Origin of the sequence: Aminobacter aminovorans (assembly GCF_900445235.1) — a bacterium.
GTDB classification, from domain to species: Bacteria; Pseudomonadota; Alphaproteobacteria; order Rhizobiales; family Rhizobiaceae; genus Aminobacter; species Aminobacter aminovorans.
The window spans coordinates 1627501-1685171 of record NZ_UFSM01000001.1 but is presented as its reverse complement, the minus strand read 5'-3'; the positions used below and the strand labels follow the sequence as shown (position 1 = coordinate 1685171).

The window sequence follows — 57671 nt, the reverse complement described above, 5'->3', positions numbered from 1 at the left end:
GGCGTGCCGCGACGTCGAGCCAGGACGTGCCGGCCGAGTCGGACATTTCGGAGATGTATTCGCCCGTCAGCCAGAGCCTGAGGTAATCCTTGGGCAGCAGGACCTTCGCCACCTTGGCGAAGATTTCGGGCTCGTTAGTCTTCACCCAGGCGAGTTTGGGGGCGGTGAAGCCGGGAAAGACGATGTTACCGGTGATTTTGCGGGAGCGCGGATCGGCGTCGAGCACCGCTGCCTCGGCAAAGCTGCGCGTGTCGTTCCAGAGGATGCAAGGGCGCAGCACCCGTCCCGAGGCATCGAGCAGCGTCGCGCCATGCATCTGGCCGGACAGGCCGATGCCGCGCACGGCGGCGACTTCCCTGGAATGCACAGCCTTGAGCTCGCTGATTGCCTCCTCGGCGGCGCGAATCCAGTCGGCGGGATCCTGTTCGGACCAGCCATGATGCGGCCTGGAAACGTCGAGCGAACCATGGCCGGAGCCGATGATCTTCTGGTTGGCGTCCATCAACAGCGCCTTGACGCCTGACGTGCCGAGATCGAGCCCGAGATACATGCCATTCCTCCCGAATGAGCGGCGCGGACGCAATCGTCCATCATCTCACGTCATTGGCCGGCCTTCATCGCCAACTGGCAGAAACGGCCATGCCATCGGCCCGTTCCTCCGACGGACGCTGCTTATTAGCAAACATTCCGGGGTTGGGTCGACATTTATTTCGGAACTCGCAAAAAATAAATCGAACGCCTTGAAACAACCGGGCCAACCGGCTCAGCCATGCGCCAGAAGCGCCGCTCGCTGCACGAACAGGCCCGATAGCGGGCTAGCCGGTCGCGCATGGTTGCGCGCGGAGGCGAGCTTGACGGCAAGCGCATCGTTGCCGTCGCGCAGAGCCGCCTCGATCAGCGTCAGTTCGATCACGTCGCGCTGGGCATGGCTGCCGCCGAAGCGATGGGCGATGGCCCTGACAGGTTCGAGCAGCCGCACCGTCTCGTAATAGCGCCCTTCCCCGAAAGCCTTGATCGCCAACGTGACGGGGTGGCCGACGTCGCGGGTGAAGGTGGCGTTGTCGTCGTCGCCGGCGATCGCCTCGCGCTGGGCATCGAGCATCGCTTTGGCAGGCGCTTCGAGACCTGCACCGACGAAGGCCATCATCGCATGCGCATCGTTGAAGGCGTAGTTCCCGGCGACAGCCTTGGGCGCCCAGTTCGCCGCAAGGCTGACCCAGCGCCGGCCGACATCGATGCCGCCGAGATGCAGCCGCCAAAGGATCGCCGAGGCGTCGACCATGTTGAGCGCCAGCTTCGACTGCGCGCCGTAGATCGGCTCGTCATAAAGCGCGAGCACCTCATCGGTCTCGCCGAGATCGTAATAGAACAGTGCAAGGTGCCACCAGTTATGGACCTGGAGAAAACTCTCCTTCGTCCAGGCATCGCTGTTGCCGCGCATCCAGGCAATGCCGCCGCGCTGGCGGCTCTGCATCTCCATCACATGCGCCACCGCATGCTGAGCCCATCCGTCGCGCGGCTCGAGCGCCACCGCCTCGCGGCCGAGCGCCTCGGCCGCGGCGTAGTCGCCCATCTCCTCGAAGCCGAAGGCTTGCATGCCCAAAATGGCGTGGTAGCCGGGCATGCCCTTGCTCCACGCCGGCAACGCCCGGCCGATGCGGTCGCGCAGCTTCGGTGCGTTGCCGGTGAAGAAGTCGATCTGGTGCCCGGCCTGCAGCGCCAGCGCATCGGTCGGATGCTCTGAGGTCAGCTCCTCGAGGATACGTCCGGCCTCGTGCCAGTGCCCGGTGGCGAGACGGCCAAGCGCTGCGACATGCGCCTTCTCGCGGGCGGTAGCGGCAAGCCCGAGGGCAGCGGCGTGGCAATCGCGTGCCACGGCCATCGCCTCGCGCTCGGTCGACAGGCCGTAGAGCCAGCCCTTCAGCACATGCGCCATGACGAAATCGGGCGCTGCTGCAATCGCCTTGTCGGCGGAACCGACCGGATCGCCGACGAAGCGCTGCAGTTCGCTCACCCCGCGCTGGTAATGGTCGGCCGCCGCCTCGTCGGCGCCGCTCAGCGCAAGCACGAGCGCATCCTTCACCATGACAGGTCCTCAGCTGCCCGAGCGCACTGCCACGGCAACGCCAGCGCCGACCAGCAGCGTGCCGCCGGCGCGGTTGAAGACGCGGATGGCGCGCGGATTGGAAACCACGCTGCGGGCGCGCGACGCCACCAGCGCGTAGCCAAAGGCATTGGCGAAGGCGAGCGTCAGGAAGGTCAGTTCGAAGATCAGCATCTGCGTCCAGAAATCGCCGCTGCGGTCGAGGAACTGCGGCAGAAAGGCGACGAAGAAGGTGATGCTCTTCGGATTCAGCGCGGTCACGATCCAGGCATGCGCCATCATCTTGACGGCTGATGCGGCATCGGTGCGCGGCTTGGCGTCCAGCGACCCACCGGCGCGGAACAGCTTGATGCCGAGATAGACCAGATAGGCCGCACCGATCCACTTCACGATGGTGAAGACGGTGGCGGACGCAGCAAGCAGCGCGCCGATGCCCAGCATCGACAGCGTCATCGCGGTGAAATCGCCCAGCGCCACGCCGACGGCCATCGGCAATGCCGTGCGCCAGCCCTGGCCGAGCGCGTAGGAGACGACGAGCAGGATCGTGGGCCCCGGAATGACGAGAAGCACCGCGGACGCCGCCGCAAAGGCGGCCCAGCTTTCAAACGACATGGCAATTCTCCCTCTTTGGAAGCGGGATCAAGCTCCGGCTCTGCGCCGATGTAAAGCCCTTAACGCGCGCCACGTGGCGTTCATGCTTTTTCAACCATGAATGGTGAAAATACACGCGATCCACAGCCGGGGTTCGCTCCGGTGCCTGGCCGCCCCGCGTAAAGAGTGGAATTGTGCCGTGTCAAAATCGCCTGCCCCGACCGACCTTTCGAAACTTGCATCGCGCCGCAACGTGCTGTTCGGCCTAGGTGCCGCCGGCCTTGTCGCCGGCTGCAGCCGCGCCATGGACTTCGAAATGCCGGCGATGGGTCTCGACAACATGGCCACCGGCTCGGTCCGCCCGCAGATCAGCGTCGACAAGCAGGTCACCAGCCCCAATCTGATGTACGCATCCTTCACCGACGAAGGCTATCAGCTACCGGAAATCCCATTCGCCAAGGTCGATCCGAAATTCCGCCGCCAGATCGTCGTCGATCCGACCGGCGAAGCGCCCGGCACCATCGTCGTCAGGCTGCAGGAGCGCTTCCTCTATTTCGTCCAGCCGGGCGGCGACGCCATCCGCTACGGCGTCGGTATAGGCCGCGACGGCTTCCTGTGGAATGGCCGTGCCAACATCCAGTATGGCAAGAAATGGCCGACCTGGACGCCGCCGCGCGAGATGATCGCGCGCAAGCCGGAGCTCGTGAAATGGGCAGGCGGCCAGCCAGGCGGCCTCGACAATCCGCTCGGCGCGCGTGCGCTCTACATCTTCAAGGACGGTAAGGACACCGGCTACCGTGTCCATGGCTCGCCCGAATGGTGGACCATCGGCCAGGCAATGTCGTCGGGCTGCGTCCGCATGATCAACCAGGACGTCATCGACTTGTACAGCCGCGTCAACGGCAAGACACCCATCGTCGTCGGCTGACCGGCCAACGGCCGGGGCCGAAGCTCAGGCCATGCCATTCCCGAAACCTTGCGAACCGGTTGAATCGCCATTGCGTCGCTTCGCCAGAAGGGCGAATGTGCCGGAAAACAGCGCCTTGTTGGCGGCCGTTTTCGGCACCCCTGAGGAGGACGACCATGCCCTCGACATTCGTGATTGCGCAAGGCGGCGGACCGACCGCCGTGATAAACCAGACGATGGCGGGCGCCGTGCTCGAAATTCGCCGTCGCCATCCCAAGGCGCGGGTCTTGGGCTCCCGGCACGGGGTGCGCGGCATCCGCGACGGCGACTATGTCGACCTGACCGATATTGCCGAAGAGCAACTGCTGCGCATTGCAGCGACCCCGGGCGCAGCGCTTGGCAGCACGCGTGACAAGCCCGATGCCGCCTATTGCGATCTGGTGCTCGAAGGCCTGAAGAAGGCGGACGCGCGCGCCTTCATCTATATCGGCGGCAACGACACCGCCGGCACCCAGCAGATCCTGACCGACGCGGCCCAGGGCAGCATCGCTTTCGTGCATGCCCCCAAGACCATCGACAACGACCTCGAAGAAAACGACCACACGCCGGGCTTCATCTCGGCGGCGGAGTTCGTCGCTGGCGCTTTCCTCAGTGTCGATCTCGACTTCCGCGCTTTGCCCGGCATCTATGTCGGCATCGTCATGGGCCGCCACGCCGGCTTCCTGACCGCCGCAGCCGCGGCATGGCGTGACGAAGACACCGATGGGCCGCACCTGATCTACGTCCCGGAGCGCGCCTTTTCGGTGCCGCGCTTCATCGACGAGGTGAAGGAGACGCTTGCCCGCCATCGTCGTTGCGTCGTTGCGGTTTCCGAAGGCGTCAGCACCGCCGACGGCAAGGCGCTGGTCGAGAGCATCGTGCCCGCCGACAAGCTGGAGCGCGACGCGCATGGCAACATCAAGCTTTCGGGCAGCGATCTGAGCCGCGCCTTCGAGAACGCGCTCGCCGAAGGCCTGCCGGGCAAGCGTGCCCGTGTTGATGCCCTCGGCTACATGCCGCGCGGCTATATCGGCGCGGTCAATGCCGTCGACGCGCAGGAGGCCTTCGACGCCGGCGTCTTCGCCATCGACGCGGCCGACAAGGGCGGCGGCTCGGTGGCGCTGAAATATGAAGGCGGCAAGACCGTGTTGAAGCTGGTGCCGCTGGCCAACGTCGCCGGCAAGACCCGGCACATGCCCGACGACTATATGTTACCAGACGTCAATCACCTGTCCGAAAAGGGCATGGACTATCTCAGGCGCTTGGTACCCGGCCGCTTCAAGATCGGCAGGCCGTTCGTGTGAAGCCCCGTCCCGGCTGGTTTTCGAAAAGCATCGTCGACAAGACGACGACGATGCTGACAGAGCCATTCGTCACTGACTATTGTCGCGCCAATATGTGGCTGGTGCGAGGCAGCGAGTGCGACATGCTGGTCGATACCGGCATGGGCATCTGTGCGCTCGAGCCCGAAATCGAGATCACGCAGGGCAAGCCGCTGCTCGCCGTCGCAACCCACGTGCATCTCGACCATGTCGGTTCGCTGCACGAATTTGCCTGGCGCGCCGGCCCGCGCCTCGAAGCAGAATTCTTCGAGACGATGCCAGACGAGGCCACCTACGCCAATATGTTCCGCAATTTTCCTGGCGCGGTGTCTGAACTGCCCTGGCCCGGTTGGAACTCCGCCGACTATGCCATCAAGCCTGCGCCACTGCACCGCCTGCTCGACGAAGGCGACGTGATCGAGCTTGGCGACAGGCGCTTCCGTGTCCTGCACCTGCCCGGCCATTCTCCGGGATCGATCGGCCTGTTCGACGAGTTGGACGGCAAGCTGTTTTCGGGTGACGCCATCCATGGCGGACTGCTTGTCGACGACATGCCGGATTCGGATCGCGCCGCCTATTGCGCCACCATGCGGCGCCTCATCGCCCTGCCGGTCCGCGTCGCCCATGGCGGCCACACCGACAGCATCGACGGGGCCAGGATGCGCGAGATTGCCGAGGACTATCTCAGAAAGAACGAAGGGTAGGCCGCGAGCCGCGCGCTGCGCGCGCTCCGTCTCGGGCTTCGCCCTCTCCCCACGGGGCGAGGAAACGCCAATCGCATCGGCCTCAGCCGAGCTTGATGGTTCAGATTGATGGAGTGCGCCCCCGAAGAACTTGGGTTCCTCTCCCCAGCAGAGCGGGGGAGAGGTGGCTCCGGCGAAGCCGTGACGGAGAGGGGGATCTGCTGGGCAGCAGAGATCGACGAAACGCCGATGCTCAGCCCAGCCCTTCCTCGAAGCCGCTGATCGCCTTTACCTCGAGAAAATCCTCGAGACCCCATTTGCCGCCCTCGCGGCCGAGGCCCGACTGCTTGTAGCCGCCGAAGGGGCTGCCATAGGGACGGTCGGTGCCGTTGATCTGCACCATGCCGGCGCGGAGCTTGCGCGCCACGCGCTGGGCGCGGGCCTTGTCGCCTGATTGCACATAGGCCGACAGGCCGTAGGGCGTGTCGTTGGCAATGGCGATCGCTTCTTCTTCCGTTTCGAACGGGATCATCGCCACCACCGGCCCGAAGATCTCCTCGCGGGCGATGCGCATGTCGTTATTGGCGTCGGCGAAAACCGTCGGACGCACATAGTAGCCGCGGTTGAAGCCCTCGGGTCGGCCGAGCCCGCCGGCAACCACACGCGCGCCTTCCTTGATGCCGGCGTCGATCATGGCTTGCACCTTGTCGAACTGCACGTCCGACGACAACGGGCCGATATGGTCGCCATCCTCGGCCGGGTTGCCGACTTTGACGGTGGCGGCATACTTCGCCGCGATGTCGACCGCCTTGTCGTAGACCGGGCGCTGCACCAGCATGCGCGTCGGCGCGTTGCAGGACTGGCCGGTGTTCTCAAAGCAATGCGCCAGCCCGCGCGTAACCGCGTCGGTCAGGTCGGCGTCGTCGAAGACGATGTTGGGCGACTTGCCACCCAGCTCCAGCGCCACGCGCTTGACCGTCTCGGCTGCGGCCTTGGTGACCGCCACCCCAGCCCGCGTCGAGCCGGTGAACGACATCATGTCGATGCCGGGGTGACGCGACATCGCCTCGCCGACGGTCGGCCCGTCACCATTGACCATGTTGAACACCCCGGCCGGGAAGCCTGCTTCCTCCATCATCTCGGCAAACACGATCGACGACATCGGCGCGATTTCCGACGGCTTCAGCACCACCGTGCAGCCGGCTGCCAGCGCCGGCACGACCTTAAGCGCCACTTGGTTCATCGGCCAGTTCCAGGGCGTGATCAGCCCGCACACGCCGATCGGCTCGCGCACGATGCGCTCCTGCGGGTTCTTCGCATTGAGCGGTTCCTCGAACTCGAAGCTTTTCAGCACTTCGATGAAGCTCTCGATGTGGCCCGAGCCGCTGGCAGCCTGCGATTCCAACGCCAGCTTGATCGGCGCGCCCATCTCCCAGGAAATCGCCTGGGCCATGTCACGTACCCGCCTCTTATAGGCGTCGAGCAACTTTTCGAGCAGCACCAGACGCTGTTCGCGGCTGGTCGCACTCCACGCCGGAAATGCGCGCTGCGCCGCCGCCACCGCCTTGTCGACATCGGCAGCGGAACCCAGCGAGATCACCGCGAAGGGCTGCTCATCAGCCGGGTTGATGACTTCGAGTTCTTTCGCGACCGTTGGCGCGACCCATTTTCCATCGATGAAGAAATCCGTCTTGCGCAGCATGGCAGGCTCCCTGGGTGCATGGCCCCGAAAATCGGATATGCACAGTTTGAAAATGCTACAGCGTCCACTGCTCATCCAACAGGACGCACGGCGCTGTGGTGTTGGCAGTCTTTTAGAACGGCGCGCTGCGCGTCCGTGTCTCGAATCCGACGGTATTTGTAGGCCGGCAGTCCCGGCGCGGGAAGACTTGGTTCAGCGCTTCACGTGTTCTTGCCCCAATGTCAGTAGGTTTGGGTAATATTGCCTGCAACGGCTGGATAGCGCGCCAGCTTGTTTTTATAAGGCTCGTCCATCGAGGCCACCATCATGTCCATAACAGGTTCGCGGCGCCAGGCGGCAATCGCCTTCATCTTCGTCACCGCCGTTCTCGACATCGTCGCCATGGGCATCATCATTCCGGTGCTGCCTTCGCTGATCGAGGAGTTCGCCGGTTCCAACGCCGATGCCGGCTGGATCAACGGCGTCTTCATCGCGCTGTGGGCCTTCATGCAGTTCGTCTGCTCGCCGATCATCGGTTCGCTGTCGGACCGTTATGGGCGCCGTCCCGTTATCTTGTTGTCGACGGCGGGCCTTGCCGCCGACTACGTGCTGATGGCGCTGGCGCCGAACCTGTGGTGGCTGGCGCTCGGCCGCATCGTCGCCGGTATCACCTCGTCGAGCTTCACCACCGTCTTCGCCTACATGGCCGACATCACCCCGCCCGAAGGCCGCGCCCGTGCCTACGGCCTGATCGGCGCTGCCTTCAGCGCCGGTTTCGTCGCCGGTCCGCTGATGGGCGGCTTCCTCGGCGAGATTTCGCCACGCGCCCCCTTCTGGGTGGCGGCGGCAATGAGCGGCCTCGCCTTCCTCTATGGCGCCTTCGTCCTGCCGGAATCGCTGCCGCGGGAAAAGCGCATGTCGTTTTCCTGGCGCCGCGCCAATCCGTTCGGCGCCATGATGCTGCTGCGTTCGCATCCTGAGCTGACAGGGCTCGCCGCGGTGACCTTCGTGCTGCATTTCGCCCATCATGTCTTTTCGGCGGTGTTCGTGCTCTATGCCGCCTACCGCTACAATTGGCATGCCTGGGAGGTCGGCACGCTGCTGGCGATGGTCGGCGTGCTCGACATGATCGTCCAGGGTCTGATCGTTGGCCCTGCCGTCAAGCGCTTCGGCGACCGCACAACCATGGTGTTCGGCCTGTTTGCCGGTGCCTTCGGCATCGCCTGCATGGGCCTCGCGCCCTCGGGCTTCTGGTTTTCGCTGGCGATCATCCCGAACGCGCTCTGGGGTCTCGCCATGCCGACGACGCAGTCGTTGATGACCCAGCGCGTTTCGGAATTTGAGCAAGGCCAGCTGCAGGGTGCCAACATGAGCGTGGCGAGCATCGCCGGCGTCGCTTCGCCGCTGTTCTTCGGTGCGGTCTATGCCTGGACGGTGCGCGACGGCACGCTGATGCCTTACCCCGGCCTCGCCTTCTATCTCGCGGCCGTCGTCCTGTTCGGCGCGGCTCTGCTGGGCTGGGTGGTGGCGCGCAAGGCAGACCGAGCCGACGCCGCCGAGAAGGTCGCCTGAGACGCCTTCGGAGGTTCAGCGAGCCGGCGAAACGGTCACCGAAACGATCTGGAACGGCACCGCGCCATAGGTGGCGACCGTCTGTTCATGCTCCCATTTTCGGAATTGCCGTGACGGCCGTGCCGAAAGCACCAGCGCACCGTCTGCCTGGTCCGGCCGGATGGTGCCTCGAAACCGCAAGGTCAGCCGGCCGCCTGACTTGCCGAGCTTGCGATAGCGCAGCCGAGCGAAATGGCATTCGCCACCATTTAGCTCCATCTCGATGCGGCGGCGCACCGGCGGCACGTCCAGCCTGACGACGATGTCGATCTCGGCCGGCACACCGCCGGTCACAGCCGGCGGCAACGGCAACTGTTGCGACAAAGCCGGGGTTGCTGATCCCGTGCCGCCGACCGTTTGGGTGCGACGGCCATGCCAGACGATGCCAGGCAATTCGCGCTCGCGGCCAGCGCGCTTCTTGCGCATGCGCAATTGCTTGGCGACGCCGCGCGACAGCCAGGTCAGGCCCCTGAAATCGGTCCGCGGCTTGGCCTGCAGTAGCGAGGCGATGCGCGAAGCCCCAGCGCGGTCGGCCATGCCGATCACTTGCTCCAGCACCTCTGATGGAATCGGCACCGACATCTCGGCCTCAAGATAGCTCAGCGCCACCGCGGTCGGCACGGCAATGTGCCGGCGGGCGACGACGTCGCCAAGCACGGCCCAGTCGACGCCGCCGGCACGGATCGCCGAGGCGGTGTCGACCAGCCAGTCGCTGTGGGTATGGGCGTCGAGACCACCATGGCCGATCGCCAGCGTCACCCGGTCGGCCGCTGAGGGCACGAGCACGTCGATACCGGTGAAGGTGGCTGGCGACGCCCGCTCCCACACCGCCACGTCGTCCGCCTCATCGGCCTGCGACCAGTCATAGGCGACCTGGTGCAGGTCGATGTCGCCATAGCTGCCCTTGAAGAAATTCATCGACCGGACCGCCGTGAGCCGAGGCTTGAGATATTGTGGACTAACCCCAGTCGACACCTGCCAGTCGCCCTGGCGCAGCACATCGAAGGCGTCAGCCATGTGCTCGGGACGCACCAATATGTCGATGTCATGCGCCACCCGGCCGCGCTGTGCTGCAGGCTCCACCGCGATGCGGCTGGCCCCCTTGAGCAGCATGATCGGTACGCCGGCATCGACGATCGCCTTCAAGGCCGGCTCGGCCTCGCGCATTGCAAGCCGCGACTTGGTCCACAGCATCTTCTGCAGGCCGGCAAGACGCGGATAGGCGGCATGCGCTGCCAGCGCCTTGCCGAACCGGTCCGCGATTGCGGCAAGCAGCCGGTGCTCGCGAAACTCGACGGCATCGATGTCGTTGGCGTCGAGCCATAGCAGTGCCTGTGCCTGCGCAGCGTGATGGTCGGGCAGCAGCACCGCCTTGAGCAACTGGTCGAGACCGTTCGTCGGCCAGGCCCAGCCATAGTCGGGGAAGCGCCTGCCGATGCGGCGTGACATGGATGCCATCAGCCCTGTCCGGTGTTCTTGAGCTTACGCCGCAGCATGGCCATCCTTGCAACCTCGAGATAGCCGCGGTCGCGCGCGGGATCGCGGCCGTAGGACATGCTGCCCGGCAGGATCCGCCGCAGCGCCAGCACTTCGTCGATCATGCCCAGTTGGTGGCCATTCTCGCGGGCGCGGCCGAGCCAGTCGACCATCTCGCCGCGGTTACCGGGCGGATCGATCACCGGCCCGACCGCCAGCGCCACCTCGCGGCGCACCAGCATCGTCGTGCGGGACCAGCCGGGCCCGGCAGTTCCGGTGCCATCATCGGGTTGGCCATGCCTGAACGTTCGCCACAGCGTGAACACGGCTGTCAGCTGCGGCGCCTCGTCCAGCCTGCGCAACTGCCGCTCGACCTTTTGGCGCAGCCACAGATCATCGGCGTCGACGGTCGCGATGAAGGGTGCCGTCGCCAAAGCGAAGCCGCGTGTCGTAGCACTTCCCGGTCCGGCATTGTTCTGCCTGACATATCTGACCGCGACGCCCGACTGCAGCACTGCTGCCTCGGTTTCGTCGCTCGAGCCATCGTCGACGACGATGATCTCGGCAGGTGGCACGCTCTGCGCGGCAACCGAGCGCAGTGTCTCGGCAATCGTGCGGGCCGCGTTCCATGCCGGTATGACGACGCTGTAACTCATGGGCGCAGCGGCGCCCCATCGCCCGAAGGATGCGCCACCTGGATGAAGCCGCGGAGATCACCAAGCGTCGGATCGGCCTTGCGGCGGCGCATCGATTTCTGCATCGCCTTGAGGAACTCCCGGCGCGACTCCACGACATTGCGGGTCATGTTGTCCGCGTGACGGCGGTAGTAGAGCGCGATGGTGTCGGGAAAGACGAACCGGGCGCGCTGCTCGAAGATACGAAACAGGAAGTCGGTGTCTTCGGCCTGCGCCAGCTCCTCGTCGAAATCGCCGATCCGCGCGATCAGGCCGCGCCGGTAGATGCCGGCCGACAGATGCACGCCGCGAAAGATGCGGTCGTCGCATCCGGCGACGGGCTCAAGCGTATCGTCGTCGATCTGATCGACCATCCGCATGTATGAATAGGTCAGCTCGAGCGCAGGATCCGTCTTGAAGTAGGCAAGGTCGGCGGCAAAGCGCCCGGCAGGGGAGATATCGTCGGAATCGATGAAGGAGACGAATTCAGTGTCGTCGGAAAGCCGGCGCAGTCCGGCGTTGCGCGCCCTGGTCACGCCTGTATTGGCCTGCGAAAACAGTCGGATCGGCGCACCATCGGTAATGAATGACCGCACGACTTCGGCAGTGCCGTCGACCGAGCCGTCATCGATGACGATGATGTCGAGCTCGGCTGCCTCGCGCTGGCGCAACACCGAGCGCAACGCCGAGCCAACATAGGTCTCGCGATTGTAGACGGGCAGCACGATGCCCAGCTTCATAGTCTGCCCCTGTCCAGAAACGCAGCGATCGTCTCCGCGATCTCTTCGCCGCGCGTGCCCAATACCAGATTGTAGCACGGCAAACGACGCGTCAGCTCGCCAAAGAAACGAAATCCGCTTTCGCGTTCGCCCGGCATTTGCGCAATGCCGGACGGTGCCAGCGCCATCAGCGCATCCTTGCGCGCAAGCGGCGTGATCGCGCTTTGCGCCGCGCCCGATATCTGCGGCACCAGCAGCGCCACGATGTCGAGTTGCCTGGCCACGCCGCGCGGGCAAAGATCCTGGACCCTGAACTGGTACTTGCCCTGCCAGTTGAGTATGCCCGGATCAGGCAGCAACCGGGCAAGCCCGAGCCGATCGAAACCCGACTGATCCTGCTTCAATGTCGTGAACAGAGGCCGCGCTACCAAACGGCCGCCGTCAAACTCGACAAGCACATAGTCGTCGCCGACGCTGTCGAGCCCGGCAAGCAGGCCCGAGGCAACGGTGCCCGACTTGCCGGCGCCGCCCGCCCCGGCCAACAGCACGCCCCTGCCACCGGCGCCGAGTGTACCGGCGTGCGTCAGGCGCATGCCGCGCGCCGCATATTCCCAATGCAGGAAGCAGCGCAGCGGGGCACCGAACTCCCATGGCGGACAGCCGTCGGCGGACAGCATGAGTTGCACGCCCAGCCGCTTTTCGACATCGTAGAACTGCCAATAGCTGAGGTCGTGGAAGTAATTGCCGCGCAGGCCACGGGCCTCGAGACGCTCAGCAAACATGTTCGGATGAAACAGCGCCTCGCCCCACTGCGCCGGCCGCGGGATCGAGCCGATGCCGGGATGGGCGAGGAAAATCCGGGCCGCAACGGCCGGTTCCGCGGCGGTCGAAGACGCCATGCCGTGGGCAAGCGCCGTCGCCAGTTCGCCGTGATCGGAAAACACGTCGATCGCAAGGCCGGGCAGCTCGACCCGGCTTTTCCCGGGAAAGGCGCCGGCATTTGCCTCGCAGGCAGCGAGAAGCTCGCGCGCATAGTCGGCAAGACTGTCAAGTGTTACACGTCGCATCGGCACCTGAAGACAGCAAGTGGCATAGAGACGCGCCGGAAACCGGCGCTACTGCTTCGCTGCCGGCCAGCCGGCAGGCTCGTCGACATCGTGGATCGGATCGACCATGACAAGATCGGCAAGCTCGTCATGCATGTCGATCTTGAGCGCTTCGCGAGCAGCCGCCAGACGCTGCGCCAGCTCCGGAGACAATGCAGTGGATATGGCATCCGTCGCCGGCAAGAGCAGCCCGTATTCGGTCAGCCTGGCTATGAAGGCGTCAAGGTCGGCTGCAGAAAGCAGCCCATCGCCGCAGGGCCGACCGACAAGGCTTGCCGGCGGAACCTGCGCGATCAGCGCTTCCCACACACAGCTGCCGCTGTCGGAGAACCCGAAATACCTGCCGCTGGCGAGGTCGAGCACGACCGCGTCGCCATCGAAAGTCTCATAGACGATGTCACTGTTTGCAACAGCGTAAATTGTTGAATACCCCACGCCTACCCTACCCCTAGGTTACTTCGGAGACGAACTGCTTATCAAGCACACACTGATGTAGCCAATAACCGCCTCGCGTGGCGCTGTCCATATGGTTGTAATTCAAAACGCAACACTCGCGCCCAGATTGTTCTTGGTGGTAATTCGCTGCCGCATCCCACGCCCTTCACCCTGCGATAGGTCCATGTCATAGGTGACCAGTGGATGGGCACGGCTTGCGGGCGACATGCGACTGAAGAACAGATTGAGGCTGGTTTATCGGACCCATGTCCGCGCCGGGCGGGACTTTGCGCCTGACGCAGCCCTAAGGGCTGGCGCCGAGCTGCGGATGGCAGCGGGCCGGCTGGATGATGGCTCGTGCCCGGTATTCTCCTCCTCGATGCTCAATCACGCGCCACTGGGCGTTGCGAACTATCTTGGCTCGCGCCTGGCAGGGCGCCCTGCCCTGTTTCTGGTCTGGTTCACCTGGGCGATGCGCAAGGAGCGGCAGGTCGTGCGGACGCTTACCGCTGAGCGCATCTATCGCCGCCGCCATCCCGAACATCGCTTCGTCTTCATGTGCAATGAGCTCGAGGAAGTCGCGCTGTTTCGCGAGAGCGGACTGAACGCGCTGTTCTGCAGCCACAACGCGCTGGCCGACGAGGAGACATTCAAGCCGCAGCCGGACGTTGAGCGGATCTACGACACGTTCTACAACGCCATGATCAGCCCCTGGAAACGTCGGCATCTGGCACGGCTGGTGCCCCGCGCCGCCCATGTCTTCTACGAATCGCGCCTCACCGGACGACAGAAGACCGCCGCGTTGCTCGACGAACTCAAACGCATGATGCCGGCGCATGACTTTCTCAATCCGCACGATGCCCACCGTATCGAGAAGCTCGACTGGCAGGCGATCAATGCCATCATGGCGGCGAGCGCCACCGGCCTGTGCCTGTCAGCGGAGGAAGGCGCGATGTATGCCAGCATCGAATACCTGCTTGCCGGCCTGCCCATCGTCTCGACGCCCTCGATCGGTGGCCGCCATATCTTCGGCGACCCCGAGACATGGCTGACGGTGGAACCCACTGCTGAAGCGGTTCGCGACGGCGTCGCCGAAATGAAGGCGCGGAATGTGCAGCGCGAGCGCATCCGCGCCATTACGCTTGCCAAAGTCCACGAACATCGCAAGCGGCTGCGCGCCTGCGTGCTGGTGGAGACGGACGGCCAGGTCGACCTGCCTGACGATTATGGCCACGCCGTCTATCGCCGCCTTAACAACTGGCAGCGCGGGCTCGATTTCGAGCGCATGCTCATCGACGACTACCGCAACGAGTGACGCCGATGCCGCGCTTCCGGCCATCCGTTCAGGACTCTTGCAGCAACCAACCCGCCGGGCCTTCCAGCTCAGTTGCCAAAGCCACGCCGCAGCAGATCGCCCAACGTCAGCTGGTGGTCGAAGCGTCCGTCACGCAGGAAGTTGATCGTCTGGGCGATGACCAGCGGATTGTTCATCATGAAGGTGTGGGTGGTCGGCAGCACGATGTGGTCGGCCATGCCGGCGAGCCTGGTGCTTTCCACCGACACCTTGCCGTCATTGGGCCCGTCGAACATTGTTGACAGGATCGGGTTCACGCTGCGGTCGCCGGCGATGATGCCGACCTCGAAATCGGCGGCACCCAGCTGGTTCGGAACGCTGTCCGGCCCCGTGCCGAGCTGCATGCCGGCGGGGCCGTTGAGTATCTCGAACAGCTTGAGGTCGCCGAGCGTGTCGACCACTTCCGAGCCGTGATTGGGCGGCGCCAGCATCACCACCCGGCCAAGATTTGACGGCCGGCTGTCCTTCAGCCAGGCCCTGAGCAGGATACCGCCCATCGAATGGGTGACGAAGTTGATCCTGGCCGCCGTGCCACACTTGGCCGCCGACGCACCGACACGGGCGATCAGCTTTTCGATCGGTGCATCCACCGAAGGATAGCTATCGTTGACGACGACATAGTCGGCCTTGGCGAGTGTCTCCTCCATCAGAAGGAACGACATGTCGGAACGCGCGAGCCCATGCAGCAGCACGACGCAGTCCTGCGCCAGCGCAGTCGACGAAATCAGTGAAAGCAACAGGGCGGGCAAAAGTCGCATGAGCCAACGTAATCTGGATTGCCAGGCAGCCTCAAGGACGACGTCGTACGCCGGCTAGCCCCCTCAGGGCACGTCGTCGCTGGCCGCGGGTCCGCCCTCTCCCTCCAGAATCGACAGCCTCTTGGTTACGGAACGGCTGAACTTGAGGCGCACGCCAGCGCCATTGCCGCCGTCTTCAGGGACCAAGACGGCGCCGAAATGTTCCAGGGCAGCCTGAAGCGCGCCAATAGCCGCCTCGTCGGGAATGCTGATCTTGCGTTCGAACGCCTCGATATCAGCCTCATCGACGCTCGAGGCTACGGCAAGCCGTTGCCGGCTGATCTCCACAAGCGCTCGCGCCGCCCTGCACATCGCTCCCGTCATCATCGCTTGCGCCTCCATGCCGAAGCCCAGTGATTGCAAATGGCGGGGTGCCTGTCACCCCGCCACGTCGGAATCGCGCGCCGTAGCGATAACGTCAGGCGGCGTTTGTGCCGGCTTGATAGGTCATTGTCCTGACCACGTCCCGCGCGGGACGCTTTTCGCCGGCGAGCACTTCGAAATCGAGCTGGTTCTCGCGCGGGACAAGCGGGCAGGTGACGAAGTTGGTGAAGGCGCATGGCAGCGCGACCGCATAGTTGAAATCGATCCAGTCGATGCGGCTGTTGGTGCCGTCGGTAAACTGCAGTTCGATGACACGGCCGGCTCCATAGGTGACGGGGCCACTGGTCTTGTCGCGGACGTGGGCCACCGGCTGCACGCCTGTTGCCGTGTCCTTGCCGATCAGCTCGATGGTATAGCTCTTGCCTTTGTGCTCGAAGGTGAAGGTTCCGATGCGCGGCGTCGATTCGCGCACGCCGGCTTCCACGGTCTCGGCCTCGTATTCGGTATGCGCGGTCGGCGTGTAGACGCCTGCAATACGCCATGCGGGATCGTAGTCGAACGCGCTGACGCCTGCTTCTTCCACTGTCGTCGCCACCCTGGGGTCGCGCACGCGCACGCCGTAGAGGGACTGGCCATTGTTCTTGCTGCGCAGGATCGCTTCGACCTCGTTGACGCCGAAATAGACCGGCTCACTCTTGCCATGGCCATAAGTCTGGTTACGTCCCGGGATGATTTCCACCGGCTCGGTTGGGTAATTACCGTTGACCGAAAGGTTCGGCCCCGACGCCGGCGGGGTGAACATGACCTTGCCGCCCTCGACCGACCAGGTGCCGGGCAGCAGGTCGAAGCTGACGTGCTTGTCACCTGCTTCCAGCCAGTACTGGGCCACCAGCGAGGTCCAGCCATAGGGGCGGAACATCTTGGCGACATGGGCGTGGCGCCATTCGCGCCACTGGCCTTCCAAATGTTCTTTTGTGGGCATATTCGTCTCCCTTTCGAAGAATTCAGCTGTCTGCTTGCGCATGCGGGTTCAGATGGCGGAGCCGGTGACTTCGCCGAGAAAGGCGAGCATGCCGTGCCAGGAACCGCCGTCGGCCCTGGCGTTGCCGGAAGGTGTACCGCCATTGGTGTAGGGGACCTTCGAGACCGGATGCAGGCGGCTCAGCTGCGTCGACGGCACGATCGGCAGGTTGATGGCGTGGCCGGCATCGTCGAAATCGAGATGGCGGACGAGGTGCGGATGGTCATGCTTTTGCAGGGTCGAGACGATCATGCGGGAATAAAGGCTGGACGGCCAGGCGCGGTCGTCGCGACCTGAGATCAGCAGCACCGGGCCTGCAATGTTCTCGACCGCGATGCGCGCGCGCGCTGCAAGCGCGGTATCCTTCAGTCCCTCGAAGAACACCGAGTGGTGCCGGCTGGGCGGAGCCTCGCCGGCCCATGGATGCCAGTGCACCGCGGCGTTGTCCTGCCACAGATGCGGAAGCGGAACGCCGTCTCTTGTCCAGGTGGTGCCTTGCCAGCCGCCACGCGCCGGATCGCCGGCGCCCTGGGCGCCGTGGACCACAGCGCCGGGCACGAATGCGATCACGGCAGAGACCAGCTCCGGAAAGGTAGCGCCGAGCAGCAGCGCGAGCTCGCCGCCACGCGACTGGCCGCTGACCGCAACAAAGCCATCCTTCGGCTGCAAATCCCGCCGCGCCCAGCGCAAGCCGGTCTCGAGATATTCGAGCGGCGTTTCCGTGATGTAAGGCGACAGCCCCGGCGCCTTGAAATAGCCGAGCGCAAAGGCCTGGTAGCCGCGGGAGGCGAGCAGGGCAGCGCGCGGTTCGTTGATGCCGCCACCGGAGCCATTGAGCACCATGACGAGCGGATGAGGGCCTGGAGCGGCCGGCGTGAAGAGCGTGCCCACCAGCCCTTGCTCACGGATTTCTCGACGCCCCACCCCGGCTGCGGCGAACCCTTGAGAGAGGCTGGCCTCTGCTCGCACGCCAGCGGCGGTTTCGGCCGTCAGCGTCGTCCGGAGGGGCTGCATGACGTCGTCGGCAAACAGCTCGGCGCTTGCGCTGTCGACCGGCTGCTGGCTCCAGATCAGCCCCATTGCCGAGATTTCCGCATAGTCGCCGCCGACAGGTGCGTCACGGGTCAGGTCGACTACGCCCTGAGCGTCAGCCATGAAGGTAGCCTGGCTCATCCAGGTCACGCTTCGTGCCCGTTCGGTGCGGGCAGAGATGGCGACAATTTCGTCCGGAGCGAAGCCGGAGACGACGATCCGGCGCGGCTCGTCGATCAAGCCGTCTACGGCATCGATGGAAAAGACGGGTGCGGAAAAGGGCTTTGTCATCATTTTTCAATCTCTGCAGGGTGGCCGGCGCGATCATCAGCCTGCCTGGCCGGTCATGCGGGTCAGATAAACATCGAGACGCTGGGCGAAATCGTCGTCCAGTTCGGCTTCGGGTGACAGGCTACCGCCGCGCGGCCAGTGGCCGCCGCCATCGGTCCAGTCGCTGTTCAATCCGGCGAGCCTGGCTTGCCAGTCTATGCCCTCCCCGGCTCGCGCCGGGTCGAAGGCGAGAATGAACACGCCCCGGCCTTTCGGATCTCCCCTGCCCCCGCCGGCGACGCCGGCCATGAGCTCGACGACGAGCCCCAGCAGTGAGCCGATCTGGCCGCCGCGCGGCAGCAACGCCGCAACCTCTGCGGCGATGCTGGTCTGTCGCCCTGCGCCATCGAGAGCGATCCCGTCAGACAACGGCGCGCCGGAAACACGGGCATTGCGGATATCGGCCATGGTCGCCGTGCTGGTGGCGACGTCGATGACGACGCGGTTCGAACCCTGCCCCATGGCAAGCGCCAGCGGGTTGGTGCCGATCACGGGACGGGTGCCGCCATGTGGCGCGACGAAAGCAGGGCCCTCGGCGCCGGCGATGCCGATGAGGCCATTATCTGCGAGATGGCGAACGAAGGGGGCAAGCCTGCCAAACCCCCTGATGCCGCGCAGGAAGACGGCGGCGACGCCGAACTGCCTAGCAGCCTCGGCCAAATCGATTGTGGCGCTGGCAACCGCCAGCGGCGCGAAGCAGGAGGTGCAGTCGAGCCAGTCAATGGCCTGCACGCCCTCGCGTGCCGGCATCGGGGCAGCATCGGCTGTCCATTCGTCGAGCATGGCAATGCCGAAGCGCGGCAAGCCCAGCGCATCGGCCTCGACCAAGGCTGAAGCCGCTAGCTTCGCTGCAGGGCCGCCGCACAGCGCCGCAGACAGCCGCCCGGCGGCATCAGGGATCGCGATCATTCCGCCGGGCTCCGTATTGTACCGCCAAGCTGGATCTCGCTTGCCGAGAGATAGCCTAGCGTCATCAGGCGCTCGATCAGGAACTCCCGGGAGTGCTTGATATGGGCGAATTCGATCGCCGCAGCGCGCTCGCCGTCACCGGCTGCGATTGCATCGACGAGTGCCGTGTGCTCGTCGGAATGCTCGCCCGCCTTGACCGTGAAATCTATGGCGAAGCGGAGCAGGCGCTCAAGCTCGTCGAACAGCGTCTCCGAGAGCGCGACGACGCGCTTGTTGCGGCTGCAGCGGGCAATAGTGAGGTGAAAGCGCCGCGCCACCTGCTGCATGGTGCCGATATCCATCGGTTCGGCATATTCCCTGACAATCTGGCGCAGCAGCGCGATTTCTGCCGGTGTGGCATAGCGCGCCGCCTGCCTTGCCGCATGCGGCCCGATCGCGGCGCGCATGTCGAGGATATCGTGCACGGCCTGAAAGGTGATTGGGGCGACACGATAGCCGCTGCGCGGAAGGATCGTCACCAGTCCATCGGCGGCGAGCTTCTGCATGGCGTCGCGCACCGGCGTCTTGGACACCTCGTACTTACTGGCGATCGAGGCCGCGTCGAGTGTCGTCCCCGGCACGATCTCGCAGCGCATGATCTCCTGGCGGAGCGCCAGGTATATGCGCTCCGAAACCGGTGCGTGGGTAGTGGGGCCGGCTTCGACAATCATGAGCTTGTGCTCCTCAGCCCCTCAATGTTTTGCCCAAGGCACGAAACGCCGCTCGAGCGCTTCAAGTGCGAGGATGGTGAGATAACCCAAGGCCGAAATCACCACGATGCCGACGAACATGCGTGACACCGCAAAGGTCTGCCACGATGCCCAGATGAAGAAGCCGACGCCGCTGCGCGCACCGAGGAACTCGGCCGCTGCGATGATGATGTAGGACGACCCCGCTGCCAGCCTGAGTCCGGTGAAGATGTTGGGCAGAGCCGACGGTAGCGCGATGCGGAAAAACGTCTGAAAGCGCGTCGCGCCGGCGTTCTTGGCAACGTCGAGATAGATCTGTGGCGTCTGCATCACCCCGCCCATGGTGTTGTAGAGCAAGAGGAAGAACACACCGATGGCAATGACGACGAACTTCGAGGCGTCTCCGACGCCGAAGATCAACAGGATCAGCGGCAGAATGGCGATCTTCGGCACCGGATAGAGTGCGGCGAAGATCGGGCCGAGCACGCGCCGCGCCGGCTGCGACAGGCCAAGCACCAGCCCAAGCAGGATGCCCGGAATAGCGCCCATGACATAACCAACCGAGACGCGGCGCAGCGTGGCACCGATATGGTCGAAGATTTCCAGGCTGACGACCATCTGCCAGGCGGTGCCGGCAATAGCACTCGGCGGCGGAAAGAAGCGCCGGTCGATGACGTTGAGCTGCGAGGCGACCTCCCACAGCAGCAAAAGCAGGATCGGGCTGAAATAGGAAATGGTGCGGAACAGCCGCTCGCGCTGGGCCGGTATCTTGAGCTCGCGGATCTGCTCTTCAGTCAGTCTTGCGGTGACGAGGCTCATGCGTGGCTCTCCGGCGAGGTTGAGGCCAACAGGCGCCAGACCTCATAGGTGAGATCCCAGAAACGCTTGTCGCGACGCATCTCGACGACGTCGCGCGGCCGATCGAAGGGGACAGTGAGATCGGCGATGATGGTGCCGGGCCGTGGCGACATCACCAGCACCCGGTCGGCCAGCGTCAGCGCCTCGTCGACGCTGTGGGTGATGAACACGACGGTCTTGCCCGTCGTCTCCCAGATGCGCAGCAGTTCCTGCTGCAGCACCAGCCGCGTCTGCTCGTCGAGCGCACCGAAGGGCTCGTCCATCAGCAGGATCTCGCGGTCGTCGACAAGCGCGCGCGCCACGGAGACGCGCTGCTTCATGCCGCCGGACAGCCGATGCGGCAGCGCATCGGCAAAGTCGGCAAGCCCGGTCAGCTTGAGCAGTTCATCGACACGCTCCCGCCGCTTTTCGGCAGAAACGCCCCTCAGGCTGAGCGGAAAGCCGACATTCTCGCGCACGGTGAGCCAGGGCAGCACCGAGGCTTCCTGGAACACCATCGCAGGAGGGTTTTCGCTCCTCATGTCGATGCTGCCGCCGAGCTTGCTTTCAAGCCCGGCAAGGATGCGCAGCACCGTCGTCTTGCCGCAGCCGCTGGGGCCGACGATGCAGACGAATTCGCCGCGCTTGACCTCGAACTCGACCTCGTAGGCGGCGATTGTGGTGCGGTCGCTGTCGGCGTCGTAGAAGGCCTTGGTGAGGTTGCGAACCTCGATCGCCGTCTCGCTCATCGTACCTCCCCCCAGCGGCAATGCGACCTGCGTCACTTCTTGGCCACCAGTTCGTTTGCGCGCTTCAAAAGGTCGCTGCGATAGACCGAGTTGATGTCGACATCGCCCTTGTATTCAAGGTCACCGCGCTTGCGGAAGAACGCCTCCTGCTCGCGCACGGAGTTCAGGTCGATCGACCCGTCCTCGGAGCGGATGGTGTAGGTTATGCCCTGCAGCAGCGACTTTTCGGTGCCGGTGTAGCGGGCGACGATGTCGAGCACCTTTTCGTCCTTCCAGCCGCCATTGTCGAGCTGGCGCGCTGCCTTGAGATAGGCGGCGAGGAAGTTGACGACGGCATCCTCGTGGCTCTCCACGAACTCCTTGTTGAAGGCGATGAAGCCAAGTTCGGTGCCGAACGTATGGTCCTCTACCAGCCGCCGGCCGAGGCCCTCGCGCTCGAGCTGCAGGGCGAAGGGCTCGATGCTCCAGCCAGCCTCCAGGCCGCCATTGGCGAAGGCGGCGGCGGTCGCGGGCGGCGGCAAGTAGATCGCCTCGACGTCCTCGACGGTCAGCCCGCCCTTCTCAAGCGCCTTGGCAACCGAATACATGCCAAAGCCGCCAGGTCCCGGAATGCCCACGCGTTTGCCCTTGAGGTCGGCGACGGTCTTGACGCCTTCATCCCAGGCCTTCTGCGAGACCATGAAGGGCGACGGCGACGGCACCGTGGCGGGCATCTTGGCCGAGGTCGCGACGATGGCAACGGTAGCACCCGCATTGATCGAGTTGAACAGCCCGGCCCCCCAGGTCGCAGCGCCCGCCTGGACATTGCCGGAGGCCAGCATCTGGATCGTCTCGGCGGTCCCGCTTTTCGGCGACAAGGTCACGTCAACGCCGAATTCGTCGAAATAGCCGAGATCCTCGGCAAGGAAGAACGGCGCGTAGTCGGCGTAGGGCGAATAGAGGAATTCGATCTTCGGCCTGTCCTGGGCCAGCACGCCACCGGCGGCTCCAGCAAGAAGGCCAGCCGCAAGGGCTGCGACAACAAATCCGCGACGATTGACGGCAAACATAAGAACCCTCTCCATTGAGCGATCAGCCAGACTTTGATGTCCTGGATTTTGCAACTGATGCATCACATGCTGAAGGTGATATTTTCTAATTGGATTGGCAAGTGGAAAAATCTCGTCCGCCAACGTTGGCCATGGCAGCATGCCGTCACAAAGGTCTAGCTTCGAACGGCCGGGAGCGCTCCGCCGGCCCGACGCAAATTCAGAATCGCCGGACTTGATCTGAAATATATTTCAGTATATGAATTTTATTGACATATACTGGGTGAGCTGTAATCTCCAGACCGTCGGCTTTCGGGAGGAAGTCCGGCGGCAATCAATCCACATAGCGGCGCCTCGGGCGGCCGCGACGGTCATTGAGGATGGCTTCGGCCAAGGGAGGAAACTTGCGCAAATTTTTGAGCACGCTCGCAATCGCGGCGGCTGCGTCGGCCTGTTTGGCTTCGACCCAGGCGCTTGCCGAAACCGCCAACCCGTTCAAGTGCGAGCCGGGTGAGAAATACGTCATGAACGTCATGGTCTCGGGCGTCGAATACTGGTTCCCGGTCTATGAGATGTTCAAGCAGGCCGGCCAGCAGTTCGGCTGCGAGACCGAATATACCGGCACGCCCGAATACGACGTCAACAAGCAGATCGCGACCTTCGATCAGGCCCTCGCCCAGAAGCCGGCCGGCATCCTTGTCCATCCGATGAACTCCGATCCGTTCATCGAGCCGATCAACCGCGCCATCGAGCAGGGCACGGCGGTCGTCACCTTCGCCGCCGACTCGCCCAACTCCAAGCGCGTCTCTTTCATCACCTCGGACAATCTGGCTGAAGGCACCTATGCCGCCGACGCCGTAGCCAAGGCGATGGATGGCAAGGGCGAGTACGCCGTGCTGGAAAATCCGGGCCAGGACAACCACGACAAGCGTGTCTCGGCCTTCATCGCCCGCATGGAAGCTAAGTGGCCAGACATGAAGCTGGTCGGCCGTGCCGCCTCGAACCAGGATCCGACCAAGGCCTATCAGGCCGTGCTCTCCCTGGCGCAGGCGCATCCGGACCTCGGCGCAGTGTTCATGCCGGAAGCCAACTCGGCCATCGGTGCGGCCCAGGCGGCCAAGGAAGGCGGCGGCAAGATCAAGGTCATGCTCGCCGACGTCAACGCCAAGATCCTCGACATGATCAAGGCCGGCGAGATCTACGGCTCGGTCAACCCCAACCAGGGCATGCAGGGCTATATGGGCTTCATGCTGTTGTGGCTGGCCAAGCACCCCGACCTGATCGACCCGATGAACGACACCAAGCGTTCGGGTGCCAACGGCATGAGCGTGCCCTTCGTCGACAACGGCTTCTCCATCGTCACAGCCGAAAACGCCGACGACTTCTATTGGGACAAGTATCTCAAGCGCCGCGGCACCAAGGGCATCGAGGAATAAGCTCGCGCCTCGCCTTCACGGCAGAAAACCCGGAAGGGGGCCCTGGTCCCCTTCCCCCTTTGCAGCGCCCATCGCAGGAGCATGGCGTGACCGAGACGCCCATTCTTGAAATACGCGGCCTGTCCAAGGCATTCGGGCCCGTCAAGGCGCTCAGCGAGGTGCAGTTCGAGCTCAAGCGCGGCGAAATCCACGCGCTGTGCGGCGAAAACGGTGCCGGCAAGTCGACGCTGATGAACATGATCGCCGGCGTGCTGCAGCCCGACCGCGGCGAGATCCTGATCGACGGTACGGCTGTTTCGATCCCTTCGCCGGCGGCAGCCCAGCGCCTCGGCATAGCACTTGTCCACCAGGAGATCGCGCTCTGCCAGGACGCAACGGTCGCCGAAAACATCTACATGGCCGCGATCAACGGACGCCGCGCGCCGCTGATGAATTTCCAGAGGCTTTATGCCGACGCGCAGAAGGTGATGGACCTGCTTGCGCCCATTCCGGTACGCACCAGGGTCGCCGACCTTTCCATTTCCAACCAGCAGCTCGTCGAGATCGCCAAGGCGCTGACGCTCGACTGCAAGGTGCTGATGCTCGACGAACCAACCGCGGCACTCACCGAAAGCGAAGCGCAAAGGCTGTTTGCCATCGTCCGCGGCCTCAGGGATCGCGGCATTTCGGTGGTCTATATCAGCCATCGCATGGCCGAGATTTTCTCGCTCTGCGACCGCGTCACCGTTTTCCGCGACGGCCACTATGTCGCCACCGATCCCATTGCCCAAAGCTCGCCCGACGACGTCGTGCGCAAGATGGTCGGTCGCGAGATCACCCAACTCTATCCCGACAAGCTGGCGCCGAAGGAACCCGGCCGCAGGCTTCTCTCGGTCGAAGACCTGGCCGACGGCGACCGCTTCAGCGGCGTCAATCTCGAGCTCCGCGCCGGCGAGATCCTCGGTATCGGTGGCCTGATCGGCGCCGGCCGCAGTGAAATTGCCCAAAGCATCTGCGGCCTCAGGCCGGTGATGTCGGGCACTGTCGCGCTTGACGGCCAGCGCCTGCGCATCTCGAACTACAGTGACGCCGTCAAGGCGGGCCTCGTCTACCTCTCCGAAGACCGCAAGGGCTCCGGCGTGTTCCTGGACATGCCGATCGCAGCCAACGTCTCTGCGCTCGACCTTGGCAAGCTGACCGGTTCGCTCGGCCTGCTCGACCGCAAGGCCGAAGACCGCCAGGCCACCGACCTGACCAAGCGCCTCGGCGTGCGCATGGCCGGCATCGATGCCAGAGTGTCGACGCTGAGCGGCGGCAACCAGCAGAAGGTCGCCATCGCCAAGCAACTGTCGATCGACCCTAAGGTCATCATCATGGACGAGCCGACGCGCGGCATCGATGTCGGCGCCAAGGTCGAGATCCACCGCCTGTTGCGCCAGCTTGCCGGCAAGGGCGTCGGCATCGTCGTCATTTCCTCGGAACTGCCGGAGCTGATAGGCCTGTGCGACCGCGTCATGGTCGTGCGCGAAGGCCGCATCGCCGGCGAACTCGGCGCCGACGAACTCGGCGAAGAAGCCATCATCATGCTCGCCTCGGGCGTCCAGAATTCGTCAAATCAAGAAAAGCAGGCTCAAAATGTCGCCTAGGGAAACGGGAGAAACCCTGATGCAGGCCGAGATCAAGGCACGCGAGACGACCATCGAGAAACACACCGGGCGCATCAACTTCGCCCGCCTCGCCTCGATGCGCGAAGCCGGCCTGATCGTCATCATCCTGGCGCTGTGCATCGCCATGAGCTTCGCTTCGCCGCACTTCCTGACATGGGGCAATTTCCGCGCCATGCTGATGAGCTTCTCGATCGAGGGTATCGTCGTCGTCGGCATGACCATCCTGCTGATCGTCGGCGGCATCGACCTATCGGTCGGCTCGGTGGTGTGTTTCTCGATGGTCGTTTCGGGCGCCTTGTTCCTCGCCGGCCTCGACCCGTGGACCGCGAGCCTGATCGGCATCGGCGTCAGCGCCCTGATCGGTGCCGCCATGGGCTTCTTCGTCACCGTCGTCGGCTTAAACCACTTCATCACCTCGCTTGCGGCGATGGTCATCGTGCGCGGCCTGTGCCTGGTCATCACCAAGGGCACGCCGCTGTCGCTGTTCACCTTGCCGCCCGCCTTCAAGGCCATCGGTCAGGGCAGCTTCCACGGCCTGCCCTATGTCATCATCATCTTTGTCGTCGTCGTTGCGATCTTCGACTTCCTGCTGCGTCGCGCCACCGCCTTCCGCAAGGTCTTCTACACCGGTTCCAACGAGAAGGCGGCGCAGTTCTCCGGCATCAAGACCAAGCAGGTGAAGTTCTGGGTGACGGTGCTGTGCTCGACCCTCGCGGGCCTTGCCGGCGTCATCTACATGGCCCGCTTTGGTGCCGCGACACCGACCTTCGGCGCCGGCATGGAGCTCAACATCATCGCCGCGGCGGTCATCGGCGGCGCCTCGCTCAATGGCGGCTCGGGCACCATCTTCGGAGCCATACTGGGCATGGCGCTGCTTTCGGTGGTCACCAGCTCGCTGATCCTGCTCGACGTCTCGGTCTACTGGCAGGACATGATCAAGGGCTGCATCCTGCTTGCCGCCGTCTCCATCGACCACTTCCTGCACCGCAAGAAGTCCTGAGCATCCGGACGAGACAGATCATGGCCCCCCCAAACACCCGCGACGACATATCGACCGTCCGCCAGATGCACCAGGCACTCGTGCTGCATTATGTCGAAGGCAAGACCCAGGCCGACATTGCCAGGGAACTCGGCATCTCGCACGCCACCGTCAACCGGCTGATCAAGCGTGGCCACCAGCTCGGCCTTGTCGAGATCAAGATCAAGTCGCCGATCGACCACCTCGTCGACATCGAGACGCAGCTGGTCGCACTCGGCGGCATCGAACGCGCCGTCGTCGTGCCATCGGTATCGGACAATCCGCAGACTGCTTTGCAGCGTGTCGGCGAAGCGGCGGCGAGCCTGCTGCTCGACACAATCAAGGACGGCGACACCATCTCGATCACCGGCGGCAAGGGTGTCAGCGCCCTCGTTGCCGGATTGAAGCCCGGCCGCCGCTACGATGTCGAGGTCATCCCGGCCACCGGTCTCGTCCAGGGCAAGCACTACACCGACGTCAATCACGTCGCCTCGCTGATGGCCGACAAGCTCGGCGGCCGCGCCTACCAGGTCCATGCGCCGCTGTTTGCCGACACGCCGGAGCAGCGCGAGATGCTGATGGGCGTACGCTCCGTCGCCGACGTCTTCCGCAAGGCACGCGAAGCCGACGTCGCGGTTGTCGGCATCGGCTCGATCCTGACCGACGATTCCAGCTATTACGACCTGCATCCATCCTCGATCGCCGACCGCCGCGCCATCGAGCAGTCGGGCGCATCGGGCGAATTGCTCGCCCACCTCATCGACCACAACGGCAAGCTGTGCAGCTACGCGCTCAACCGCTCGCTGGTGTCGCTGACATTGGACGAATTCGCCACCATCCCGCGCTCGATCGGCATCGCCAGCGGGCCGAGCAAGGCAGCGCCGATCCTCAGTGCCATGCGTGGCAACCATCTCGACACCATCGTCACCGACGAGGCGACAAGCCTCCAGATTCTCGACCTTGCCGAACAGGAGGCAGCATGAGCTCCCGACAAATTCAGCGCCGCATCGGCCGCTCCGACGTCTCCGCATCGGCCGTAGGCCTCGGCACCTGGGCGATAGGCGGCTGGATGTGGGGCGGTACCGACGAGCAGGCCTCGATCCGCGCCATCGAAGCCTCCATCGAGGCTGGCATCAGCCTGATCGACACCGCGCCCGCCTATGGCCTCGGCCGCAGCGAAGAGATTGTCGGCAAGGCGATCAAAGGCAAGCGCGACAAAGTCGTCATCGCCACGAAATGCGGCCTCAACTGGCACTCCGGCAAGGGCAACCACTTCTTCGACCAGGACGGCAAGCCGGTGCACCGCTATCTCGGCGCCGACGGCATCACCCATGAAATCGAGCAAAGCCTCAGCCGCCTCGGCACTGACTATATCGACCTCTACATCACCCATTGGCAGGACCCGACGACGCCGATCGCTGAAACCATGGCGACGCTGGAAAAGCTCAAGGCATCGGGCAAGATCCGCGCCATCGGCGCATCCAACGTCAGCACTGAGGATCTCGAGCACTATGTCGCCGCCGGCCAGATCGACGCGATCCAGGAGCGCTATTCGATGATCGATCGTGAGATCGAGACCAGCCTGCTGCCGATCACCCAGCGCAACGACATCGCCACGCTCAGCTACTCCTCGCTGGCGCTCGGCCTGTTGACCGGGATGATCGATCCCTCGCGCGAATTCACCGGCGACGACCAGCGCAAGGACAATCCGCGCTTCTCTGCCGCCAACAGGCAGAAGGTGGCGATGCTCAAGCAGGCCATCGCGCCGGTCGCTGAACAGCACAAGGCGTCGATGGCCCAGATCGTCATCGCCTGGACGCTGGCGCAGCCGGGCATCACCTTCGGCCTGTGCGGCGCGCGCAATGCCGAGCAGGCGCTCGACAATGCCCGGGCCGGCGAAATCACGCTTGGCGCGGACGAACTGGCAATCATCGACACGGCAATCGCCACGCATCTCACCTCCATGGATGCCTGAGCGAAAAGGCACAGCCCACATGAACCGCAACGACACACTCGCCGCTCTGCGAGAGCGGCCCGATATTGCCGTGCTTGTCATAGGCGGCGGCATCAACGGCATCTCGGTGTTCCGCGAGCTCGCCCTGCAAGGCGTCGACGTCGTGCTCGCCGACAAGGGCGACTATTGCTCCGGCGCCAGTGCCGCCTTGTCGCGCATGGTGCATGGCGGGCTTCGCTATCTCGAAAACGGCGAGTTCAAGCTGGTGCGGGAATCGCTGGTCGAGCGCGACCGGCTGTTGAAGAACGCCCCGCACTATGTCGCGCCACTGCCAACGACGGTGCCGATCTTCGACACCTTCTCCGGCATCGCCAACGGCGCGGTCCGCTTCCTCGGCCTGACGCGCAATCCCAGCCGCCGCGGCGCGCTGGTGATCAAGGCCGGACTGACCATGTACGACCTGTTCACGGCAGCACGGCGCTTGATGCCCAAGCACCGCTTCCGCGGCCGTGCCGAAACCCTCAAGACATGGCCCGCGATCAATTCCGATATCCGCAGCTCTGCCACCTATTACGACGCCTGGGTCAGCCGTCCCGAGCGCCTCGGCCTGGAGATGTTGTTCGACGCAATGGCATCGAGCCCCACCGCACACGCCCTGAACTATGCCGCGGTCGCCGCATCCAACGACGGCCTCGCCCTCACCGACAGCTTGACCGGCGAGGTCCTGCAGCTCCGCCCCAAGCTGATCATCAACGCCACCGGTGGTTGGATCGACCTCACCAACAAGGCCATTGGCGCGGCCGCCCCGCGCATGATGGGCGGCACCAAGGGCTCGCACCTGATCGTCGACAATGCCGAGCTTTACGACGCGCTTGGCGGCCACATGGTCTATTACGAAAACGAGGATGGCCGCATCTGCATCCTGTTTCCTTATCTCGGCAAGGTGCTGATCGGCTCGACCGACATCCGCGTCGACGATCCGGACCAGGTCCGCTGCGACGACGATGAGCGCAGCTATATCCTGCAGTCGCTGGCTTTCGTGTTCCCCTCGATTGCCATTGCCGACAACGAGATCGTCTTCCGCTTCTCCGGCGTGCGGCCCCTGCCCGCCAGCGACGACAGCTTCACCGGGCGCATTCCGCGCGACCATTTCTGCGAGTTTGTCGAGCCGAGCGACGGCCTGCCGGCAACCTTGTGCATGATCGGCGGCAAGTGGACGACCTTCCGCTCCTTCGGCGAGATGGCCGCCGACATGGCGCTCGAGCGCCTTGGCCTCAAGCGCAGATCAGGCACCGAAGACCTTGCCATTGGCGGCGGCCGCGACTTCCCTGCCGATCCGGACAAGTGGTGTGTCGCCTTTGGCGCCAGGCACGGCGTGCCAGCCGAACGCGCAAAAGTCCTGCTTGAGCGCTACGGCACTTCAGCGGTGGATTTCGCAGCAGATCTCGCTACCGACCCGATGCTGGCGGGATCGACCTACTCCACCGGCGAGATCCGCCTGATCGTCGCGCGCGAGCAGGTCGAATGCCTCGCCGACATCTTCCTGCGCCGCACCACCATCGCCATTTCGGGCGGCCTCAGCCTTGCCCTTATCGACGCCGTGCTTGGCATCCTCACCGATCACAAGGCCTGGAGCACGGCCCAGGCCGCGGCCGAACGCACAACCTTCCTCGCTTTGCTCGCCCACCAGCACGGCATCGCCATTTCAGACCTCTCCCAGACGAACGACAGAAGGAGCGCCCTATGCGCCTGAACCACAAAGTCCGCATGAACCGGTTGTTCACTGGCGGCCGCTGCCTCGACGTCGCCATCGATCATGGCGTCTGCAACGAGCCGAGCTTTCTCAACGGGCTCGAGGACATGGCCGGCGTGGTTGCGCAATTGGTCAAGGCCGGTCCAGACGCCATCCAGATGAACTACGGCCAGGCCGACCTGCTGCAGGCGGTGCCGGGCAAGGACAAGCCGGCACTGGTCATGCGCATCGACATGGGCAACCCCTACAACAAGATCCGCCACCGGGCGATGTGGGCGCTGCTGCAGAACGAGGCCGAGCCGCTGCTCGGCGCCATCGAGATGGATGCGGCCTGCGTCGTCGTCAATCTGTTCATGCTGCCCGACGAGCCGGACCTGTTCCGGCAATGCGTCCAGAACATCGCCCGTGTCCGCGCCGACTGCGAGAAATACGGCCTGCCGCTGATGATCGAGCCGCTGGCCATGTTGCCGGTCGACCAGAGCGGCGGCTACATGGTCGACGGCGATGCCGAAAAAATCGTCACCCTGACCCGGCTCGCCCGCGAGATGGGTGCCGACATCATCAAGGCCGACCCGACCACCGATCCCAACGATTTCCACCGCGTCGTCGAGGCGGCGCGCTGCCCGGTGCTGGTGCGTGGCGGCGGCAAGGAGGACCTGCGCACCGTGTTCGACAAGTCGGCGGCCCTGATGGCGCAGGGTGCTATGGGGATGGTCTATGGCCGCAATATCTACCAGCATGCCAATCCGAGCGCTGTCGTGCGCGGCCTGATGGCGATCATCCACGACGGTGCGGATGGTGCCACGGCCTTCGACCTGTACAAGCAGGCCTGAGCAGCGGCATCGGGAGGAGCCAATGGGCACGTATATTCTCGGCCTCGATGCCGGCAACACCGTCATCAAGGCGATCATCTTCGACACCGAAGGGCGCGAACTGGCGCTCGCCGCCTGCGACGGCCACTCGTCCATGCCCAAGCCTGGCCATGTCGAGCGCGACCTCGACGAGCTCTGGCGCAACGCGGTTGCAGTCATCGGCCAGTGCATCAACAAGGCCGGCATCGACCCGAGCGAGATCGTCGCCATCGGCTGCGCCGGCCATGGCAACGGCCTCTACGCGCTCGACCGCAACGGTGCGCCACTTGTCGGCATCCAGTCGCTCGACACCCGCGCTATAGGCATCGTCGATGAATGGGCCGAGCAGAATGTCGGCGACCGCACCTATCTCCATTGCCTGCAAAAGCCTTGGGCGGCACAGACGCCGACCCTGCTCGCCTGGCTCAAGCGCCATGCGCCGGAGCTGTTCAGCCGCATCGGCACGGTGTTCCTGTGCAAGGACTTTGTCGTCAACAAGCTGACCGGCGCACGCTCGACCGACACCACAGACATGTCGGGCTGCGGCCTGCTACAGATGCCTGGCAGGCGTTACGACCACGACCTGCTCACCGCCTACGGGCTTGGCGAATGCATGGCGCTTTTGCCGCCGGTGCTGGAATCGGCTGACATTGCCGGCCACGTCACATCGGAAGTTGCGGCCCTCACCGGCCTGCGCGCCGGCACACCCGTCGTCGCCGGCCTATTCGACGTGGTTGCCAGCGCCGTCGGTTCCGGCGTTACCCGCACCGGGGCGGCGTCGATCATCGCCGGCACCTGGAGCGTCAACCAAGTCATTACGGACGAACCGATCCGCGATCCCTCTATCTTCATGCTCTCGACCTTCGATCCCAGGCGCTATCTGGCGATTGAATCGAGCGCGACGTCGGCTGCCAATCTCGAATGGATCGTCCGCGAGTTCCTCGAACATGGCCATGAGGCCAGCGCCTCGCCGTTCGAGCTGTGTAGCGAACTCGTCGCTTCGGTCGATCCCAGTGGCGACATACCGATCTACCACCCCTTCCTCTATGGCTCGCAGCAGAACGGCCACGCCCGCGCCGGCTTCTACGGCGTCGCCGGCTGGCACACGCGCGCCCATATGTTGCGCGCGCTGTTCGAGGGCGTCGCCTTCGAGCACAAGCGCCACGTCGAGACCTTGCGCAAGGCGGGTGCGGTCTTCGACGAGGTCGTCTTGTCGGGCGGCGGCTCGCGCAGCGCCATCTGGCCACAGATCTTCGCCGACGTGCTCGGCGTTCCGATCACCGTGGCGCGCAGCCGCGAGACCGGTGCTCTGGGTGCGGCAATTGCGGCCGGCGCCGGCGTCGGTATCTTTGAAGACTACAGCGCCGGTGCAGCCGCAATGACTGCGGCAGCGCGGCACTATACGCCCAATGGCGCGATTGCCCCTGTTTATTCCAGGCGCTATCGACTGTATGGCGAGATCAACCAGGCGATGACCCCGCTTTGGCAGCGCATCGCCATGGAGCAGGCATCTGGGCAGGCGCAATCGTGACCGAAGCTTCCTCCTCATTTGGCGACTACGACTACGTCATCGTCGGTGCCGGCTCCGCCGGTTGCGTGCTTGCCAACCGGCTGTCCGCCGACCCGCGCAATCGCGTGCTGTTGCTCGAAGCCGGCGGTTCCGACCGCTATCACTGGGTCAACATCCCGATCGGCTATCTCTACTGCATGGGCAATCCGCGCACCGACTGGCTGATGAAGACCGAGCCGGAAGCCGGCCTCAACGGCCGCAGCCTCAACTATCCCCGGGGCAAGGTTCTGGGCGGCTGCTCTTCGATCAACGGCATGATCTACATGCGCGGCCAGGCCGCCGACTATGACGGCTGGCGCCAGGCCGGCAATGCCGGCTGGGGCTGGGACGACGTCTTGCCCTACTTCCTGAAATCGGAGGACTATCATGGCGGCAAAAGCGCCATGCATGGTGCGGGCGGCGAATGGCGCATCGAAAAACAGCGCCTGTCCTGGCCGATCCTCGATGCCTTCCGCGACGCCGCCGAGGAACTCGGCATCCCGCGCACCGATGATTTCAACACCGGCACCAATGAGGGCTCCGGCTATTTCGAGGTCAACCAGCGAAGTGGCGTGCGCTGGAACACCTCCAAGGCCTTCCTGCGCGGCATCACCGACCGCAACAATTTGCGTGTCGTCACCGGTGCCGAGACCGAACGGCTCGAATTCGACGGCCGACGCGTCACCGGCCTGGTCTTCCGCAAGGACGGACAACTGCATCGGGTCAAGGCTGGCCAGACCATCCTCGCCGCAGGCGCCATCAACTCGCCGAAGATCCTCGAACTGTCGGGCGTGGGCCAGCCGGAGCTGCTTTCACGCCTCGGCATCGAAGTCTACCATGCGCTGGCAGGCGTCGGCGAAAACCTGCAGGACCATCTGCAGATCCGCACTGTGTTCAAGGTGACGGGTGCGGCAACGCTCAACCAGCGCTACCATAATCTGTTCAGCCGCGCCGCCATGGGTCTCGAATATGCCGTCAAGCGCAGCGGCCCGCTGTCGATGGCGCCGAGCCAACTCGGTATCTTCGCCAAAAGCGATCCTCGCCTCGCAACGCCCGATCTCGAATATCACGTCCAGCCGCTCAGCACCGACCGGCTCGGCGAGCCGCTGCACCGCTTTCCCGCCGTCACCGTGTCGGTCTGCAACCTGCGCCCCGAAAGCCGGGGCACCGTGCACATGGCATCGGTCGACGCACGCGAGGCGGTGAAGATCCAGCCGAACTACCTCTCCACCGAAGGCGACCGCAACACGGCCATTGCCTCGCTGCGCCATGTCCGGCGCCTGATGCAGGCCAAGGCGGTGGCACGTTTTGCGCCTGAGGAGATGTTGCCCGGCACCCAGTTTGACAGCGACGAAGACCTGCTGCGCAAGGCCGGCGACATCGGCACGACGATCTTCCACCCTGTCGGCACCTGCAAGATGGGTTCGGATGCCATGGCCGTGGTCGACGACCGGCTGCGCGTGCATGGCCTCGATGGCCTGCGTGTCGTCGATGCCTCGATCATGCCGACGATCGTCTCCGGCAACACCAACTCGCCCGTCATCATGATCGCCGAAAAGGCGGCGGAAATGATCCTCGGGGATCGCCGCGCCTAGGCGGCAAATCGACTGGGCTAAAAGAAAATCGCCTGGGGCAATGCCATTGTGACCCACTGGAACGGGGTCACGAGTGAAACGCGATTATCTTGACGCACAGGCCGCTTGGCGCGTGCCAGCACAACTCACCAAGAATCATCGAGTAGAGCGGATAGTTCCTAAAGATTTTCGATCCGTCTCCACTCGTGATCAACATGGCGTCATCCCGAAAAGGCTGGCCTGTTCACGCAACATCTGGCTGCTCGAAGGTCGGAGTCATAAAAGACATTCCCGCAACGATTTCAGGACGACGAACAGGATCGCGCAGGCCCCCTTCAGGCCTCCGTCGCTCCACCTCCCGGCTTCCTTTGGCGTCGACATCCCCATGTTGACTCAGGTACTCATGTATTGTTGCAGCCTGCCTGGCCCCAGCACGTACCTTCAGCTTCCAAGGAGTGCCCCGTGAAGTCCCCTTATCACGCATTGACCAGCGCCGCCTTGCTGACGGCCCTCTACGCCTCATCCGCTTTGGCGCAGGATGCCCAAGGCATCGTCGTCTACAACGCCCAGCACGAAAGCCTGACCAACGAATGGGCCGAGGCCTTCACCAAGGAAACCGGTATCAAGGTGACGATCCGCAAGGGCAGCGACACCGAATTCGGCAATCAGATCGTAGCTGAAGGCAAGTTGTCGCCGGCCGACGTCTTCCTGACCGAGAACTCGCCAGCCATGGCGCTGGTCGACAATGCCGGGCTGTTCGCGCCTGTCGATGCCGACACGCTGGCGCAGGTGCCCGAGGAATACCGGCCCGCCAACGGCCACTGGACCGGCATCGCCGCACGCAGCACCGTCTTTGCCTATGACAAGACCAAGCTGACCGCCGACAAGTTGCCTAAGTCGCTGCTCGACCTTGCCGACCCGAGCTGGAAGGGCCGCTGGGCGGCTTCGCCATCGGGAGCCGATTTCCAGGCCATCGTCGGCGCGCTGCTTGAGCTCAAGGGCGAGGCTGCCACCGCCGAATGGCTGAAGGGCATGAAGGCCAATTTCACCGCCTATCGCGGCAACAGCACCGCCATGAAGGCGGTCAATGCCGGCGAAGTCGAAGGTGCCGTGATCTACCATTATTACTACTACGGCGACCAGGCCAAGACGGGTGAAAACAGCAAGAACGTCTCGCTGCACCTGTTCAAGAACCAGGATCCCGGCGCCTTCGTCAGCATCTCTGGCGGTGGGGTCCTGGCGTCGAGCAAACACCCCAAGGAAGCTCAGGCCTTCCTGAAGTGGATCACCGGCAAGACCGGCCAGGGCATCCTCAAGACGGGCACGTCATTCGAATATGCCATCGGTGTCGGCGACGGCTCCAATCCGGCACTGACCCCGCTCAACGACCTGCAGGCACCGAAGGTCGAGGCCTCGAAGCTCGACAGCAAGAAGGTGTCGGAACTGATGACGGCAGCCGGGCTGCTCTGAATGCCGCTTCGCCAAGTCGGCTCCCGCGATACGGTCGCGGGAGCTTTTGCACCTGAAGGGCTTGCCAAGACGGCGGAATTCCTTCACCGGATGGTCACCTATTCCTCGCCGCGAGGCGAACTGGGAGCATGGAGTGACGCCTTCGTCGGCTGAATATCATCCTTCGCGGCCATTGCCTCAGACCATGGCCGCAGCCTGGTCTCGCCTTTTGCCGACGTCATGGATCGCGGTGGCGGCGGTTTTGGTATCGCTGTTTGCCCTTTTGCCGCTCGGTTTCATCATCTGGGTCGCGATCCAGACCGGTTGGACAACCGCCTCAGCCCTGGTGTTCCGGCCGCGTGTCGGCGAACTCCTGGTCAATACGCTGTCACTCGTCATTCTCGTCGTGCCGATCACCGTGCTTCTGTCGGTAGCGCTGGCCTGGCTGACCGAACGCAGCGACATGCCCGGCGCCCGTTTCTGGTCGGGGCTGTCGGTGGCGCCGCTCGCCGTTCCTGCCTTCGTCCATTCCTATGCCTGGATCACGCTGTTTCCATCCATGCATGGGCTGTTCGCTGGCGTGCTTATTTCGGTCATCGCCTATTTTCCCTTCATCTATCTGCCGGTGGCAGCGACGCTGCGCCGGCTCGATCCGGCGCTGGAAGACGCTGCCGCCTCGCTCGGCGACACGCCCTGGCGCGTGTTCCTTCGGGTCGTCCTGCCCCAGCTCAAGCTCGCCGTGCTGGGCGGCTCGCTGCTCGTCGGCCTGCACCTGCTCGCCGAATATGGCCTCTATGTCTTCATCCGTTTCGACACCTTCACCACCGCCATCGTCGACCAGTTCCAGTCGACCTTCAACGGACCTGCGGCCAACATGCTGGCCAGCGTGCTGGTCGTCTGCTGCCTAATACTGCTGGCGCTCGAAGCCATGCTGCGCGGCGGCGAGCGCTACGCTCGCGTCGGATCGGGTGCCGCGCGCACGGCTGTGCGCGCCAGCCTCGGCCGTGCCACCTTGCCTTGCCTCGCCTTGCCTCTCATCACCGCACTGCTTGCGCTCGGCGTGCCGTTCCTGACCGTCGGCCGCTGGCTCGTCGCTGGTGGGGCCGGCGTCTGGAACTTCGAGGTCATCGGCCTGGCGCTGTGGCAGACGCTTGTGCTCGCACTTGGCGGCGCGCTGCTCACCGTTGCCATCGCCATCCCGATGGCCTGGCTGTCGATCCGTCGCCCCGGCCCGCTGCCGCGCCTGCTAGAGGGCTGCAACTATATCGTAGGCTCATTGCCCGGCGTGGTCATCGCGCTCGCGCTCGTCACGGTCACGGTACGTGTCGCCATGCCGCTCTACCAGACCATCGTCACCATTCTCGCCGCCTATGCCCTGATGTTCTTGCCGCGGGCGCTGGTTTCACTGCGCGCCAGCATCGCCCAGGCCCCGGTCGAGCTCGAACAGGCAGCCGGCAGCCTCGGCCGCAGCCCCTTGCGCGCGCTGTGGTCGACGACCGTGCGCCTGTCCGCACCCGGTGCTGCCGCAGGTGTCGCCTTGGTCGGGCTTGGCATCACCAACGAGCTTACCGCCACCCAGATGCTGGCGCCCAACGGCACGCGCACGCTGGCCATGGCGTTCTGGGCGATGAGCAACGAACTCGATTATGCCGCAGCCGCGCCCTATGCGCTGATCATGGTGGTGATGTCGCTGCCTTTGACCTGGCTGCTCCATGTACAGTCGCGACGGATGGCCGGCCGATGAGCTTTCTTGAACTGCATGGCCTGCGCAAAGCCTATGGCAATGTCACAGCGGTCGACGGCATCGAGCTTTCGATGGCAGCGGCAAGCCGCACCGCCATCGTCGGCCCCTCCGGCTGCGGCAAGACCACCTTGCTGCGCCTGATAGCCGGTTTCGAAGCTCCGGATGCCGGCCGCATCGTGCTCGACGGTTCAGAACTTGCTGGCAATGGCGAAGCGGTGCCGGCGCATCGCCGCGGCATCGGCGTGGTTGCGCAGGACGGCGCGCTGTTTCCCCATCTCAGCATCGCCGACAATATCGGCTTCGGCATGAAACGCGACGAGGATGCGCGCGACGAACGCATCGCCGAGCTCGCTTATGTCGTCGGCCTCGACAGGGGCATCCTCAAGCGCCGCCCGCACCAGCTCTCCGGCGGCCAGCAGCAACGCGTGGCACTCGCCCGCGCCATGGCGCGCAAGCCGCGCCTGATGCTGCTCGACGAACCGTTTTCTGCTCTCGACACCGGGCTGCGCGCTTCGATGCGCAAGGCTGTCGCCGAATTGCTCGAACAGGCCGGCATCGCCACGATCCTTGTTACCCACGACCAGGCCGAGGCCCTGTCTTTCGCCGACCAGGTCGCTGTCATGCGCGACGGCGCCTTCTCGCAGGTCGGCGCGCCCCGCGACCTCTATCAGCGCCCGAAGGACCGGATGATCGCCGAGTTCCTCGGTGACAGCATCATTCTGCCGGCGCGTATCTCAGGCGGCATCGCCGAATGCGCCATCGGCCACATCGGCGCGGACAGCACGAGCCGGCGCGACGTCGCCCGCATCATGCTGCGCCCGGAGCAGGTCTTCCTCGAGCCGGCATCGCGGGCAGACGTCGCCGATCCGCCACCCAACGTGGTCTTCGGCGAGATCATCGAGGCAGAGTTCGCCGGCTCGGTAAGCACTGTCGCGCTGCGCGTACTCAACAGTCTCGACCCGCCCGACGCCGCCGTCATCGGCAACCACCCGCTCGTCCTGCGCCGGTCCTTCGTCGACGCGCCAACAGTGGGCGCGATCGTGCGGATCAGCGTCCTCGGCAAGGCCCACGTCTTCGATGGCGCCGCCTGATCAGGCTAATCCTGCCTCTACCAACAGAAAGCCCCGCTGTTGCGGGGCTTTTGCATTGTCGGGGTGATGTTGTTGTGCCGGTTGCCTATGACCTCGGGCGTTCCTTCTTGGGGTCGTAGTGGGCGAAAGGCACGATCCTGGCCGGCAGGCGCTTTTGCTGGCCGTCGAGCTTGCCGACCTCGACCTCGGTGCCGACATTGGCATGGTGTGCCTCGACGCGGGCGAGTGCGATGTTCTTGCCGAGGATGGGCGAGCGCATCGACGAGGTGACGATGCCGATCTGGGCGCGGCCGATATGGACGCAGTCGCCATGGCCGACAGTGACATTGCTATCGATGTCGAGGCCGACAAGCTGGTGGATCGGATTGTCCTTGCGCCGGATCAGCGCCTCGCGGCCGATGAAGTCGTCGGTCTTGGTCTTGAGCGGCACGGTGAAGCCGATGCCGGCCTCGAACGGGTCGGTCTGGTCGGAGAACTCGTAATTGGCAAAGATCAGGCCGGCCTCGATGCGGACCATGTCGAGGGCAGCAAAACCCATCGGCTTCAGCCCATGCGGCTGGCCGGCTGCCCACACCGCATCGAAGACGGTCTCGGCATCGCGCGGATGACACCAGACCTCGTAGCCGAGCTCGCCGGTGTAGCCGGTGCGCGACACCACGATCGGCACGCCGGTCGCATCGCCGATGCGGCCGATGGTGAAGCGGAACCATTCGAGTTCGCTGAGTGCCGGCTGGTGCGGCGGCGTCCAGACGATCTCCTTCAGGATGTCGCGGCTGTTCGGGCCCTGGACGGCGATGTTGTGCATCTGGTCGGTCGAGGAGCGGACAAGCACCTTGAGGCCGAGCTTCTCCGCCTGCTCGCGCAGCCAGACACCGGAATAGTCGTCACCGCAGATCCAGCGGAAATTGTCCTTGCCGAGCCTGAGCAGCGTGCCGTCGTCGACCATGCCGCCATGCTCGTAGCACATGGCGGTATAGACGACCTGGCCGATGCCGAGCTTCTTGACGTCGCGGGTCAGCGTGTACTGCATCAGCGCTTCGGCATCGGGGCCCGTCACCTCGAACTTGCGCAGGGCGGAGAGGTCCATCACCACCGCCTTCTGGCGGCAGGCCCAGTATTCCTCGATGGCGCCCTCTTTGGCGAATTCCTGCGGCAGCCAGAAGCCCTTGTATTCGATGAAGTTGCGGGTGTGCTTGGCAAAGCTTGCGTGGAAGCCGGTCTCGCGGGTCATCTTGGGTTCTGCCTCCGGGGTCGTGCGTCGGGCGATCGCGCGCTGGAACTTGTTGTTGCCGGAGTAGGTCCGGACGTGGATGTCGGTGAGGTTCCAGCCATTGGCCGGCGTGGTGTCGTCGGGACAGGCAGAGGAGACGCAGACGATGTCGGTCAGCGCTCTCAGCAGCACATAGTCGCCCGGCCGCGACCAGGGCTCGTCGGAGAACATCACGCCATGCGCATCGATGCCGGTGTTGAAGAAGAAGTTGACCGCCATCCAGCCGGCGCGGGCATTCACCCCATGCGGTACAAGCGCACCGTTGAAGTTCTCCGAGCAGTTGATGTGGCCGGGATAACCGATGTCGTCGTAATATTTGGCGTAGCAGGCGAGCGCAAAGGCGTCATGGCGGCCGCAGGTGTCCTGCACCACCTCGACGAGCGGTTCGAAATCCTGGTCGAAATATTTGGCATGCAGGCCTGGCATCGGATAGGCATGGCCCATCAGCGAACGGGTGGCGGTGACGTCAAGCGCGAGGTCGCGGCCCTTGTCGAGCTTGCGGGCGGAGAAGCACTGGAAGTCGGTGCACTGGCGGCCATCGACGTCGATGATCTGGATGTAGTCACCGGCCTTGACGAAGTAGCTCTCCGCCGTCTTCGACTTGACCCGGAGATCGAGCACCGGATCGGCGAGCGGATCGGGCAGGTCGAAACCGCCAGGAGCCGTGCGCAGCTTGGCCCGCTTGACCATCACCACAAGAGGCGTCGAGGTGTCCTGGCTGTCGACCGCCATCGGCGCACCGGGTGCGGCAACGACCAGCGAGCCGGCGCGGGCAGCGACAAAACTCTCCTCGGTACCGGCCGGCGTCGACCCGTCGAAGAAGCGCACCGCTTCGACCCGGCCAAGCTCGAGCTTGCGGCGGGCGAGGCCCAAACGGAACTTCTGCAAACTGTCATCGCCATCGACGAGCAGCGCCTTCAGCCCCGACGCATCGCTGTTCGAGCGTGTGCCGAGAATACCCGGATCGGCGCGGCCGGCAGCATCGAAGGCCACAAGCTCGCACGCCTGTCCGCCTTCGAGATTGCGCACCGTCACATGATCGCCGGCCTCGATGTCGATCAACACCGCACCCGAGCCCGGCACGTGGTAGCGCTCCATGCCGGGCACCAACAGACCAGGCTGCAGGATCAGGCTCGGACGCGGCGGGCCAGCCACCACCTCAGGATAAACCGTCGCGACCATCACCGCCCTCCTCACAGCACAGCCATCGCTCAGCTTAGCAGCCGGCTGTAAACCAGTCCGCCGAGCCAAGTGAAAATCACCGCGCAGGATGTGAAAAGTTGTTACCGGCTACTGCACCTCGAAGGTCGGCTTGAACCAAGCCGGGGCGAGCGAGCGCTCGAGGTCGAGCGACTGAACATTGTTCCTGTCGATCACCTCGACCGGCGGCCCGACATGGCGGTAGCGCAGCGTACCCTCGATCGCGCGGATCGCCTGATCAATGGCGATGCGCCCCTGCAGCGGCGGCGAGTCGGTCGGCGCCGCCACCACCTTGCCCCGGTTGATCTCCCGGAACGTGCCGTGGGTGAAATAGTCGGCCAGCACCTGGACGTGGTTGGCGCGGCCCTGGGCCCTGAGGATGCTGACCGCGGCATCGGCCGTCGGCGCGCTGCCGACGATGTAGTCGATGTCGGGCTGGGCCTCGAGCATCTCCTCGATCAAGAGCAACTGGATCTCGACGCCGGTGTCGCCCCATTTGACCGCCGCGATCTCGGCCGAGCTCTGCCTCAGCGCGCGCTGGAAGCCGGCCTCGACGAACTTCACCCAGCCGGCACCCTTCGGCCCGGGAAACCAGGCGACGCTGACCGGCATGGTGCCGGCCGGATGCAGCCGCGCCAGATAGGCGCCGATGGAATGGCCCATCTCTTCCCACGAAACCCCCGATTTCGCCGCAATGCCGGCGTCGTCGATGTCGTTGACCGCGGCGATGACAGGGATGCGCCTGGCGATGTCCCTGATCGTCGGCGTCAGGCCCTCATAGGACACGGTGCCGACGATGAGCGCGTCGGCAGTAGCGCTGCAGGTACGGATCTGCTCGATCTGGCGGTCGAGATTGGGATAGCCGCCGGCCTCGACGACCGTCAGCTTGACGCCCGCCGAACGCGCCTGCTCGACCATGCCGTAATTGACGCTGACCCAGTAGGAATCCTTGAGATGCGGATAAGACGCGCAGATGCGCCACGGCTTCGCCGCCCTGGCGACGGGCTGGTAGTCGATCGTCGCCGGCTGCCTGGAATAGTCGAATGGCGGTTCCCAAGCGTTCAGCTTCCACGTTGTTTCCGCCGCATCGGCGGGTTGGATAATGCCGCATGCGATGAAGGCTGCAGCGATCAGGGTCAGGCATTTGCTTGGGGCGGGGGCACGCATCGTCTTACGCTAGTGCATGACCCCGAAAATCGAAATCGATTTTCAGACAGGATCACGTCCACCTCAGCACGCGACAGCGTGCCTTGCGCGTCCAATCGGAACCTCGGCGCTACAGACAGCTTACGCTGGCAATGCAAACCATGATTATATGAGCCATGCTTCATAGGTTCGGCATCGGCGGGAGGCTGTTCCTCGCCTTCCTGTGCATCACTGCACTGTCTCTGACATCCGGCATCGTCAGCTGGCTGATCCTGCGCAACATTGCCGATGCCCAGGCGGTGGTAAACGCCCAGGCGCTGCCCGCGGTGGCCGCGACCCAGCGCACCGCCGAGCTCAGCGCCAAGCTGATCGCCACAGCCCCCGCGCTGGCTGCTGTCACCTCGCGCGACGGACTGCTTGCCGAACAGGCCAAGCTCGCCACGCTTTCGCAGGAGATCGTCAAGTCGCTGGCCGAAGTCCGACGCCTGTCGATCGACCCCGAACTGGTCGAGGCCTTCGCCGGCTCGGTCGAAAAGATGCTGGCCAATCTCAAGCAGAACAACGAGCTGGTGCGCCAGCGCCTCGACGAGGACAAGGCCTATCGCGACGGCGCCGAGGCGGCGACTTCGGCGGCGCAGTCGGTGCTGCTTTTATCGGAAACGCTGATCTCCAACGCCTCGGCCGGCGCATCGGCTGTCACGGCGAGCCTCTACGGCCTGATCGGCGAAGCGGGGCGCCGCGAGGACGCCTATATCGCCCTCGACAGGCTGATCGAGCACGACATCTACCTGATGGAGCGCATGTATGAGTTGCGCCACCGCAGCGCTCAGATCAGCCTGCTGATCAACCGGCTCGGCCGCGCCGAAACCCGCGCCGAGATCAACGAGATCAGCGGCATCTTCCAGGATCACGTCAAGGTCATCCGGCGGCGCATCCTCAGCATCGATGACCCCGTCCGGCGCAAGCAGGGCATGGAATTCTTCAGCGCCATCGAGGCCGCGGCAGGCGACGTGCCGGTGTCAGGCTCGATCTTTGGCCGCCGCCAGCGCGTCATCGACCTCGCCGGAAGCCTGGACGCGATGGCCGAAGCCAACCGCGATCTCGCCGTGACACAGAACCAGATCGCCCGGAACATCCTCGACCGTTCCGACGAGTTCGCCCGCACCACCGCCGAACGTGCCGACAATGCGGTGCGCATCGGCGTCATCGTGCTTGTCGTCACCCTGCTCGGTGCCATCCTCGCTTCGGGCGCCATCGTCTGGTTCTATGTCGAGCGCAATCTCGTCCGTCGCCTGAGCGGCCTGTCGCGCGCCATGCAGCGCCTGACAGCGGGCGATCTCGACGTCACCGTCGCCGACAGCGGCGACGACGAGCTGCGCACCATGGCGGTCGCCGTCAATCAGTTCCGCGACGAGTCACGCCGCCGGCTCGAGCTGGAGCAGGAACGCGCGCGCATCACCGACGAGCTCCGGCGCCACCGCGAGGAGTTGCAGCAGCTGGTCGAAGAGCAGACCGAGCAGATCAGGCTGGTCAACACGCGTCTGCGCCAGGAAGCGATCGACCATGACGAGGCACGCGCCCGCGCCGAGCAGGCAAGCAGCGCCAAGTCGGCCTTCCTGGCCACCATGAGCCACGAGATCCGCACGCCGATGACCGGCATGCTGGGCATGATGCGCCTGCTCGCCGACAGCAAGCTGGGGCCGAAACAGCGCGAGCATCTAATGGTCGCGGCCAGCTCCGGCGAGGCCCTGCTCGGCATCCTCAATGCCATCCTCGACTATTCCAAGGTCGAGTCTGGCAACGTCGCTATCGACAAGGTCGATTTCGACCTTGGCAAGCTGGTCAGCGGCGTTGCCGCCTTCATGCGCCCGATGGCCGCAGAAAAGGGGCTCGACCTCAGGCTGGCGCTCGACAGCAAGCTTGCGCCCGCCTTCAGCGGTGACGCCGGCAAGATCCGACAGATTCTGTTCAACCTGGTCAGCAATGCCATCAAATTCACCGAGCACGGACATGTCACTGTTGACGTCAAGGTCGTCGCTAACCGCAAGGACATGCAGAAGTTGCATCTCTCCGTCGCGGACACCGGCATCGGCATCGCGCCCGAGCGGCAGCAGGACGTCTTCCAGCCCTTCACCCAGATGGACGCCTCGATCACCCGTCGCTTCGGCGGCACCGGGCTTGGCCTTGCCATCAGCCGCGAGTTCGCAGGCCTGATCGACGCCGAACTGCGCGTCGCGTCAGAGGCAGGAAAGGGCAGCACTTTCACCCTCGATATGCCGCTGCGCAAGGCCAAGGCCACCGAGCTTTCGACAGAAAAGCGGCGGCGCGGACGTACGATCAAGCCTGCAGCCTGCAACATCCTGGTGGTCGAGGATGACGATGCCACGCGACTGGTCTCGACGACCGTGCTGGCCAATGCCGGTCACCGGGTCAAGGCGGTCAGTTCCGGCTATCTCGCGCTTGAGGCAGTCGGCGAATTCAAGCCCGACCTCGTCGTCATGGACGTCAGCCTTCCCGGCATCGACGGCATCGAGACGATGAAACGCATACGCGACAAGCTCTCGGCTCCCGACCTGCCCGTAGTGGCGATGTCGGCGCATGTGTTCAAGACCGATGTCGCACGTTATCTCGATGCCGGCGTCGATGCCTTCGTTGCCAAGCCGATCGTCCACGAGCAATTGCTCGATGCCGTCGCTTCGCTTGGCAAGCAGTCCGTGCCTCCCAAGGCTCAAAGCGCCGCGGCGCTCGATGTTGCCGCCTTCAAGGCCGATGTCGCTGCGTTGGGTTCCGAGACGGTGCGGCGGCTGCATCGCATTGCCCATGACAGCCTGCCCAGGCGCTTCCAGGCGATGCGCGATGCCGTCAAGGCAGATGATCGCGAAGCGTTGCGCGACCTTGCCCACGCCACCCGCAGCACAGCCGGCTCGCTCGGTTTTCCGCGCCTGATGCAGGCAGCGGAGGCGCTTGAGTCGGCTGCGGCGCATGGGGCTGCAAGCGAGCTCAGGCAGATCGTCGGCGCCTGCGAGACTGCCTTCGCCGACGGTTCGCGACAGTGGGAAAAGCTGCTCGAGGGCAGCGCCGATCCTGTCCAGCCGGCCTAGGGCAATCTAGGACGTCGCCGCCACGCGGCCCGGCTGGACGGCGTCAGGCGCAAAGAAATACCCCTCGCCATGGGCGGTGACGATGATACGCGGCGTGCGCGGATTGTCGTTCAGCTTCTGCCTGAGGCGCCTGACCAGCACGTCGACGGTACGGTCGCTGGCATCCCATTCGCGCCTCGAAATCTCATGCAGCAGCCGTTCCCGCGACAGCACCTGGCCAGGATTGGCAGTCAGTACTGAAAGCAACTTGAACTCGGCCCCGGTCAGTTCGACGAAGGTGCCGTCGGCGGCCTGCAGCGTGCGCCGCGCCACCTCCAGGGTCCAACCGTGGAATTGCCGCGTGCCCGATGCTGCCGGCGGCAGCCGGCCCTTGCCGACTCGACGGAGAAGGCCCTTGACCCGGGCCAGCAGCTCGCGGTGCTCGACCGGCTTGGTGACATAGTCGTCGGCCCCGATCTCCAGCCCGACAATGCGGTCGACGGTGTCGGTCCGGCCAGTGACCAGGATGATGCCGACGTCTGACCGTTCGCGCTGCTCGCGCGTCAACCTGAGGCCGTCCTCTCCCGGCAGATTGATGTCGATCATCAAGAGATCGGCCGGATGCCTGGAAATGATGGCACGCATCTGTTCGCCGTCGCCGGCCTCGCTGACCTTGTAGCCTTCGGCCAGGAAATAGCCGGCCAGCTTGGCCCGCGTGACCGGGTCGTCCTCGACGATCACGATGTGATGTTGAACCCGCATGCCATCTTGTCCTCCCGACTTTGTTGACATCATTTCACAAGTCGGCCCGCACCGGCAACGACGGAAGGAAGCGGCGGCACACTTGTCATGGCGTCGCCGCCCCCCACTTCATGGCCTGGGATCTGTCACTTCAGCCTTTCCTGGCCGGGAAGCAGGGCAGCACGTCCTCCTCGAAATACGGCTCCTGGTTGACCCAGAACATGTAACGGACCTTCAGGAAATCCTGCGCAAAGGCATGAAGGCTTGGCACGAGGTTCGAGCGCTTTGCCACGACATTCGTCGAGCCTGTCTCGCCGACATAGTTGCCGTCCTGCACGGCAATGCCGAGCGGCACGGTGAACTTGCCTTCATGCATCATCGTCAGGGCGTGATTGAGCTGACCCTTTTTCATGTACATGAGATCGGGAGCCCCCATGCCGACGCCGATCTTGTCGCCAAACTCATAGATCCCGCGCAGATATCCCTTGTCCTCCCAGGGTAGCCACTCGCCGGGCATGAAGTTCGCGTAGAGCATGGTCGTCGAGGTCGGAAATGCGATTTTCATCGCCTGCATGTTGGTCTTTAGCGCCGCCACATATTTGTCCGGGGTAAAGGACGAATCCGTTTCCGGCGAAACGCCAATTGCCGTTTCCTGCAGATTGATGCCTTCGATCACACCGTCGAACTGCTTGCCGAGTGCTGCAAGCAGTGCCGCAAAACGCGCCTGAACCTTGGCGTTCCAGCGCTTGGCAACCCAACCTTCGATGGCTCCGTCGTCAGTATGTTGCGCGGTGATGCCGCCATCATAGTCGCCCTTCAACAGATAGTCGGGCACCGGCTTGTACTCGGGGGAGAAGGACGCTTCCTGCAACTGAATGAAGAGCCGCTTGCCATGTTTGGCGAGATAGTCGACATCAGACTGGATCAGCGAGAAATCGTAGTGTCCTTCAGTCGGCTCAAGCTGGCGCCACGCATACATGATCTGCGCGCCGACGAAGCGGTCGTTGGTCAAGAAGGCATGGTCGCGGATCGCATCGCGATCCCGGCTGAAATAGACGAAATGTTCGATCTTGTCCGCGGCCAGTGGACATGTGGCACCCGTGTATTGCTTGTAGGCGTTCTCGTATCGATTGGCGGGATTGTCCCACGCCATGGAGGATGTGGCGGCAATCGCAGCACCAAGCGTTACGACAGCGCCAAGAAGACGTTTCAACTTCATAGGTCTACCCTTGAGTGGATCGGGGCCAGCCGGCCCGTTGCCCTCAATTGTCTAGTTTTCGGACGGCGTGCTTTCGACCTCGAAGTCGTGCAGCTCGCGTGCAGATTCTGTGCAGGCCCGCCCGAACGCAAAGCTCTCCGACGGAGCTAGTCGAACACGATCTCGAAAACGGCGCCGCCCGGAGCGGCAACCGGCGTCAGCCGCGCGCCATAAAGGTCCAGGATGGCCACCACGATGGCCAGGCCGAGGCCCGTCCCCCCATCTTCCCGGCGCGTGGTGAAGAACGGTTCGGGCAACCGGCCAAGATCGATATCGGCAAATCCCTCGCCATTGTCTGAAAGCCGGAGAGTGCGTCCATCCCAATCGAGGTCGAGCCTGGTCGCCCGATGGTGGCGTGCATTCTGCGCCATGTGCGCCAGTACCGTTTGTCCATGCGCAACCGACAGGGGCAGGACCACATCGGGGGGAGCCAGGCTGATGTCGAGGCCGGCAATCTCGGGCAGCATGTCCCTCGCTTGGCCAGGTTCGCCGCGCATACCCTCGCGCGACCTTGTCATGTCGCGGAGTTGGTGGAGCAGCAGATCCATCCGCTCCCCCTGGGTCTTGATGGTGCCTATAAGCCTTTGCTGCGCATCATCGGACAGGTGGCCGTCCTCAAGAAGCTCGGCTGCACCCATGATCGAGGTAACCGGAGATTTGAGCTCATGGGTAACGTGGTTGGTGTAGATGCTGATTTCCTTGCTCCGCCGCGACAGCGCACCAGCCATGGTGATGACGGCCTCTCCCAATTCGGCAATCTCCCGCATACCGTAGTGGTTGAGCGGAGCAAGCTCGGAATGGCCGCCACTCGCGACCATTCTCGACTGGTCGCGCAGGGCGCGTATCGGCCGGAGCATCGTCCGCACCAACAGTGTGCCCACGACAGCGGCGCTCAGCAGCGTCACGACGACTAGGACGATGACGGCGATGCGCTCCCCGGCGAAATACTCCGTCAACCCAGGAGCAGTCCTGGACAAGTAGACCGCGCCGATAACCCGGTTCTGGCTGATGACAGGATAGGCAATCAGCACCCGGAAACCTGTTCCTCCGCCCAACGCTGCCAACCGAAACCGCGTGCCCGCGTCACTCCGCCAGCGCAGTGCAGCTCCGACATCGCCTTGCAGCGCCTGCCGAACCTCCGGCACCGCGGCAAAACTCGCCGGCTGGCGGGCGAGCATGTCTATCCCTTGATGGTCCAGGAAAACGACAGTCGAAAGCGTCGTACGGCTGGCATTGTCTGCCAGGGCGCTCAGCCCCGGCGCAATCCTTAGATATCGCGGGTCGAGTCGCTCCGCGGTGGGCACGGGGTCGGGGCGGACAGGCTCGACAACATCCTGGCGAAGGTTCAGGAGCGGGCGAAAGGTTCGTGAGGCAGCGCTCCAGAATATGCGCTTGGGCGGTGGCAGATAGTATCCAGGCAAGGCCCCTCCTGCTTCGGGCGACTCGGCCTCAAAGGCAACGACATAGGCACCGGCATAGATCGCCGCTTGCTTGATCAGCGAAGTCTCCGTCTCGTTGACAAGCCGGTTCGTTCCGATCTGCAACGCCAGCGTCGTTGCGATCGGCACCGCAAGCAGGCTTGCACAGACGATCGCCACAACCAGCGGCATGGACGGCCGCCATTTCCGGGCTATCTGGCTCACGCGGCACAAGGCCCAGCGACGCAATTGCCAAGCCGCAGCCCCACCCCTCTCACCGTTTCGATCACGTCGGCGTAACCAAGGGCCGCGGCCTTGGCGCGGATGTTGCGCACGTGACTGTCGACTGTACGTCCTGACAAGGTGTTGTTCCCGCCATAGGCCTTGTCAATCATGGCCCCACGACCGACGACGATTCCAGGTCGAGCCGCGAGGATTTCCAGCACCGAAAATTCTGTCGCTGTCAGCGGCAGATCCTTTCCGGCGAGCGAGCAGGCGTGGCGTCCGCTATCGAGGGTGAGGTCCCCGTGCCTCATGATGCCGCCTGCCTGTTTGCCTCGTGCCAGTATGGCCTTGATCCGCAGCAACAGTTCGCGCGGCGAGAACGGCTTGCTGACATAATCGTCCGCCCCAAGCTCGAACCCTACGATCCGGTCGACTTCGTCGTCATGCGCGGTCAGGAAGACGATCGGAACATGTGAGCTGGCACGGATGGTCTTGCAGCATTCGACCCCATCCATGACCGGCATGCCGATGTCCAGCACCACCAGGTCGGCATGGTGTTGCCGCAACTGCTCCAAGGCCAGGCGCCCGTTGGCCGCCTGATGGACATGCATTCCCGCCTTTTCCAGCGCGATGCCGATCACGTGGCGGATATCCGGGTCGTCATCGACAATAAGAATGCTGGGGTTCATAGCGCGATCACCAAGGGAGATATGCCGGTAGATGGCCGAAACCAGCTTCTTCTATCGAAGCGGGCGGTTGCAAGCCAAGACCTCGTTGCAAGCCAAGACCCGGATTGTCCGGCAACCTCGAACACAAAGGCGCGAAGATGATTACGCTTCCGCGCAAGCCTTGTGGCCTTCGGCCGGAAATTAGCCCGCGAGTTTGGTCGCGCGGGTAGGATTTTCATTAACATCATTTCACAAGTCGGCTCACGACTTTTACACCCCGGCCGACACCGGTTCACTTCTCACCGCTATGTTTGCGGGGATGGCGCGGAAATCCAAGAGGCCCACACAGAGGCCGGCATCCCGCCTTCCATGGGAACAATCGCAACACAACGGAACGGGAGGTTCAATGACCAATTTTACCAGATCTGCAAGCATGGCCACGATCATGGCTTTTGCCGCCGGCACGGCGTTCGCCCAGGATTCGACCGACGTCGTCAAGATCCCGACTCACAACTGGTCGAGCCAGATCGTTGGCGCCCACATCGTCGGCAAGCTGCTCGAGAAGGGCGGTGCCAAGGTCGAATACGTCTCCGCCGACAGCCAAGTCGTCTACACCGCCCTGTGCGAAGGCGACGTCAGCCTCGTGCATGAAGTCTGGGAAGGTGCTTTCGGCGTTGCTTTCCAGAAGGTGGTCAAGGAAGGCTGCGTCGTCGATGCCGCCACCCATGATGCCAAGACCCGCGAAGAATGGTGGTACCCGACCTATGTCGAGGAGGTCTGCCCCGGCCTGCCCGCCTGGGAAGCGCTGAACGCCTGCGCCGACAAGTTCGCCACGGCCGAAACAGCGCCCAAGGGCCGGTTCCTCGGCGGCCCGGTCGACTGGCTCAAGCATGACGCCGAACGTGTCGAAGCTCTCGGAATGAACTTCGAGGTCGTCAACGCAGGATCGTCGGCAGCATTGTGGGCGGAGCTCGAATCCGCCGTCAAGCGCAAGGAGCCGATCGTCCTGTTCAACTGGACACCCAACTTCGTCGAGGCTCTCTATGACGGCAAGTTCGTCGAGTTCCCGGCCTTCGATCCCAAATGTAAGGACGATCCGGCCTGGGGTTCCAATAAGGAACTCAGCTACGACTGCGGAAATCCGAAGGACGGCTATTTGAAGATCGCCGCCTGGAAGGAATTCCCGACCAAGTGGCCCAAGGCCTACGCCATCCTGCAGAAGATCAACTTCTCCAACATGGACATCGCCGTGCAGGCGAAGCTCGCCGACATCGACAATATGGAGCCCGAGGCGGCCGCCGACAAATGGCTGGCCGACAACGAGGCGCGCTGGAAGGCCTGGCTGGGTTCGGCCAGCTAATTCCTCCGCATTCATCCGTCCTGTCATGGCGTCGTGACGCCCGCGCACATGCGGGCGCCACCTCGCTGCGCATACGCAATCGGCCCCCTTGGCGAGAGGCAGACCCGACATGTCCGAAGCAAAAATCGCATGCCGCAACCTTTGGAAGCTCTACGGCTCCGATCCCGCCGGCTTCCTGCGCCGCAACCACAACAACCCCTCGATCGAGACAATACGAGCCGAAGGCTACGTCCCCGCCGTCCGCAACGTCTCCTTCGACGTGATGCCGGGCGAGATCCTCGTCGTCATGGGCCTGTCCGGCTCGGGCAAATCGACCTTGCTGCGCTGCCTGGCGCGCCTGATCGAGCCGACATCTGGCGAGGTCATGTTCGAGGGCCGCGACATTCTCGCCGCCACCGAGCGCGAGCTGATTGAACTCAGGCGCCACAAGATGGGCATGGTGTTTCAGCACTTCGCCCTTTTGCCGCACCGCACCGTGCTCGACAACGTCGCCTTCCCGCTCCAGGTCCGCGGCACTGACCGCCAGAAACGAGAAAGACGCGCTCGCGAAGTCATCGAACTCGTCGGCCTCAAGGGTCGCGAGGCCTACTATCCGCGTGAGCTCTCCGGCGGCCAGCAGCAGCGCGTCGGCATCGCCCGCTCGCTCGCCGTCGGCCCCGATGTGTGGTTCCTCGACGAGCCGTTCTCCGCGCTCGATCCGCTCATCCGTCGTGAGATGCAGGACGAATTCCTGCGCCTGCAGAAGGTGCTCAACAAGACAATCGTCTTCATTACCCACGATTTCGACGAAGCAATCCGCGTTGCCGACCGCATCGCCATCATGAAGGACGGCGTCGTCGAGCAGCTCGGCACCGCCGAGGAACTGGTGACCTGCCCGGCCACCGCTTATGTCGCCGAATTCACCCGCAACGTCTCGCATGATCGCCTGCTGTCGGTTCGCGCCGTCATGGCGCCCGCATCCTCTCGCAAGCCGGACGCCGCTGCGCTCCAGGCACAGGCCCTGCTCGCCAGCGTCGCCCGCCAGGTGCTGACCTCGGAGCGTCCTGTCGACGTCGTCGACGATAGCGGCGCGCTCGTCGGCACGCTGACCCGCGACGGTCTGATCGATGCTCTCTACGGCAAGGAGCAGTGTGCATGAGCGCCGCGATACTGACCCGCCAGGAGGCGATGGAACCGCAGAAACCGCTGGCCGCAATAACCAAGCCGCTGCTTGTCGTTCTGCCTTTCCTGGTCTTGCTGCTTGCTGCCTCGCTTTTGCCCGACTGGGCGGTGCGGGTCCCCAAGGACTGGACCATTCCGTTCGTCGACTGGGCGAACACCGTTTTCGACCACCTGCGCGATGACGCCATCTTCGGGCTGTTCTCGTTCCGCGACTTGACGCGCGCAATCGCCGAGCTGATCACCTGGCCGCTGACCTTCGTCGAGGGCTTGCTGGTCTCAGGCCTCCCCGGGATCGGTGTGGCCGCCATGCCCTGGGTGATGACCGCCGGGCTCGCAGGCGTGCTCGGCTGGTATCTCAAAGACTGGCGCCTTGGCGCGCTGGCCGCAGGCTGCGTCGCCTATATGGCGATCTTCGGCAAATGGGAACTGTCGATGATCACCCTGTCGGTGGTGCTGGTCGCCGCCCCCATCGCGGGTCTCATCGGTTTCGGCATCGGCATTATTGCAGTCAAGAAGCAGTGGTTCGAAGCGCTCATCGTGCCGTTGCTCAACGTGCTGCAGTCGCTGCCGCATTTTTCCTACCTGATCCCGATCGCCGTCTTCATCGGTGTCGGCCATAAGGCCGGCACGATCGCAACCGTCATCTTCGCCATTCCGCCGATGGCTCGCCTCACCATTCTCGGCCTCAAGGGCGTGGCCGAAGAGGTGCGCGAGGCCGGCAAGATGGCAGGCTGCACTCGCTTCCAGACCTTGTGGATGGTCGAGATCCCGTCGGCGCGCCAGCCGCTGCTCGTCGGCGTCAACCAAGTCATCATGCAGTGCCTGGCCATGGTGGTCATCGCCTCCTTTGTCGGTGCCCGCGGCCTTGGCCATGACCTGTTGTTCCGGCTCCAGGCGCTGAAGATAGGCCAGGCGCTGGAAAGCGGCGTGGCGATCGTCCTGATGGCGATCACCCTCGACCAGTTGAGCCGCGCTGCCGCCCACAAGGAGCCCTCGCATGTTGCGCCCGATGCCAGCCTGCTGCAGCGCTTCCCGTTTTTCGCCGCATCGCTAGTGGTCGTCGTCGCCTCGCTTCTCCTTGCCGCGATCACACCCTGGGCCCAAGCCTGGCCTTCGGAGCTTGCGCTCAGCACCGCACCCTTCTGGGATGCGCTCGTCGACTGGGTCACGGTCACGCTCTACGACCCGTTGCAATATCTCCGCAACGCCATGCTGCTCTACGTGCTGATCCCGATCCGCGACCTGTTCCAGTCGATCCCCTGGACGGCGATGGTAGCGCTCGTAGCCGCTGCAGGCTGGTCGCTCGGCGGTTTCAGACTCGCCGCGATCGTCTCCGGCTTCGTGCTGTTCATCGCCTTCGCCGGTTACTGGGAGCGCTCGCTGATCACCGCCTATATGGTGACCGTCGCGGTGCTGCTGTGCATCATGATCGGCCTGCCGATTGGCATCTGGGCCGCGCGCAGCGAGCGCCGCACCGGCATCGTCAAGTTGATGTGTGACACCTTCCAGACCTTCCCGTCCTTTATCTACCTGATCCCCGTGATCATGCTGTTCAAGGTCGGCGACGTCGCTGCGATCTCGGCGATCATCATCTATGCGATGATCCCGATCGTCCGTTACACCATCTTCGGCCTGCGCAACGTGCCCCAGGAGATCGTCGAGGCCGGCATCACGTCGGGCTGCACGCAAAGGCAGCTTCTGTGGAACATCCGTATGCCGCTTGCTTTCCCCGAGATCATGCTCGGTATCAACCAGACGATCATGTTTGCCCTGTTCATGGTCATCATCGCCGCCTTCATCGGCACCAAGGACATCGGCCAGGAGATCTTCCGGGCGCTGACCTTCAACGATGCCGGCAAAGGCCTCGTTCTTGGCCTCTGCGTCGCCTTCATGGGCCTGACCGCCGACCAGCTGATCACGGCATGGGCGACCAAGCGCAAACAAAGGCTGGGTCTGGCAGCCTGACCATCTGGCTCGGGCCCGTCGCACCGCCTGGACGATCGACAGCCGACTGGCCCGTAGCCCATCGCCATGCAGGAGGAACTTGCGTGGCGGCCCGCAGCGCCGGCGGAAGTATGCTTCTCGCCGGCGCAGCCAATCCCGTCAGGACAGATCAGAACTTGTAGTTCAAGCCGACCTTGCCGCTTGAAAGGCTGAGGTCGTAGGTATCCCCATCGAACTCCTGCTCGCCAAGCCCGTAATAGGCGTACTCACCGAAAACCGACCAATTGGCATTGAGTTTCAAAGCGACGCCGGCGCCAGCCGTGTACCCGGTGTATGTGGGGTCGGCGGATCCTCCCGGGTACTTTATTGCAGTATCCGCCACGGCCAGACCGGCCAGGCCGTAGAGCAACACGCTGTCGAAGGCGACACCGCCACGGGCGGTCAGGCTGGCCAGCCAGTTGACCTCCATGGAGATGTTGGGAAATGGCCCGAAGCCGAAGTCGTAGTTACCGCTCAGGCCAGCCCCGGAGACATCGCCCTGCACACCGAGCACAAAGTTACCGAACTGCGCCAGAGCGCCGACCTGGCCGCCGGCGAGCAAGCCGTCAAGCTCGAAGCCTGCCTCAAAACCAGGAACCCATTGTTCCCCTTGCGTCGCGGCGCCATCGGCGAAACCGACATGCAGGCCGGCGTAGATCCCGCTCCAGTCCGTCGCGTCAGCATACGCCGTGCCGGCTGGGGCGGTCTCGGTAGTCACGTTTTCCGCCCGCGCCGTCCCCGCGCTCATCGCAATCAACGCAGTAGTCATCAAAAGGCCAGCATGTATCTTCACAGGCTAATATCCTTCAATATATGTCGCTTCATTTTCAATATATATCGCTTCAGTAGCGTCGCCTGACAGGCGCCGCCGCCATCGCAAAAAGTGTAGACAGTGTGCTGGGCAGTCAGACCTTTTTGTTCCGGCATGTCAACCAAGCAAAGCGACATTTCCCAGTTGATCGAAATCATGGCCGCGCTCTGCAATCCCGTTGACGGCAGTGCGCGGGATCTGAAGCAGGACGTCTCGACCATCCGGCCCTACACGAACGAGGAAGCCTACGAAGTTCGGTCGACGGCGGTCCGCTTCATTCTGACACCTGGCACAAGGCGCGGCGAGATCGAGCTGCGCTGGATGGGGAACTGAGCACGATCCTGAACTGGACCGAGCGACAGGCTGTTGGCCCTGCAACCAAAAACACTCCCGGAGCAAGGCTCACGGGAGTGTCGTTATCAATGGTTTTGGTTCTGCTGTTTTGGTTTTTGTGGCGCGTGGTGGGCTTTGGCTTCTTGCGTAGCGCTTGCGGGCTGCTGCTGTTGCTTCACCTCGACCGTGGTGAGTATCCAGACAGCAAAAAGCCCGCCGTGGTTTTCACCTTGGCGGGCTTTTATTGTTGGTTGCGGGGACAGGATTTGGCTTTTTGTCCCGCGTCGTCGGCTTTGCCTCCTAGCGGGCCCCTGATGCAGGTTCAACTCGCCCGTCACCTGCGTCCAAATACCAAAACAGCCCAGACAAGCTGGGCTGTTTTGGTATTTGGTTGCGGGGACAGGATTTGAACCTGTGACCTTCAGGTTATGAGCCTGACGAGCTACCGGGCTGCTCCACCCCGCGCCACCGGACTTTTGCCTGAGGCAAAAGTCCCTTTTCAACGCTTCGGACTTTTGCTGTAGGCAAAACGTCCTTTTTATCCGGCATTTGCCAAAGGAAAGGGCCGCTTACGCGGCCCGACTACCCGTTGGCGGGCCCTTTGTATCGAGAAGATTTCGACAACGCGTTTGCGATGCGTTGTTTCAACGTGCGTTTGGCAGACCTGGCAGCGACTTACTCTCCCGCGTCTTGAGACGAAGTACCATCAGCGCTGGAGCGTTTCACGGCCGAGTTCGGAATGGGATCGGGTGCAGCCGCTCCGCCATAACCACCAGGTCGGCAAAACGCACGTTTTATCGAGAAGCTTTGTGTCGCGAAGGAGCTTTGAGGGGCCTGGACAGCTGAGCTGTCGTGGTGCCTCTCGTGGCTTTTCGCTGATCTTTGTTGTGCTTTTTCATCCTGCCATTTGGCAGTGTGACGATCTTTTGGGATCGCACTGTGATGAGCATTAGGAATGAGAACGATCAAGCCTATCGAACTATTAGTACCGGTAAGCTTCATGCGTTGCCGCACTTCCACACCCGGCCTATCAACGTGGTCGTCTTCCACGGTTCTCAGGGAATACTCGTTTTAAGGTGGGTTTCCCGCTTAGATGCCTTCAGCGGTTATCCCGTCCGGATATAGCTACCCTGCTATGCGGCTGGCGCCACAACAGGTCCACCAGAGATCCGTCCATCCCGGTCCTCTCGTACTAGGGACAGATCCTTTCAATATTCCTACACCCACGGCAGATAGGGACCGAACTGTCTCACGACGTTCTGAACCCAACTCACGTACCGCTTTAAATGGCGAACAGCCATACCCTTGGGACCTGCTCCAGCCCCAGGATGCGATGAGTCGACATCGAGGTGCCAAACAACCCCGTCGATATGGACTCTTGGGGGTCATCAGCCTGTTATCCCCGGCGTACCTTTTATCCGTTGAGCGATGGCCCTTCCACACGGGACCACCGGATCACTATGACCGACTTTCGTCTCTGCTCGACTTGTCAGTCTCGCAGTCAGGCGGGCTTATGCCATTGCACTCGACGACCGATTTCCGACCGGTCTGAGCCCACCATCGCGCGCCTCCGTTACTCTTTAGGAGGCGACCGCCCCAGTCAAACTACCCACCATACATTGTCCCGGACCCGGATAACGGGCCGCGGTTAGACATCCATAGAGATAAGGGTGGTATTTCAAGGGTGGCTCCACCAAGGCTGGCGCCCTGGCTTCAAAGCCTACCACCTATCCTACACATGCCACTACGAATGCCAATGTAAAGCTATAGTAAAGGTGCACGGGGTCTTTCCGTCTAACCGCAGGAACCCCGCATCTTCACGGGGAATTCAATTTCACTGAGTCTATGCTGGAGACAGCGGGGAAGTCGTTACGCCATTCGTGCAGGTCGGAACTTACCCGACAAGGAATTTCGCTACCTTAGGACCGTTATAGTTACGGCCGCCGTTTACTGGGGCTTCGATTCAAAGCTTGCACCTCTCCTCTTAACCTTCCAGCACCGGGCAGGCGTCAGACCCTATACGTCGTCTTGCGACTTCGCAGAGCCCTGTGTTTTTGATAAACAGTCGCTACCCCCTGGTCTGTGCCACCCTCCACATGCTTGCGCATGAAAGGGTCACGCTTCTTCCGAAGTTACGCGTGCAATTTGCCGAGTTCCTTCAGCATAGTTCTCTCAAGCGCCTTGGTATACTCTACCAGTCCACCAGTGTCGGTTTCGGGTACGGTCTATAATGGAGGAGCTATTTCCTGGAACCACTCCGCTGCAGGGATCAATCCAATAAGACCCCACAACATACGTGATCCGTCACTTCCTCCAGGCCCACGAATATTAACGTGGTTCCCATCGTCTACGCATTTCTGCCTCGACTTAGGGGCCGGCTAACCCTGCTCAGATTAGCTTTAAGCAGGAACCCTTGGACTTTCGGCGGGGGTGTCTCTCACACCCCTTACGTTACTCATGTCAGCATTCGCACTTCTGATACCTCCACCGCCCCT

At 63.7% G+C, this 57671-nt stretch carries 48 protein-coding genes, 1 tRNA gene and 2 rRNA genes (2 of these 51 only partly in view); 23 read left to right on the top strand and 28 right to left on the bottom strand.

What is annotated here, in order from left to right:
* The 3 genes from xylB to DY201_RS08305 all read right to left on the bottom strand — a co-directional run.
* Positions 1–550 carry the beginning of a xylulokinase gene (gene xylB / locus DY201_RS08315; RefSeq protein ID WP_115730784.1) on the bottom strand. It extends 902 nt beyond the left edge of the window, so only the first 550 of its 1452 coding nucleotides appear in the window; its start codon is at positions 548–550; the stop codon falls past the left edge of the window.
* A gap of 213 nt (positions 551–763) precedes the next feature.
* Entirely contained in the window at positions 764–2086 is a 1323-nt protein-coding gene (locus DY201_RS08310; RefSeq protein ID WP_115730783.1) for a tetratricopeptide repeat protein, read from the bottom strand.
* Positions 2087–2095: 9 nt separating this feature from the next.
* On the bottom strand, positions 2096–2716 hold the full coding sequence (locus DY201_RS08305; RefSeq protein WP_115730782.1) for a LysE family translocator: 621 nt from the start codon (positions 2714–2716) through the stop codon (positions 2096–2098).
* 178 nt (positions 2717–2894) lie between these two features.
* Between DY201_RS08305 and DY201_RS08300 the strand changes: the two genes are divergently transcribed.
* The 3 genes from DY201_RS08300 to DY201_RS08290 all read left to right on the top strand — a co-directional run bounded on the left by DY201_RS08300 (position 2895) and on the right by DY201_RS08290 (position 5667).
* Entirely contained in the window at positions 2895–3623 is a 729-nt protein-coding gene (locus DY201_RS08300; protein WP_245431930.1) for a L,D-transpeptidase, read from the top strand.
* Positions 3624–3778: 155 nt separating this feature from the next.
* Positions 3779–4945 carry a diphosphate--fructose-6-phosphate 1-phosphotransferase gene (locus DY201_RS08295; RefSeq protein WP_115730780.1) on the top strand — a complete coding sequence of 389 codons (1167 nt, stop codon included), beginning with the start codon at positions 3779–3781 and terminating at the stop codon, positions 4943–4945.
* Between the two features lie 50 nt (positions 4946–4995).
* Positions 4996–5667: an MBL fold metallo-hydrolase gene (locus DY201_RS08290; protein WP_115733672.1), complete on the top strand. Its 672-nt coding sequence runs from the start codon at positions 4996–4998 to the stop codon at positions 5665–5667.
* Between the two features lie 232 nt (positions 5668–5899).
* Here DY201_RS08290 and DY201_RS08285 read toward each other — a convergent pair whose 3' ends face one another.
* Positions 5900–7348, bottom strand: coding sequence for an aldehyde dehydrogenase family protein (locus tag DY201_RS08285; RefSeq protein ID WP_115730779.1), 1449 nt, complete (start codon positions 7346–7348; stop codon positions 5900–5902).
* Positions 7349–7654: 306 nt separating this feature from the next.
* On the opposite strand from DY201_RS08285, the gene DY201_RS08280 reads away from it, so the two are divergent.
* A complete protein-coding gene (locus DY201_RS08280; protein ID WP_115730778.1) occupies positions 7655–8899 on the top strand; it encodes a TCR/Tet family MFS transporter in 1245 nt (414 codons plus the stop codon).
* 15 nt (positions 8900–8914) lie between these two features.
* On the opposite strand, the gene DY201_RS08275 is transcribed toward DY201_RS08280, so the two are convergent.
* The 5 genes from DY201_RS08275 to DY201_RS08255 are packed head-to-tail and all read right to left on the bottom strand — an operon-like array spanning position 8915 to position 13348.
* On the bottom strand, positions 8915–10396 hold the full coding sequence (locus tag DY201_RS08275; protein WP_115730777.1) for a nucleotidyltransferase family protein: 1482 nt from the start codon (positions 10394–10396) through the stop codon (positions 8915–8917).
* A complete protein-coding gene (locus tag DY201_RS08270; RefSeq protein ID WP_115730776.1) occupies positions 10396–11070 on the bottom strand; it encodes a glycosyltransferase family 2 protein in 675 nt (224 codons plus the stop codon). Before DY201_RS08270 ends, DY201_RS08275 begins: the two co-directional genes overlap by 1 nt.
* Positions 11067–11828, bottom strand: coding sequence for a glycosyltransferase family 2 protein (locus tag DY201_RS08265; protein ID WP_115730775.1), 762 nt, complete (start codon positions 11826–11828; stop codon positions 11067–11069). Before DY201_RS08265 ends, DY201_RS08270 begins: the two co-directional genes overlap by 4 nt.
* Positions 11825–12874: a serine kinase gene (locus tag DY201_RS08260; protein WP_115730774.1), complete on the bottom strand. Its 1050-nt coding sequence runs from the start codon at positions 12872–12874 to the stop codon at positions 11825–11827. Before DY201_RS08260 ends, DY201_RS08265 begins: the two co-directional genes overlap by 4 nt.
* Before the next feature lie 48 nt (positions 12875–12922).
* Complete coding sequence (locus DY201_RS08255) at positions 12923–13348, bottom strand: PqqD family protein (protein WP_115730773.1); 426 nt, start codon at positions 13346–13348, stop codon at positions 12923–12925.
* Positions 13349–13676: 328 nt separating this feature from the next.
* On the opposite strand from DY201_RS08255, the gene DY201_RS08250 reads away from it, so the two are divergent.
* On the top strand, positions 13677–14663 hold the full coding sequence (locus DY201_RS08250; RefSeq protein ID WP_131922230.1) for a glycosyltransferase family protein: 987 nt from the start codon (positions 13677–13679) through the stop codon (positions 14661–14663).
* A gap of 68 nt (positions 14664–14731) precedes the next feature.
* Here the strand turns inward: DY201_RS08250 and DY201_RS08245 are convergent, their stop codons facing one another.
* The 9 genes from DY201_RS08245 to DY201_RS08205 all read right to left on the bottom strand — a co-directional run bounded on the left by DY201_RS08245 (position 14732) and on the right by DY201_RS08205 (position 22478).
* Complete coding sequence (locus DY201_RS08245; RefSeq protein ID WP_115730771.1) at positions 14732–15460, bottom strand: esterase/lipase family protein; 729 nt, start codon at positions 15458–15460, stop codon at positions 14732–14734.
* Positions 15461–15523: 63 nt separating this feature from the next.
* Positions 15524–15826 (bottom strand): XRE family transcriptional regulator, encoded by a 303-nt coding sequence (locus DY201_RS08240; protein WP_115733671.1) that lies wholly within the window; start codon positions 15824–15826, stop codon positions 15524–15526.
* A gap of 91 nt (positions 15827–15917) precedes the next feature.
* Positions 15918–16805, bottom strand: a complete 888-nt coding sequence (locus DY201_RS08235; RefSeq protein ID WP_245431929.1) for a DUF1684 domain-containing protein — start codon at positions 16803–16805, stop codon at positions 15918–15920.
* A 48-nt stretch (positions 16806–16853) separates the two neighbouring features.
* Positions 16854–18170: an acyl-CoA thioesterase/BAAT N-terminal domain-containing protein gene (locus DY201_RS08230; protein ID WP_115730769.1), complete on the bottom strand. Its 1317-nt coding sequence runs from the start codon at positions 18168–18170 to the stop codon at positions 16854–16856.
* A gap of 33 nt (positions 18171–18203) precedes the next feature.
* Positions 18204–19115, bottom strand: coding sequence for an Ldh family oxidoreductase (locus DY201_RS08225; RefSeq protein ID WP_115730768.1), 912 nt, complete (start codon positions 19113–19115; stop codon positions 18204–18206).
* The gene (locus DY201_RS08220; RefSeq protein WP_115730767.1) at positions 19112–19825 is read right to left on the bottom strand and encodes a GntR family transcriptional regulator; all 714 of its coding nucleotides are present in this window, start codon (positions 19823–19825) and stop codon (positions 19112–19114) included. Before DY201_RS08220 ends, DY201_RS08225 begins: the two co-directional genes overlap by 4 nt.
* 21 nt (positions 19826–19846) lie before the next feature.
* Positions 19847–20662: an ABC transporter permease gene (locus DY201_RS08215; protein WP_115730766.1), complete on the bottom strand. Its 816-nt coding sequence runs from the start codon at positions 20660–20662 to the stop codon at positions 19847–19849.
* Complete coding sequence (locus DY201_RS08210; protein WP_115730765.1) at positions 20659–21429, bottom strand: ABC transporter ATP-binding protein; 771 nt, start codon at positions 21427–21429, stop codon at positions 20659–20661. The genes DY201_RS08215 and DY201_RS08210 overlap by 4 nt, the downstream gene beginning before the upstream one ends.
* Positions 21430–21461: 32 nt before the next feature.
* The gene (locus DY201_RS08205) at positions 21462–22478 is read right to left on the bottom strand and encodes an ABC transporter substrate-binding protein (RefSeq protein WP_115733670.1); all 1017 of its coding nucleotides are present in this window, start codon (positions 22476–22478) and stop codon (positions 21462–21464) included.
* A 383-nt stretch (positions 22479–22861) separates the two neighbouring features.
* Here DY201_RS08205 and DY201_RS08200 point away from each other — a divergent pair, with 383 nt between their 5' ends.
* From DY201_RS08200 to DY201_RS08145, 12 genes are all read left to right on the top strand, one after another.
* Positions 22862–23893, top strand: a complete 1032-nt coding sequence (locus DY201_RS08200) for a substrate-binding domain-containing protein (protein ID WP_115733669.1) — start codon at positions 22862–22864, stop codon at positions 23891–23893.
* An 86-nt stretch (positions 23894–23979) separates the two neighbouring features.
* Positions 23980–25518 (top strand): sugar ABC transporter ATP-binding protein, encoded by a 1539-nt coding sequence (locus DY201_RS08195; protein ID WP_115733668.1) that lies wholly within the window; start codon positions 23980–23982, stop codon positions 25516–25518.
* Positions 25519–25615: 97 nt separating this feature from the next.
* Complete coding sequence (locus DY201_RS08190; RefSeq protein WP_245432117.1) at positions 25616–26539, top strand: ABC transporter permease; 924 nt, start codon at positions 25616–25618, stop codon at positions 26537–26539.
* Between the two features lie 20 nt (positions 26540–26559).
* Positions 26560–27540: a sugar-binding transcriptional regulator gene (locus DY201_RS08185; RefSeq protein WP_115730763.1), complete on the top strand. Its 981-nt coding sequence runs from the start codon at positions 26560–26562 to the stop codon at positions 27538–27540.
* A complete protein-coding gene (locus DY201_RS08180; protein WP_115730762.1) occupies positions 27537–28532 on the top strand; it encodes an aldo/keto reductase in 996 nt (331 codons plus the stop codon). Before DY201_RS08185 ends, DY201_RS08180 begins: the two co-directional genes overlap by 4 nt.
* Before the next feature lie 19 nt (positions 28533–28551).
* Positions 28552–30264, top strand: coding sequence for a glycerol-3-phosphate dehydrogenase/oxidase (locus DY201_RS08175; protein ID WP_115730761.1), 1713 nt, complete (start codon positions 28552–28554; stop codon positions 30262–30264).
* A complete protein-coding gene (locus DY201_RS08170) occupies positions 30255–31097 on the top strand; it encodes a class I fructose-bisphosphate aldolase (RefSeq protein ID WP_115730760.1) in 843 nt (280 codons plus the stop codon). Before DY201_RS08175 ends, DY201_RS08170 begins: the two co-directional genes overlap by 10 nt.
* 22 nt (positions 31098–31119) lie before the next feature.
* On the top strand, positions 31120–32646 hold the full coding sequence (locus DY201_RS08165) for an FGGY-family carbohydrate kinase (RefSeq protein ID WP_115730759.1): 1527 nt from the start codon (positions 31120–31122) through the stop codon (positions 32644–32646).
* On the top strand, positions 32643–34259 hold the full coding sequence (locus DY201_RS08160; protein WP_115730758.1) for a GMC family oxidoreductase: 1617 nt from the start codon (positions 32643–32645) through the stop codon (positions 34257–34259). The genes DY201_RS08165 and DY201_RS08160 overlap by 4 nt, the downstream gene beginning before the upstream one ends.
* A 462-nt stretch (positions 34260–34721) precedes the next feature.
* Positions 34722–35708, top strand: a complete 987-nt coding sequence (locus DY201_RS08155; protein WP_425358755.1) for an iron ABC transporter substrate-binding protein — start codon at positions 34722–34724, stop codon at positions 35706–35708.
* 184 nt (positions 35709–35892) lie between these two features.
* Positions 35893–37431 (top strand): ABC transporter permease, encoded by a 1539-nt coding sequence (locus DY201_RS08150; protein WP_115730756.1) that lies wholly within the window; start codon positions 35893–35895, stop codon positions 37429–37431.
* Entirely contained in the window at positions 37428–38522 is a 1095-nt protein-coding gene (locus tag DY201_RS08145) for an ABC transporter ATP-binding protein (RefSeq protein WP_115730755.1), read from the top strand. Before DY201_RS08150 ends, DY201_RS08145 begins: the two co-directional genes overlap by 4 nt.
* Before the next feature lie 85 nt (positions 38523–38607).
* On the opposite strand, the gene DY201_RS08140 is transcribed toward DY201_RS08145, so the two are convergent.
* Together DY201_RS08140 and torT are read right to left on the bottom strand one after the other, a co-directional pair.
* Positions 38608–40974 carry a trimethylamine N-oxide demethylase gene (locus tag DY201_RS08140; protein ID WP_115730754.1) on the bottom strand — a complete coding sequence of 789 codons (2367 nt, stop codon included), beginning with the start codon at positions 40972–40974 and terminating at the stop codon, positions 38608–38610.
* Positions 40975–41082: 108 nt separating this feature from the next.
* A complete protein-coding gene (gene torT / locus DY201_RS08135) occupies positions 41083–42159 on the bottom strand; it encodes a TMAO reductase system periplasmic protein TorT (protein WP_115730753.1) in 1077 nt (358 codons plus the stop codon).
* A gap of 155 nt (positions 42160–42314) precedes the next feature.
* On the opposite strand from torT, the gene torS reads away from it, so the two are divergent.
* A complete protein-coding gene (gene torS, locus DY201_RS08130; RefSeq protein WP_115730752.1) occupies positions 42315–45239 on the top strand; it encodes a TMAO reductase system sensor histidine kinase/response regulator TorS in 2925 nt (974 codons plus the stop codon).
* Between the two features lie 6 nt (positions 45240–45245).
* On the opposite strand, the gene torR is transcribed toward torS, so the two are convergent.
* From torR to DY201_RS08110, 4 genes are all read right to left on the bottom strand, one after another.
* Positions 45246–45980, bottom strand: a complete 735-nt coding sequence (gene torR / locus DY201_RS08125; RefSeq protein WP_115730751.1) for a two-component system response regulator TorR — start codon at positions 45978–45980, stop codon at positions 45246–45248.
* A gap of 130 nt (positions 45981–46110) precedes the next feature.
* On the bottom strand, positions 46111–47178 hold the full coding sequence (locus tag DY201_RS08120) for a hypothetical protein (RefSeq protein WP_115730750.1): 1068 nt from the start codon (positions 47176–47178) through the stop codon (positions 46111–46113).
* A 146-nt stretch (positions 47179–47324) separates the two neighbouring features.
* Positions 47325–48827, bottom strand: a complete 1503-nt coding sequence (locus DY201_RS08115) for a histidine kinase dimerization/phospho-acceptor domain-containing protein (RefSeq protein ID WP_115730749.1) — start codon at positions 48825–48827, stop codon at positions 47325–47327.
* Positions 48828–48856: 29 nt separating this feature from the next.
* Positions 48857–49549 (bottom strand): response regulator transcription factor, encoded by a 693-nt coding sequence (locus tag DY201_RS08110; RefSeq protein WP_115730748.1) that lies wholly within the window; start codon positions 49547–49549, stop codon positions 48857–48859.
* 385 nt (positions 49550–49934) lie between these two features.
* Here DY201_RS08110 and DY201_RS08105 point away from each other — a divergent pair, with 385 nt between their 5' ends.
* The 3 genes from DY201_RS08105 (at position 49935) to DY201_RS08095 (ending at position 54014) form a co-directional block, all read left to right on the top strand.
* Positions 49935–50888: an ABC transporter substrate-binding protein gene (locus tag DY201_RS08105; protein WP_245431928.1), complete on the top strand. Its 954-nt coding sequence runs from the start codon at positions 49935–49937 to the stop codon at positions 50886–50888.
* 109 nt (positions 50889–50997) lie between these two features.
* Complete coding sequence (locus tag DY201_RS08100) at positions 50998–52026, top strand: quaternary amine ABC transporter ATP-binding protein (RefSeq protein ID WP_115730746.1); 1029 nt, start codon at positions 50998–51000, stop codon at positions 52024–52026.
* A complete protein-coding gene (locus DY201_RS08095) occupies positions 52023–54014 on the top strand; it encodes an ABC transporter permease (RefSeq protein WP_207904380.1) in 1992 nt (663 codons plus the stop codon). The genes DY201_RS08100 and DY201_RS08095 overlap by 4 nt, the downstream gene beginning before the upstream one ends.
* A gap of 148 nt (positions 54015–54162) precedes the next feature.
* On the opposite strand, the gene DY201_RS08090 is transcribed toward DY201_RS08095, so the two are convergent.
* Complete coding sequence (locus DY201_RS08090; protein ID WP_115730745.1) at positions 54163–54825, bottom strand: outer membrane protein; 663 nt, start codon at positions 54823–54825, stop codon at positions 54163–54165.
* Between the two features lie 132 nt (positions 54826–54957).
* Here DY201_RS08090 and DY201_RS29820 point away from each other — a divergent pair, with 132 nt between their 5' ends.
* Positions 54958–55176, top strand: coding sequence for a hypothetical protein (locus DY201_RS29820; protein ID WP_207904381.1), 219 nt, complete (start codon positions 54958–54960; stop codon positions 55174–55176).
* A gap of 89 nt (positions 55177–55265) precedes the next feature.
* Positions 55266–55586, top strand: coding sequence for a hypothetical protein (locus DY201_RS28690; RefSeq protein WP_147297334.1), 321 nt, complete (start codon positions 55266–55268; stop codon positions 55584–55586).
* Here DY201_RS28690 and DY201_RS08080 read toward each other — a convergent pair.
* The 3 genes from DY201_RS08080 to DY201_RS08070 form a co-directional block, all read right to left on the bottom strand.
* Positions 55565–55641 (bottom strand) — tRNA-Met (locus tag DY201_RS08080). The two genes, DY201_RS28690 and DY201_RS08080, sit on opposite strands and share 22 nt — an antisense overlap.
* Positions 55642–55838: 197 nt before the next feature.
* A 5S ribosomal RNA gene (gene rrf, locus DY201_RS08075) occupies positions 55839–55953 on the bottom strand.
* A 184-nt stretch (positions 55954–56137) separates the two neighbouring features.
* A 23S ribosomal RNA gene (locus DY201_RS08070) occupies positions 56138–57671 on the bottom strand (it continues 1279 nt past the right edge of the window).

Coding starts and splice junctions, on each gene's coding strand:
- DY201_RS08310 (WP_115730783.1), bottom strand. CDS start 2,086: ATGGTGAAGGATGCGCTCGTGCTTGCGCTGAGCGGCGCCGACGAGGCG.
- DY201_RS08305 (WP_115730782.1), bottom strand. CDS start 2,716: ATGTCGTTTGAAAGCTGGGCCGCCTTTGCGGCGGCGTCCGCGGTGCTT.
- DY201_RS08295 (WP_115730780.1), top strand. CDS start 3,779: ATGCCCTCGACATTCGTGATTGCGCAAGGCGGCGGACCGACCGCCGTG.
- DY201_RS08290 (WP_115733672.1), top strand. CDS start 4,996: ATGCTGACAGAGCCATTCGTCACTGACTATTGTCGCGCCAATATGTGG.
- DY201_RS08285 (WP_115730779.1), bottom strand. CDS start 7,348: ATGCTGCGCAAGACGGATTTCTTCATCGATGGAAAATGGGTCGCGCCA.
- DY201_RS08280 (WP_115730778.1), top strand. CDS start 7,655: ATGTCCATAACAGGTTCGCGGCGCCAGGCGGCAATCGCCTTCATCTTC.
- DY201_RS08275 (WP_115730777.1), bottom strand. CDS start 10,396: ATGGCATCCATGTCACGCCGCATCGGCAGGCGCTTCCCCGACTATGGC.
- DY201_RS08270 (WP_115730776.1), bottom strand. CDS start 11,070: ATGAGTTACAGCGTCGTCATACCGGCATGGAACGCGGCCCGCACGATT.
- DY201_RS08265 (WP_115730775.1), bottom strand. CDS start 11,828: ATGAAGCTGGGCATCGTGCTGCCCGTCTACAATCGCGAGACCTATGTT.
- DY201_RS08260 (WP_115730774.1), bottom strand. CDS start 12,874: ATGCGACGTGTAACACTTGACAGTCTTGCCGACTATGCGCGCGAGCTT.
- DY201_RS08250 (WP_131922230.1), top strand. CDS start 13,677: ATGGCAGCGGGCCGGCTGGATGATGGCTCGTGCCCGGTATTCTCCTCC.
- DY201_RS08245 (WP_115730771.1), bottom strand. CDS start 15,460: ATGCGACTTTTGCCCGCCCTGTTGCTTTCACTGATTTCGTCGACTGCG.
- DY201_RS08240 (WP_115733671.1), bottom strand. CDS start 15,826: ATGATGACGGGAGCGATGTGCAGGGCGGCGCGAGCGCTTGTGGAGATC.
- DY201_RS08235 (WP_245431929.1), bottom strand. CDS start 16,805: ATGCCCACAAAAGAACATTTGGAAGGCCAGTGGCGCGAATGGCGCCAC.
- DY201_RS08230 (WP_115730769.1), bottom strand. CDS start 18,170: ATGATGACAAAGCCCTTTTCCGCACCCGTCTTTTCCATCGATGCCGTA.
- DY201_RS08225 (WP_115730768.1), bottom strand. CDS start 19,115: ATGATCGCGATCCCTGATGCCGCCGGGCGGCTGTCTGCGGCGCTGTGC.
- DY201_RS08220 (WP_115730767.1), bottom strand. CDS start 19,825: ATGATTGTCGAAGCCGGCCCCACTACCCACGCACCGGTTTCGGAGCGC.
- DY201_RS08215 (WP_115730766.1), bottom strand. CDS start 20,662: ATGAGCCTCGTCACCGCAAGACTGACTGAAGAGCAGATCCGCGAGCTC.
- DY201_RS08210 (WP_115730765.1), bottom strand. CDS start 21,429: ATGAGCGAGACGGCGATCGAGGTTCGCAACCTCACCAAGGCCTTCTAC.
- DY201_RS08205 (WP_115733670.1), bottom strand. CDS start 22,478: ATGTTTGCCGTCAATCGTCGCGGATTTGTTGTCGCAGCCCTTGCGGCT.
- DY201_RS08190 (WP_245432117.1), top strand. CDS start 25,616: ATGCGCGAAGCCGGCCTGATCGTCATCATCCTGGCGCTGTGCATCGCC.
- DY201_RS08185 (WP_115730763.1), top strand. CDS start 26,560: ATGGCCCCCCCAAACACCCGCGACGACATATCGACCGTCCGCCAGATG.
- DY201_RS08180 (WP_115730762.1), top strand. CDS start 27,537: ATGAGCTCCCGACAAATTCAGCGCCGCATCGGCCGCTCCGACGTCTCC.
- DY201_RS08175 (WP_115730761.1), top strand. CDS start 28,552: ATGAACCGCAACGACACACTCGCCGCTCTGCGAGAGCGGCCCGATATT.
- DY201_RS08170 (WP_115730760.1), top strand. CDS start 30,255: ATGCGCCTGAACCACAAAGTCCGCATGAACCGGTTGTTCACTGGCGGC.
- DY201_RS08165 (WP_115730759.1), top strand. CDS start 31,120: ATGGGCACGTATATTCTCGGCCTCGATGCCGGCAACACCGTCATCAAG.
- DY201_RS08150 (WP_115730756.1), top strand. CDS start 35,893: ATGGCCGCAGCCTGGTCTCGCCTTTTGCCGACGTCATGGATCGCGGTG.
- DY201_RS08145 (WP_115730755.1), top strand. CDS start 37,428: ATGAGCTTTCTTGAACTGCATGGCCTGCGCAAAGCCTATGGCAATGTC.
- DY201_RS08140 (WP_115730754.1), bottom strand. CDS start 40,974: ATGGTCGCGACGGTTTATCCTGAGGTGGTGGCTGGCCCGCCGCGTCCG.
- torT (WP_115730753.1), bottom strand. CDS start 42,159: ATGCGTGCCCCCGCCCCAAGCAAATGCCTGACCCTGATCGCTGCAGCC.
- torS (WP_115730752.1), top strand. CDS start 42,315: ATGCTTCATAGGTTCGGCATCGGCGGGAGGCTGTTCCTCGCCTTCCTG.
- torR (WP_115730751.1), bottom strand. CDS start 45,980: ATGCGGGTTCAACATCACATCGTGATCGTCGAGGACGACCCGGTCACG.
- DY201_RS08120 (WP_115730750.1), bottom strand. CDS start 47,178: ATGAAGTTGAAACGTCTTCTTGGCGCTGTCGTAACGCTTGGTGCTGCG.
- DY201_RS08115 (WP_115730749.1), bottom strand. CDS start 48,827: ATGCCGCTGGTTGTGGCGATCGTCTGTGCAAGCCTGCTTGCGGTGCCG.
- DY201_RS08110 (WP_115730748.1), bottom strand. CDS start 49,549: ATGAACCCCAGCATTCTTATTGTCGATGACGACCCGGATATCCGCCAC.
- DY201_RS08105 (WP_245431928.1), top strand. CDS start 49,935: ATGACCAATTTTACCAGATCTGCAAGCATGGCCACGATCATGGCTTTT.
- DY201_RS08100 (WP_115730746.1), top strand. CDS start 50,998: ATGTCCGAAGCAAAAATCGCATGCCGCAACCTTTGGAAGCTCTACGGC.
- DY201_RS08095 (WP_207904380.1), top strand. CDS start 52,023: ATGAGCGCCGCGATACTGACCCGCCAGGAGGCGATGGAACCGCAGAAA.
- DY201_RS29820 (WP_207904381.1), top strand. CDS start 54,958: ATGTCAACCAAGCAAAGCGACATTTCCCAGTTGATCGAAATCATGGCC.
- DY201_RS28690 (WP_147297334.1), top strand. CDS start 55,266: ATGGTTTTGGTTCTGCTGTTTTGGTTTTTGTGGCGCGTGGTGGGCTTT.